General features: G+C 63.6%; 49 protein-coding genes and 1 pseudogene (1 of these 50 running past the window's edge). 16 read left to right on the forward strand and 34 right to left on the reverse strand.

Annotated elements, in window-relative coordinates; genetic code table 11:
• The 19 genes and pseudogenes from PA6_RS03235 to PA6_RS03325 form a co-directional block, all read right to left on the reverse strand.
• Window positions 1–254 (reverse strand): annotated as a pseudogene (locus PA6_RS03235) (sigma-54-dependent Fis family transcriptional regulator); the annotation flags it as partial.
• Window positions 255–434: 180 nt separating this feature from the next.
• Window positions 435–731, reverse strand: a complete 297-nt coding sequence (locus PA6_RS03240) for a beta/alpha barrel domain-containing protein (RefSeq protein WP_021699447.1) — start codon at window positions 729–731, stop codon at window positions 435–437.
• A gap of 29 nt (window positions 732–760) precedes the next feature.
• Window positions 761–1,141, reverse strand: a complete 381-nt coding sequence (gene fliS / locus PA6_RS03245; RefSeq protein WP_021699448.1) for a flagellar export chaperone FliS — start codon at window positions 1,139–1,141, stop codon at window positions 761–763.
• Between the two features lie 87 nt (window positions 1,142–1,228).
• Window positions 1,229–1,624 (reverse strand): flagellar export chaperone FliS, encoded by a 396-nt coding sequence (gene fliS, locus PA6_RS03250; RefSeq protein ID WP_043216224.1) that lies wholly within the window; start codon window positions 1,622–1,624, stop codon window positions 1,229–1,231.
• 2 nt (window positions 1,625–1,626) lie between these two features.
• Window positions 1,627–3,396 carry a flagellar filament capping protein FliD gene (fliD, locus tag PA6_RS22385; protein WP_021699450.1) on the reverse strand — a complete coding sequence of 590 codons (1,770 nt, stop codon included), beginning with the start codon at window positions 3,394–3,396 and terminating at the stop codon, window positions 1,627–1,629.
• Between the two features lie 66 nt (window positions 3,397–3,462).
• Entirely contained in the window at window positions 3,463–3,837 is a 375-nt protein-coding gene (locus PA6_RS03260) for a flagellar protein FlaG (RefSeq protein ID WP_021699451.1), read from the reverse strand.
• A gap of 72 nt (window positions 3,838–3,909) precedes the next feature.
• Window positions 3,910–5,412: a flagellin gene (locus tag PA6_RS03265; RefSeq protein WP_021699452.1), complete on the reverse strand. Its 1,503-nt coding sequence runs from the start codon at window positions 5,410–5,412 to the stop codon at window positions 3,910–3,912.
• A 258-nt stretch (window positions 5,413–5,670) separates the two neighbouring features.
• On the reverse strand, window positions 5,671–10,449 hold the full coding sequence (locus PA6_RS23935; protein ID WP_021699453.1) for a glycosyltransferase: 4,779 nt from the start codon (window positions 10,447–10,449) through the stop codon (window positions 5,671–5,673).
• A complete protein-coding gene (locus PA6_RS03275; protein WP_052520099.1) occupies window positions 10,446–11,738 on the reverse strand; it encodes a class I SAM-dependent methyltransferase in 1,293 nt (430 codons plus the stop codon). The genes PA6_RS23935 and PA6_RS03275 overlap by 4 nt, the downstream gene beginning before the upstream one ends.
• 211 nt (window positions 11,739–11,949) lie before the next feature.
• Complete coding sequence (locus PA6_RS03280; protein ID WP_021699455.1) at window positions 11,950–13,629, reverse strand: flagellar hook-associated protein 3; 1,680 nt, start codon at window positions 13,627–13,629, stop codon at window positions 11,950–11,952.
• Between the two features lie 14 nt (window positions 13,630–13,643).
• Window positions 13,644–15,707 (reverse strand): flagellar hook-associated protein FlgK, encoded by a 2,064-nt coding sequence (flgK, locus tag PA6_RS03285; protein ID WP_021699456.1) that lies wholly within the window; start codon window positions 15,705–15,707, stop codon window positions 13,644–13,646.
• A 10-nt stretch (window positions 15,708–15,717) separates the two neighbouring features.
• A complete protein-coding gene (flgJ, locus tag PA6_RS03290; RefSeq protein WP_021699457.1) occupies window positions 15,718–16,872 on the reverse strand; it encodes a flagellar assembly peptidoglycan hydrolase FlgJ in 1,155 nt (384 codons plus the stop codon).
• Window positions 16,873–16,883: 11 nt separating this feature from the next.
• Window positions 16,884–17,984 carry a flagellar basal body P-ring protein FlgI gene (locus PA6_RS03295; RefSeq protein ID WP_021699458.1) on the reverse strand — a complete coding sequence of 367 codons (1,101 nt, stop codon included), beginning with the start codon at window positions 17,982–17,984 and terminating at the stop codon, window positions 16,884–16,886.
• A 14-nt stretch (window positions 17,985–17,998) separates the two neighbouring features.
• Window positions 17,999–18,712 (reverse strand): flagellar basal body L-ring protein FlgH, encoded by a 714-nt coding sequence (flgH, locus tag PA6_RS03300; RefSeq protein WP_043216225.1) that lies wholly within the window; start codon window positions 18,710–18,712, stop codon window positions 17,999–18,001.
• A gap of 58 nt (window positions 18,713–18,770) precedes the next feature.
• Window positions 18,771–19,556: a flagellar basal-body rod protein FlgG gene (gene flgG, locus PA6_RS03305; RefSeq protein WP_021699460.1), complete on the reverse strand. Its 786-nt coding sequence runs from the start codon at window positions 19,554–19,556 to the stop codon at window positions 18,771–18,773.
• Between the two features lie 46 nt (window positions 19,557–19,602).
• Window positions 19,603–20,346 carry a flagellar basal-body rod protein FlgF gene (flgF, locus tag PA6_RS03310; protein WP_021699461.1) on the reverse strand — a complete coding sequence of 248 codons (744 nt, stop codon included), beginning with the start codon at window positions 20,344–20,346 and terminating at the stop codon, window positions 19,603–19,605.
• A gap of 197 nt (window positions 20,347–20,543) precedes the next feature.
• Window positions 20,544–21,938, reverse strand: coding sequence for a flagellar hook protein FlgE (gene flgE / locus PA6_RS03315; protein WP_021699462.1), 1,395 nt, complete (start codon window positions 21,936–21,938; stop codon window positions 20,544–20,546).
• A 231-nt stretch (window positions 21,939–22,169) separates the two neighbouring features.
• Window positions 22,170–22,997, reverse strand: a complete 828-nt coding sequence (gene cheR, locus PA6_RS03320) for a protein-glutamate O-methyltransferase CheR (RefSeq protein WP_043216226.1) — start codon at window positions 22,995–22,997, stop codon at window positions 22,170–22,172.
• Window positions 22,998–23,041: 44 nt separating this feature from the next.
• A complete protein-coding gene (locus PA6_RS03325; RefSeq protein ID WP_021699464.1) occupies window positions 23,042–23,974 on the reverse strand; it encodes a chemotaxis protein CheV in 933 nt (310 codons plus the stop codon).
• A gap of 80 nt (window positions 23,975–24,054) precedes the next feature.
• Between PA6_RS03325 and flgA the strand changes: the two genes are divergently transcribed.
• The 4 genes from flgA to PA6_RS03345 all read left to right on the forward strand — a co-directional run bounded on the left by flgA (window position 24,055) and on the right by PA6_RS03345 (window position 26,624).
• Complete coding sequence (gene flgA / locus PA6_RS03330; protein WP_043216227.1) at window positions 24,055–24,813, forward strand: flagellar basal body P-ring formation chaperone FlgA; 759 nt, start codon at window positions 24,055–24,057, stop codon at window positions 24,811–24,813.
• Window positions 24,814–24,947: 134 nt separating this feature from the next.
• Complete coding sequence (gene flgM / locus PA6_RS03335; protein ID WP_021699466.1) at window positions 24,948–25,289, forward strand: flagellar biosynthesis anti-sigma factor FlgM; 342 nt, start codon at window positions 24,948–24,950, stop codon at window positions 25,287–25,289.
• 49 nt (window positions 25,290–25,338) lie between these two features.
• Entirely contained in the window at window positions 25,339–25,806 is a 468-nt protein-coding gene (locus PA6_RS03340; RefSeq protein WP_021699467.1) for a flagella synthesis protein FlgN, read from the forward strand.
• A 77-nt stretch (window positions 25,807–25,883) separates the two neighbouring features.
• Window positions 25,884–26,624 carry a flagellar brake protein gene (locus PA6_RS03345; RefSeq protein ID WP_021699468.1) on the forward strand — a complete coding sequence of 247 codons (741 nt, stop codon included), beginning with the start codon at window positions 25,884–25,886 and terminating at the stop codon, window positions 26,622–26,624.
• Window positions 26,625–26,654: 30 nt separating this feature from the next.
• On the opposite strand, the gene PA6_RS03350 is transcribed toward PA6_RS03345, so the two are convergent.
• The 4 genes from PA6_RS03350 to PA6_RS03365 form a co-directional block, all read right to left on the reverse strand.
• The gene (locus PA6_RS03350) at window positions 26,655–27,998 is read right to left on the reverse strand and encodes a glutamine synthetase family protein (protein WP_021699469.1); all 1,344 of its coding nucleotides are present in this window, start codon (window positions 27,996–27,998) and stop codon (window positions 26,655–26,657) included.
• A gap of 77 nt (window positions 27,999–28,075) precedes the next feature.
• Window positions 28,076–28,312, reverse strand: a complete 237-nt coding sequence (locus PA6_RS03355) for a glutaredoxin family protein (protein ID WP_021699470.1) — start codon at window positions 28,310–28,312, stop codon at window positions 28,076–28,078.
• Between the two features lie 44 nt (window positions 28,313–28,356).
• Window positions 28,357–29,499 carry a DUF5610 domain-containing protein gene (locus tag PA6_RS03360; protein WP_021699471.1) on the reverse strand — a complete coding sequence of 381 codons (1,143 nt, stop codon included), beginning with the start codon at window positions 29,497–29,499 and terminating at the stop codon, window positions 28,357–28,359.
• 86 nt (window positions 29,500–29,585) lie between these two features.
• Complete coding sequence (locus PA6_RS03365) at window positions 29,586–30,143, reverse strand: TetR/AcrR family transcriptional regulator (RefSeq protein WP_021699472.1); 558 nt, start codon at window positions 30,141–30,143, stop codon at window positions 29,586–29,588.
• Window positions 30,144–30,274: 131 nt separating this feature from the next.
• Between PA6_RS03365 and PA6_RS03370 the strand changes: the two genes are divergently transcribed.
• The 4 genes from PA6_RS03370 (at window position 30,275) to PA6_RS03385 (ending at window position 34,031) form a co-directional block, all read left to right on the forward strand.
• Entirely contained in the window at window positions 30,275–30,871 is a 597-nt protein-coding gene (locus PA6_RS03370; protein ID WP_021699473.1) for a glutathione S-transferase family protein, read from the forward strand.
• 10 nt (window positions 30,872–30,881) lie between these two features.
• Window positions 30,882–31,790, forward strand: a complete 909-nt coding sequence (locus PA6_RS03375; protein ID WP_021699474.1) for a pyridoxamine 5'-phosphate oxidase family protein — start codon at window positions 30,882–30,884, stop codon at window positions 31,788–31,790.
• A gap of 2 nt (window positions 31,791–31,792) precedes the next feature.
• The gene (locus tag PA6_RS03380; RefSeq protein ID WP_021699475.1) at window positions 31,793–32,650 is read left to right on the forward strand and encodes an MBL fold metallo-hydrolase; all 858 of its coding nucleotides are present in this window, start codon (window positions 31,793–31,795) and stop codon (window positions 32,648–32,650) included.
• Window positions 32,651–32,759: 109 nt separating this feature from the next.
• On the forward strand, window positions 32,760–34,031 hold the full coding sequence (locus PA6_RS03385; protein WP_021699476.1) for an OprD family porin: 1,272 nt from the start codon (window positions 32,760–32,762) through the stop codon (window positions 34,029–34,031).
• Between the two features lie 193 nt (window positions 34,032–34,224).
• On the opposite strand, the gene PA6_RS03390 is transcribed toward PA6_RS03385, so the two are convergent.
• On the reverse strand, window positions 34,225–35,433 hold the full coding sequence (locus PA6_RS03390; protein WP_043216228.1) for an ammonium transporter: 1,209 nt from the start codon (window positions 35,431–35,433) through the stop codon (window positions 34,225–34,227).
• A 468-nt stretch (window positions 35,434–35,901) separates the two neighbouring features.
• On the opposite strand from PA6_RS03390, the gene PA6_RS03395 reads away from it, so the two are divergent.
• Entirely contained in the window at window positions 35,902–37,068 is a 1,167-nt protein-coding gene (locus PA6_RS03395; protein ID WP_021699478.1) for an EAL domain-containing protein, read from the forward strand.
• Between the two features lie 8 nt (window positions 37,069–37,076).
• On the opposite strand, the gene PA6_RS03400 is transcribed toward PA6_RS03395, so the two are convergent.
• A complete protein-coding gene (locus PA6_RS03400) occupies window positions 37,077–38,189 on the reverse strand; it encodes a GGDEF domain-containing protein (protein ID WP_162149670.1) in 1,113 nt (370 codons plus the stop codon).
• Between the two features lie 187 nt (window positions 38,190–38,376).
• Between PA6_RS03400 and PA6_RS03405 the strand changes: the two genes are divergently transcribed.
• The 3 genes from PA6_RS03405 to PA6_RS03415 all read left to right on the forward strand — a co-directional run bounded on the left by PA6_RS03405 (window position 38,377) and on the right by PA6_RS03415 (window position 43,800).
• Complete coding sequence (locus PA6_RS03405; protein WP_043216229.1) at window positions 38,377–39,708, forward strand: deoxyguanosinetriphosphate triphosphohydrolase; 1,332 nt, start codon at window positions 38,377–38,379, stop codon at window positions 39,706–39,708.
• A gap of 4 nt (window positions 39,709–39,712) precedes the next feature.
• Complete coding sequence (locus PA6_RS03410; protein ID WP_021699481.1) at window positions 39,713–40,771, forward strand: FUSC family protein; 1,059 nt, start codon at window positions 39,713–39,715, stop codon at window positions 40,769–40,771.
• A gap of 77 nt (window positions 40,772–40,848) precedes the next feature.
• On the forward strand, window positions 40,849–43,800 hold the full coding sequence (locus PA6_RS03415; protein ID WP_021699482.1) for an HD domain-containing phosphohydrolase: 2,952 nt from the start codon (window positions 40,849–40,851) through the stop codon (window positions 43,798–43,800).
• 57 nt (window positions 43,801–43,857) lie between these two features.
• Here PA6_RS03415 and PA6_RS03420 read toward each other — a convergent pair whose 3' ends face one another.
• Window positions 43,858–44,202: a YggL 50S ribosome-binding family protein gene (locus tag PA6_RS03420; RefSeq protein WP_021699483.1), complete on the reverse strand. Its 345-nt coding sequence runs from the start codon at window positions 44,200–44,202 to the stop codon at window positions 43,858–43,860.
• A gap of 196 nt (window positions 44,203–44,398) precedes the next feature.
• Here PA6_RS03420 and dacB point away from each other — a divergent pair, with 196 nt between their 5' ends.
• Entirely contained in the window at window positions 44,399–45,832 is a 1,434-nt protein-coding gene (gene dacB / locus PA6_RS03425) for a D-alanyl-D-alanine carboxypeptidase/D-alanyl-D-alanine endopeptidase (protein WP_021699484.1), read from the forward strand.
• Between the two features lie 7 nt (window positions 45,833–45,839).
• On the opposite strand, the gene PA6_RS03430 is transcribed toward dacB, so the two are convergent.
• The gene (locus PA6_RS03430; protein ID WP_021699485.1) at window positions 45,840–48,218 is read right to left on the reverse strand and encodes a diguanylate cyclase; all 2,379 of its coding nucleotides are present in this window, start codon (window positions 48,216–48,218) and stop codon (window positions 45,840–45,842) included.
• A gap of 58 nt (window positions 48,219–48,276) precedes the next feature.
• Window positions 48,277–50,460 carry a bifunctional 23S rRNA (guanine(2069)-N(7))-methyltransferase RlmK/23S rRNA (guanine(2445)-N(2))-methyltransferase RlmL gene (gene rlmKL, locus PA6_RS03435; RefSeq protein ID WP_021699486.1) on the reverse strand — a complete coding sequence of 728 codons (2,184 nt, stop codon included), beginning with the start codon at window positions 50,458–50,460 and terminating at the stop codon, window positions 48,277–48,279.
• Window positions 50,461–50,865: 405 nt separating this feature from the next.
• Here rlmKL and rmf point away from each other — a divergent pair, with 405 nt between their 5' ends.
• On the forward strand, window positions 50,866–51,081 hold the full coding sequence (gene rmf, locus PA6_RS03440) for a ribosome modulation factor (protein ID WP_043216230.1): 216 nt from the start codon (window positions 50,866–50,868) through the stop codon (window positions 51,079–51,081).
• A 100-nt stretch (window positions 51,082–51,181) separates the two neighbouring features.
• On the opposite strand, the gene PA6_RS03445 is transcribed toward rmf, so the two are convergent.
• Both PA6_RS03445 and PA6_RS03450 read right to left on the reverse strand, forming a co-directional pair.
• The gene (locus PA6_RS03445; RefSeq protein WP_021699488.1) at window positions 51,182–52,207 is read right to left on the reverse strand and encodes a quinone-dependent dihydroorotate dehydrogenase; all 1,026 of its coding nucleotides are present in this window, start codon (window positions 52,205–52,207) and stop codon (window positions 51,182–51,184) included.
• A 110-nt stretch (window positions 52,208–52,317) separates the two neighbouring features.
• Window positions 52,318–52,539, reverse strand: coding sequence for a DUF2835 domain-containing protein (locus PA6_RS03450; RefSeq protein WP_021699489.1), 222 nt, complete (start codon window positions 52,537–52,539; stop codon window positions 52,318–52,320).
• Window positions 52,540–52,680: 141 nt separating this feature from the next.
• On the opposite strand from PA6_RS03450, the gene PA6_RS03455 reads away from it, so the two are divergent.
• Complete coding sequence (locus PA6_RS03455) at window positions 52,681–53,574, forward strand: DUF6685 family protein (RefSeq protein ID WP_021699490.1); 894 nt, start codon at window positions 52,681–52,683, stop codon at window positions 53,572–53,574.
• A 55-nt stretch (window positions 53,575–53,629) separates the two neighbouring features.
• Here the strand turns inward: PA6_RS03455 and PA6_RS03460 are convergent, their stop codons facing one another.
• From PA6_RS03460 to PA6_RS03475, 4 genes are all read right to left on the reverse strand, one after another.
• Window positions 53,630–53,986 carry a ribonuclease E inhibitor RraB gene (locus PA6_RS03460; protein WP_021699491.1) on the reverse strand — a complete coding sequence of 119 codons (357 nt, stop codon included), beginning with the start codon at window positions 53,984–53,986 and terminating at the stop codon, window positions 53,630–53,632.
• 230 nt (window positions 53,987–54,216) lie between these two features.
• A complete protein-coding gene (locus tag PA6_RS03465; protein ID WP_021699492.1) occupies window positions 54,217–54,978 on the reverse strand; it encodes an SDR family oxidoreductase in 762 nt (253 codons plus the stop codon).
• Complete coding sequence (locus PA6_RS03470; RefSeq protein WP_021699493.1) at window positions 54,975–55,898, reverse strand: alpha/beta hydrolase; 924 nt, start codon at window positions 55,896–55,898, stop codon at window positions 54,975–54,977. The genes PA6_RS03465 and PA6_RS03470 overlap by 4 nt, the downstream gene beginning before the upstream one ends.
• Entirely contained in the window at window positions 55,882–57,354 is a 1,473-nt protein-coding gene (locus tag PA6_RS03475; RefSeq protein ID WP_021699494.1) for a flavin-containing monooxygenase, read from the reverse strand. The genes PA6_RS03470 and PA6_RS03475 overlap by 17 nt, the downstream gene beginning before the upstream one ends.
• Before the next feature lie 108 nt (window positions 57,355–57,462).
• Between PA6_RS03475 and PA6_RS03480 the strand changes: the two genes are divergently transcribed.
• A protein-coding gene (locus PA6_RS03480) for an AraC family transcriptional regulator (RefSeq protein ID WP_021699495.1) crosses the window boundary here: on the forward strand, window positions 57,463–57,671 show its beginning. 796 nt of this gene lie beyond the right edge of the window; 209 of the gene's 1,005 nt are visible here — the first part of the coding sequence; the start codon lies at window positions 57,463–57,465; the stop codon falls past the right edge of the window.

The following is a 57,671-nucleotide window of genomic DNA, read 5'->3' on the forward strand; positions in this document are numbered from 1 at the left end:
ATCAGCAACAGCGGCAGGTTCTCGTCCCAGGTACTGATCTGCTTGAGCAGCTCCAGCGACCCGCCCTTGGCGGTCACATCGCCCAGCAGGACGTTGAGCACTTCACGGCTCGACTCCAGCTTGCCCACCGCCTCGCGCCATTCGCTGCTGGCGCAGGCAATGTGGTCTTCACCCAGGAATCCGAGGATCACCGCCAGGTCGCGGCGGCGTTCGGCATTGTCGTCAATCAGGAGAATTTTGGTTTCACGCCACATCTTGTTCTGTTCTGGCTCGAGGGCTGGAAGAGGATTCGCCAAGTGACAACGGCAATTGGCCACTAGTAAAGTCAAAAATCAGACAAGAGTCAATTTTATGGCGTGAAATTTTCCGCGATTTCCGCTGGTGTAAGAAATTGCGTGCGGCGGTCAGGGAAAATTCAGCGTGGGGACAGCTGCTCAGGTGAACAGCTGGTAGACCTTGGCGCCCTGCTGGGACTGGTTGAGCTGGACCAGCTCACCGGCCAGACGACGCTGCTCGGCCTGGCAGGTCAGGACCAGCTCGCGGTAGAGGTCGAGCAACTCCTGCATACGCTCACGCAGCAGCCCCTCGTCACGCACCGCTTCGACCATGGCCTCATCGACCGCCTGGCGACATTGCGCATCTAGTTCACCGATGGCCCCCCAATCGCGACGAGCAAGGGCATCACGCAGCGCGCTTCCGGTGGCCTCAAGCAGCTGGACAAATGAACTCATGGGTACTTCCTCTTCACAATCGCGGACGCTCAGTGACTGATGGCATCCCAACCCGACTTCACATTGCGCAGCAGACCAGCCACTTCATCAATCAAGGCTACATCATTACTTAGGTTAGCCTCGACCAGGCGAGCGATCATGTACTCGTAAAGGCGATCAAGGTTGGCGGCGATTTCACCACCACTCTGCAGATTCAGCCCCTCGCGCAAGCCGCCAATGATGCCGATGGCTTTACTGATGAGCTCACCTTTGGCTGCCACTTGGCCGTGCTGCATGGCACCACGAGCTTGCGCCAAACGCGACAGCCCTCCCTCCATCAGCATCTGAATAAGCCGATGCGGACTGGCATCACTGAGTTGAGCCTGAGTATTGACGGTTTGGTACTGCCGAAGGGCCGCCATTGCGTTCATGATTGCTCCACTGAACATTGCCTGGATACGTCTTTGTATCGGCAAGGCAGCCTCTCTCTTGAGAGGGCATGAGAGCAAAAAATTGACTTACTCCGACGTGGCAGCGGGCTCGACTTCCGGGCCGATCCCGTCCCAGGCAGATTTAAGCTGACTCAGCAGCTTCTGTACTTCATCGAGGCTGCGCGGAGTTTCATCGAGCGCCACGCCGGCCAAACGACGAGTCATGTAGTCGTATAGTGCATCGAGATTCTCGGCAATCTCACCACCGAGATTCCTATCCAGACTGGACTGCAACACCCCCAGAATAGTGATGGTGCTACCCACAGCCATGCCGCGAATCTCGATATCCCCCTCCAGTTGAGCCTGACGCGCCAGCAGAACTCGCTCCAATGCACCATCCAGCAACATCTGTACAGCACGGTAGGGACTGACGTCCTGACTGGTTTTCACCTGTTTGTAGGTGTCAATCGGCTTCTTGCTCATCATCAATCCTTCTTCACAAGACCTGGCAGGCTGGCCAGTTGGTTACTCAGGCTCTCACTGGTTTTCTGGAGGCGAGAAACCAATTGATCCATGGCGGTATATTGAGCCACCAGGCGCTCCTGGATCTTACTGACACGCAGATCCAGAGCTTTCCGCTGCTCGTCTATGCCACCGGGACCAGTCAGGGTGCTCTGCAGCGCTTTGGTACGCTGATCAAATACTCCACCAGCTTTCAGGTACTCGCCGACATTTTTGTCCAGGCGCACCATAAGCCCCTTGTCACCGGTGAAGTAGTTGGCGACCTGATCAAACTTGGTGTCCAACGCCGAAGAAAGCTTGGCGTCGTCAATTTTCAGCGTCCCGTCTTTCTGGGTGGTTATCCCAAGATCCGCAAGAGCTCTGGTGCCTTCCTCTCCCGTCATCTTGACGAGTTCGTTGCGCAGCCCGGAAAGCAGGCCTCGAACGGTGGCATCTCCAACAAGAGCGCCGGTTACCGGATTAGAACCCTCCCCGACCTGCACCACTGCAGTCTGCTGGGCCGCGGTATTCATCAACGAGTTGTAAGAGTCGACAAACTTCTGAATGTTGCTCTTAACGGAGCCCTTATCGACACCGATGGTGACGTCCACGGTCTTGCCGGCAGCCAGGTCACTGGCACTTTGAGCACCCGCCAGATTCAGCGTCACGCCATCAATCGCGGAGGTCACCGTATTGCTGGCGCTCACGACCTTGAGGCCATCGACGAACAAGACAGCCGACTGGGCTTTGTTAATCACACCTGCCGCGCCCGAAGTGGAGTCAGGTCCCGAAGACGTTGCGCTGACATCGCTGGCTGGATTCAGCGATGTCAGGGGATTGCTCGTAGGCGTACCGCCAGCAGCAGTAGCGGTGAGTTCAAGAGAGGTGCCGTTGGTGGAGTTCAATACCAGCCTGGATCCGGCAGCATCCGTCTCGATGCTGGCCGAAACCCCCTGCCCAGTACCAGCCGCATTGATGGCATCCCGGACCGACTCAAGAGAGGAACCATCACTGATCGCCACATTGAGAGTCGAGGTACCGGCCTTGATAGCCAAGTTGCCACTTTGAAACAGAGTCGATGCAGGAGCACCGCTGAACGCGGGTAGCTTGAGGCTGGCAGATGGCTGGAAAGCCTGAGAAGCCAGAGAGACGGTACCCGAGGTGACCCCGTCTTCGGTCACGGCAACCTTGATATCGTTGCCCGCCCCCGTAGCGGTTGAGCTCAACACCAGACGAGAGCCGGATGCATCCGTCACTATGGTGGCGCTGATGCCCTTGTCCTTGCCCGCAGCATTGATGCTATCGCGCATGCCGGCCAGGGTATTGTTTGTCGCGCTGACATCTACCTCGATACTGGTAGAGCCTGCCGAGATGGTCATCTTGCCGCTGCTGAACGTGGTGGATGCGTCAGCAGGAACCGACTGCAAACCCACTTTGCTGCTAGTCGCCAGCTGCTGCACTTGCACGCTGTACTTGCCGGCAATGGCGGCAGGATCTGCCTTGGCACTCAGCACGGCACTGCTGCTGGATGACGCTGTGCGCGTGGAAAATAGCGAGGGCTTGTTGAGATTCTGAATAGCCGTTTGTAGACCACTCAACGACCCCTTCAGCGTACCGAGCGCAGAGAATCGCGAGGTAGTCGCTTTCTCAAGACGGTCCAGCTGCTGAGTTTTCGGGGCTTTTTCGGCATTCACCAGTGCGGTAACAATGCTATCGATATCGATGCCTGTTCCAATACCCAGTATTCCGGCCATCTCTCACCTCGCCAAAAATATGACTCTAAACGCCTTGTGAGCGAATACAGTCAAAAGCCATGCCAATCAGGCTTCGGCTTTGAACAGCAAACTGCGCACTTCTTCCAGGCTCTCCGCCAGTTGAAGCGCCTCTTCCGAAGGAATCTGCCGAATGATGTCTCCAGAGGATGCGTCGGTAACCTTCACCACAACCCGCCCTGAAGCATCCTCCAGAGTGAAGTTCACATTCCGTCGTACCGACTGAACAAACTCCTGGATGGTTGATACCGCAGACTCCACCTGCTCGCGAGACACAGTAGCCTTCTCGCCCGCAGCCACCTGAGCCGCAGCTTCTTCTTTACCAACTTCAGCGCCGCCTACCTGCTGCTTCCGCTCATCCCCTGTGGGCGTGCGCCCGGAAACGATCGGATTCAGCGAATTCTTGATTGAGCCGACGTCCATAAATTTCTCCTCACAAAGAGGTAGCGGGGAGAAGAGCCAAGCCCTTCTCCCCGCAGTCTAGCGCCTTTGACCTTAGCCGAGCAGGCTGAGCACAGCCTGCGGCAGCTGGTTGGCCTGAGCCAGGATTGCGGTACCGGCCTGCTGCAGGATCTGATTCTTGGTCAGTTCCGAGGTTTCGGCAGCGAAGTCAGTATCGCGAATCCGGCTACGAGCTGCAGAGGCGTTCTCGACGATGTTCTGCAGGTTCGAGATGGTGTTCTCGAAACGGTTCTGCACAGCACCAAGCTGGGCTCGCTGACTGTCGATGTTGGAGATCGCTCCGTTGATGATACCCAGTGCATCCTGAGCGCCAGTGGAGGTGCTGATGTCGATATCCTTCACCGCATCCAGCGAACTGAAGCTGCTCGCGCCGGCGGCACCCGCAACACCGGCACCCATGCCAGTTACCTGGAAGGCATCCGGAGCCTCGAAGATCACCTGACCATCGACACGACCATCGTTGGCCGTACCGCTGTTCAAGGTCGCAGCAGCACCCACAGCGGAGGAGCCATCGAAGTTGTAGGCCTGCAGAGAAGCAGTTGCAGCACCACTGATGGCAAAGTTATCAATCTTGATCGCATCACCGCGGTCACTGACCAGCTCGACGTAGGAACCTTTGGATACGGCGGAGATACCGGTCTTGCCGCTTTCCTTGTTGATGGCCTCAGCCAGAGCCGAAAGGTCAGTGGTATCGGTAATCAATGCCGAGATGCTGGCGTTCTCGGTAGAGGTGGTCTTGCTGTTGGCGCCATACAGATCAAAAGCAACCGAGCCAGAAGCGGAAACAGTGCCCAGGCGAGCAACGGTACGGGCGTTTGCAGTTACGCCAGTCTCATCACTCTTAGCGTTGATTGCTGCAGCTACTTCACCGGCCGAACCGCTGGCGGCAAAGGTTACTGCAGTCGCGGTGCTGTTCAGCTTGGAGTCAATGCTGAAGCCCGAGGAGGTATAAGCGCTACCGCTGGTGGCGCTGAAGGCGCCGCTGGTTACGGAGGCACCGCCACCGGAAGTGGTGTAACGGTTTACACCGATGCGGTCGGTAGAGGCCGAGCCGATGGAAACGTTGATGTTCTCGTAAGCGTTGGCGCCTACCTGGAAGCTCTGCGAGCCGAAAGAGCCATCGAGAATCTTGCGACCACCAAAGCTGGTGGTATCCGCAATACGGTTCAGTTCCTGTTGCAGCTGCGAAACTTCGCCCTGCAGAGCAGCACGCTCAGTGGCGCCGTTGGAGCCGTTAGCCGACTGCAGAGCCAGGTCACGCATACGCTGCAGAATGCCGGTGGACTGCTGCAAGGCACCTTCAGCAGTCTGCGCCAGCGAGATGCCGTCGTTCGAGTTACGAGTGGCAACGTTCAGACCATTGATCTGACTGGTCAGACGGTTGGAGATCTGCAGACCGGCAGCGTCGTCCTTGGCACTGTTGATGCGGAAGCCGGTAGACAGGCGCTGGAGGGAAGTATCCAGGCCTTTGGACGAGGTGTTCAGGTTGCGCTGAGTGTTGAGCGACGCAACGTTAGTGTTGACTGTGAGGGCCATGGTGTATTCCTCCGAAGGACCTTGCTTACTGGTTTGCCTGAGTGTGCGACCAACGGGCCTGCTTGCTCAGGCGCCCAAAGTGTTCGCATTCGAAGAATTTATCGGCGCCTCACGAAGGAGCTTTAGCATTCCTTGCAATATTTTTTTCTTCTGTATTGACAGTCATTTACAGCGCATAAGAGGGTCTTTTGTGCCCATTCGACAGGATAACGACAGCTTTCCAGCCCTGCTGAATGAGCACATGTCTCAGCCACCGGCCTATGCCGGTAGCCAAGCCTTGCGCCAAAGCTCCAGGTTCTCCCCTTCCAGCATCCACTCACTCAGCACTGCAGCTTTCAACGCATCGCCCTGTCGCGCGGTCGCGTCGAGATCGCTGATATGCATGCGAATGGCCTCAACCCAGTCGCGGAAGCGGTTCTTGACCCTGGTGACAGGCAAGCTGCCTTCATAGCAACGGATATCGGTGCAGATGACCGGGAAGCCGCAGGCCCCATACTCCAGCAGCCGCAGGTTGCTCTTGCACTCGTTGAATAGGTTCTGCTCGAGCGGCGCCAGCGCAAGATCAAGATCCAGAGCGGCCAACGCAGCCGGATAACGCTCGATATCGATCCCTGGATGCACCTCATGCACATAACCGCGCAGTTTCTCCGGGCACATACCGAAGAAGACCCACTCCACTTCGTCGACGAGTTCCTTGACCACATCGACAATCAACTCGAGATCGCCGGCATGCCCCACCCCACCGGCCCAGCCGACACGTGGCTTACGCCCGCGTCTACGCTGGCTGTTCAAGTCTTTCCACCAATCCACCGGCAAGCGATTCTCAACAACATGAATATCGCCATGCAGGCCGGAAAATGCTTCAGCCAAGGCCTGCGTCGAGACAACGAAACGATCGACATAACCCAAGCCCCGGCGCAGTGAGCGCATCACATCCTTGGGCATGTCCTTGCGGTGAACGCTTTTTAACGGCAGGTTGGGCAGGTAGTCGTCCAGCTCATACACCTTAAAGGCGCGCGAGAATGCCTGCATGCGCCGTATGGCCTCCAGCTGGTCATCGGCCGTCTGGCGCTGCAACACGATGACATCCGGGTCATAGCGCTCGAGATCCATGACATGCAGCAGCCCGGTGGCGAGCATGCCATCTATCAAGCCAGCCCTAGCCATGGCGGAGAATGGCTTGGTGATTCGATAGTTGCCACACCCCCAGGGATCTGCAGGATGAGCCAGGACGACAGGCTGCGGCCGCCATACCAGGGGCTGCCAGGTCAGGTGTACGTCCGTCTCCAGCTCAAAACCTTTGCCATTGAGCGACAAGTTCTTGTTATAGGCAGGATCACGAGCCAGCAACGACAACCATTTGCCATACAAAGCATCCTGCTCGCCGACGAAACGTGCACGCTTGGCCTCACGGGTTGCCGCATCGACATTCTTCTGGCTGATGCTGCCTTCATGCATAACCAACGAATGTGGCGTCCACACGATCAGGTAGCCGGCATCATGGGCCTTCAGACACAGATCGACATCGTTGTAAGAAACCTTGAAGGCCTGCTCATCCATGCCACCGACGGCCAGGTACAGCTCCTTGCGCATCATGAGGCAGGCCGCGGTCACTGCCGTGTAGTTCTGCACAACTTGCAGGCGGTGCATGTAGCCAACGGCATCAATCGGTTCGTCGATAAACGGATGGTCGGCCGGACCGCGCAGCCCCAACACCACGCCAGCGTGCTGAATATGGCCATTCGGGTAGAGCAGCTTGGCGCCAACGATCCCAACCTCGGGCCGCTGAGCATGGTTGAGTAGCTCATCCAGCCAGCTCTCGCTGATGATGGCGGTGTCGTTATTGAGCAACACGACATATTCGCCACGCGCCTCGTTCACGGCCATATTGTTGATGGCTGAGAAGTTGAATGCGTGAGGGTAGCGCAGGATGCGAACCTGCTCCTCGCCCATGCTGGCGACCGCCTCAAGCCACTCGCGAGCCTCGGCTGTCTCACTGTTGTTGTCGACGATCAGCACCTCGAAATGGGTGTAGCTCGTTTTCTCCAGCAGTGTTTCGACGCAGCGCCGCAACATGGGCAGCTGGTCTTTGGTCGGAATGATGATCGAGACCAATGGCTTTCCGGCATGCCGGTAATTGATGCGGTAGCGGGCCGGCCAATCCGAACTCACCTCGGCAGCGTAACCTCGAGTAGCCAGGTGGCGCTCGATAGCCGCCCGTTCGGCAGGGCTGTCCTGCAGCACCGGAGCATCCGTGATCAGCAGCGGCTCAGCGACATGACCCAGTCCCGCCAACCCGCCACGTTCGATCAGACGCAGGATCAAATCGAACTCCAGGGCCTCGGCAAAAGCAGAATCAAAACCACCGACCTCGGAAAACTCTTCCCGGCGAAACAGCCAGTGCCTGGCCATGGCGCGCGGGAAACTCAGCAACATGTCCAGATTGACGCCAGGCCGGAATACGCCACCGACCTCACCATTGGCCTGCCGTTGCAGCTCATCACCGTATATGGCTCGGCACTGAGGAGCACGAGTCAGCTCGAGAGCAGCAATCATCAGCCCACTGACGGTGAACTCATCGCCGGCCTCAACCAGCATGAACCAGTCGACCCCCGAGTCACTGATCGCCTGATTCAAAGCCGGCACATACCCGCTTCCATCCACCTGGAGAAAATGCAGCTTGTCGGCCGGATTGCTCTGCGGAACCGCGCCAACGGAAAGGACAATGATCTTCAGCGTGGCGTACAGGCCATGATCCATCCCGAGACTGCGAATGGTCGCCATAAGCCGCTTGGAGTCACCTTGCAGATCGAGGATCACGACACCGAAGAGCGGCCCTCCGGCATGTTCCTGCAGGTAGCGATTGATCTGCTGATTCTGTGATTCGCTGGGCACCCGCGCCGCCATCCAGCGCTGAAGCTTCTCGCTGGCACTGGGCTCATGTGCTTCAGCCACCTCGGCGGGCGCGATGCTTTCACGCCCCTTGTAGCGTCCGAGCAGATCGCTCGCCTTGGCACCTACGCCGCAGCGCATGATGAACTGCAGGGAACACAGCTCGGAAAGCTCGTCCGGGCCAAGATCGTGAAGCGTCATGCGCCCGGCACGGATATCGATGGAGGACTTGTCCTTGTTATCGGCAAACACTCCATGCAACTGGGCATCCAGCGAGTACAGCAAGGTCTCGACGTGATAACCGGTCTCGAACAGTACGCGGCGGAACTCGGTCAGGGTAAAGAAGCGGATATGCGTGATATCCAGCAGGCCCGCCGCCTCATACTCCCAGTAACCGTCAGTCAGCGCGCTCATCAAACGCAGATTGCGCACATTGGGAATCGAAATGATGACCTGCGCGTTGGCGCTCAAGTAGGGCTTCAACGCCGTCAACACCGACCACGGGTTGTACATGTGCTCAAGCACATCCGCCAGGATCACACCATCCAGGGAGCCCCTGGCAATGCCCTCGGCCTCCAGATCGAAGTCCTCGAACTTACCAACCAGGACCCGATCCAGCTTGGTAGCGGCCTGCTGCGCAGCACTCTGGTTGATCTCCAAACCCCAGACCTTGGCCTGGGGGAAACGCTGTTTGAGCAGCTGCCCATTCGCTCCCGCGGCGCAGCCAATGTCCAGAACGAACTGCGGTGGCTCGGCAAAGGCATCAATCAACGGGCTGCGTGCGGTGTCGTGGTAAGCGACTTCGACATCCGTATGCTCAACATCCAGATACTGCTGCCAGACATAGCGCTTGTCCTCACCAGGGCTCTCAGCCACCAGCCCCAGCATCAGGTCGCAAAAACGCTGTGCGGCCTTTCCATCCACGCCCAAGTTGTAATAAGGCGCGCGCAAACGCATGTTCTCCAGCCGGCGGGCACGAAATGGCGCATCGCTCAGCAGACGCTGCATGGCTGCAGCCAGCTCGTGCGCTTCAGCTTCGACGATTCCACTTTCGGCCTCGAAGCTCGGGCCAAGGAGCATCCCCGCAGTGTTAAGCAGATTGATCGTCGGCGTTCCAGCCAGCATGGCCTCAACGCTGTAGTTCGAATCCACCGCGACCAGCAAATCGGCGCCCACTGCCCACAGCTGAGTATCTTCGGTGGAGTAGAAGTAGTGCTCGTCGTTCGCGCCCAACTCGGCCAGCAGCGCTGCACAGCGCTGTTCACCGAAGTGCATGTTCGATGGGCGATCCTTGATCACCGCATTGAACTGCAGCCCAGCCTGACGCAGGGTCTCGCAGGCAGCGATAAATGCCAGCAGGCTGTCGCCATAAATCGATTCATTGCAAAACGCTGACAGGTTTGCCGCCCACGTCGTACCGAACACCACAATCGGTAGCCCCTCGTGCAAACCATGCTTAGCTCGCAGGAAAGAGACCACCTGCTCACGCTGCCAACGCAGCTGGGCATAATTATCCCAGGCAGGACTGCCGGTAACTCGCAGGCGCTCTGGAGCGATTCCCAAATCCAGGTAGCCCTCCAGACCTCGCTCGCCGTAAACCGCCAGCAGGTCGGTGTTCAAGTGGGCATGGACGGTGTAAGGATCACAAAGCGCAATGGAGTGCGCCAGCTGCAGGGATGGAATACCCTGCTGGCGAGCCCAGTTGACCACCGTTTTACCGAGCAGCAGCGCATCTTCACTGACCACCAGCAGTTCAATCTGGTACTCCGCCCGTGCGCGCTCGCATGCCTCCAGTATGGCAACTGTAGGTGGCAGGTCCGCAGCTATCCGCCGCTCGATGAGCGGCCGCAGTTGCTCGCGGTCCTCCATCTGCAATGTCGCAGGCCAGCTGGCACTGCTCAGGTAATCCGCGAAGCCCGCCGTGAACTGTTCGGCGAGCTGCTCCGACTGTGCAACACCCGCCTCGTCCAGTAGACCATCCAGAGCAACTACGCTGCAGCCTGTCTCATTGGCCAGATCGAGCAAGCCCTGACCGATCTGCGAGCGAGAGGTCAAAATGGTCAGCGGCCCGCGCTTTTGCAGGAAAAGTCGCAAGGCTTCGAAATGCGTAGCCCAGAGAAAGCTGATGATCGCCGGCGCCTTCATGTGCGCTCCCCAGTGAAAAGTCCGAAATACTCAGTCAAAACCGACTCGACCAGGAAATACTCACTCCCCTGGGCAACATCCACACCATGCCTGAATCGCTGCTCATAACCTGCCGACCAGCCCTGCGCGATTGCCATGGCACGCCTATCGGCCTGGCGCATTGCTCGCCACGTCAGCAGCTGCTCCTCGACCTCGGGCATTAGCAGCCCGCGGAAGTCATAGTCCGGCAGTCGTTCCAGGAGTGCATCAAACAGACTGAAGAAGAAATGGCGCGCTCGCAGCGGTTGCAGCAAACGCCGTAACTCGACTGCATAGTCGCGCCCGCCCTGATCGAGCCAGGGCTGTAAGGCTGAAAACGAGCGCTGGCTCAAGGCAATTTCCAGACTCTCGGCTTGTTGCGCGAAGCTCGCATTAGCGGCGGGATCGGCGCGATTCTCCAGAACCACGAACACACGCCCCGCAAGACTCGGAGACAGCAGCCCAACCAGCTTCTGCTCCAGAAAGAGCCCCAGCTCTGCGAGCCCTGGATCACAGGCAAACCAGGACAGCACTCGTTTCCATCGGTGCGACCGCTCTAGCTGCTCATACAGCAGCCAGTTGACGTTGCCCCCGCCGAGGAAGGCCCCGTAGGGCACCACGGCCCGAACAGTCAGGCCTTGTGCACTGGCGTGTTCAACCAGCTCGGCCACATCCAGGCGCGCCATGTAGTTAGCAAAATCGTGGGGATCATCTGTCTTGCGCAGCGCATCAGGCCAGCGCGCACGATCCATGCCATAGGCCATCCGTACATGCGAGCTGGAGTGGATGTCGAACAACAGTCGTCCGCCGGGGCGCACGACCCTGCGCCACTCGTGCAACGCCTCACGCCAGTTTGGGAAGTGCACCATGACGTTAAGTGCAACAGCTGAGTCGAAGCTCGCGTCGGCACAGGGGAGCTTCTGGATATCGCCAAGCTTCAAATTGATCGGCGAGCCGCCAGCCAGGCGTTTTGTCTCATCCAGCATGGCCTGGGAACTGTCGATTCCAGTGACCTGGTAGCCCTGCCGCAGCAGCGCCAATGCGGCGCGCCCGGTACCAGTCCCGATATCAATGACCTCTCGACCGCTGACAAAGCGCTGAATGATGTCTATCTCCAGCGTGTTCTTCAGATAATTGGTGCCTGTGTTCTCGACCATGCGCCCTGAGTACCAGGCCACCATGTTGGGATCCTGCCAGGCATTGGTTTTCCAGCGAATCAGGTCGCTGTCAGCTGCGTGGCCTCTACTCTTATCGCCTTCTTGTTGACTCACTTCAGCATCCCCATGCGCATATCGATCCACGTCGGACCAGGCTACGACAGCCGCCACTGAACGGCCAGGTCATATATAACCCGTCATGTCGCCGCAGGAGATCGATAGCGAGATGCCTCACCCCAGCGTCAACTTCATGACACCTTAAGAGCAAAGCAAAACACAAGCCAAACACCTAGCAAAGGTGAAAGCAGCTGCTGGTGAGGAGTGCTCAACGTAGCTGATTGAAGAGGTTCAACCCGGCAATCTTGACGTAACTCTGCTGAGCAGCCTCAAGAATGATCGTCTGGAAGGACAAACGTGACAGCGCCTCGGCATAGTCCAACTCGCGCAGGTCTGCCTGGACGGCTTTGTTGACCAGCGTGACATCCTCGTTATCCGTTTCCGTCGACTCCACCAGATTGAGTCGCGCACCGATCTCGGTCTGAACTTCCAGCACCTGACCAATGCCGTTGTCGAGGTTCTTCAGGGCAATGGCGACCTCGTCTCGAATCGCAAGATTGCCGACCGGAGAGGTAGGAGATGACTCCAGCGACTGACGTAGCTGGGAAATGGTATTGAGGATGCTGCGCTGCTCCTGGAACTGTGGCTTCACGCCGAACTCATCACCGGCACTCGCAGCTGCGCTGAGCGTGAAGTCAGCCCCGAACACGTTGAAGGTCGACGGGTACGGACCAGGCGCCGTGCCCGTCGCAATTGGAGTGCTGCTGGGCCCGACCGGCTGCGCATAGACATCATAGCTGGTAGCACTGGTGAAGCGCAGGACAACGCCAGAGGTCGGAAATTGCGCGTTGAAAGTCGCCTGGTTACTGATGGTGCCGCCACCTACTACCGCCGTGGAGGCATTGGTCGAGGAGCGGGTCACTGCAAATTCTGTCGGGGCGGCCTGCAAGGTGAAACTATGAGTACCGATCCCCGGGGTACCTGGTGTGGTTGTATCGGCCAGAAGATTGTCCAGATCCTGCGCGTTGTCGCCAGGCTGCAGCACCACATCCAGCTGAAAGCGCATTCCGCGGAAGTTGATGACATTGCCGCCATTGGCGAGCGGGTCGATCTGCCCTCCCCCGGGAATCTCGGAAGTCACATCGGTACCGGCACTGTCGTAGATACGGAACTCCTTGCCGCTGACAAACGCCAGAGAATAGGGTTCTCCCGTACGAAAACTGTTATTGAAGGCGTCCTGATCTTCCACCAGCCCCTGAGACATGAACACTCGCTGATCAGCCGCCGGCACAGGCGGTATGGTGGTAGCAGGCAACGGCGGGACCTGCCCCGCCAGAGCAGGATTATTGATCCCTCCCGTCTCCAGAACCCGATCAGCGTTTAAAACGTCTTCGAACAGGCGCTTGCCGTTGTCGTTGATCGCCACCGTAGTCGAGCTGGCCACCTGCAAACTGCGCTGCCCCTCGTCACCGAAGTAGGAGTAGGTGCCGTCAGGGTTGCGGATGAACGGCTCGGTCTTGCCAAGGAAGCCGGCGAACAGATACTCACCACGGGCATTGCGGCTATTCATCAGATTGAGCAGCTCGTTTTCTCGCTCGCCCAGCTCCTTGGCGATCGACTTGCGGTCCTCAGCCGACAAAGCCCCCCCACCCGCCTGAACGGCCAACTCGCGAATCCGTTGCAAAACGGTATTGACCGAATTGAGAGTGGTCTCCTCCTGAGTCAGGCTGTTCTTGGCCGCCGTCAGGTTGTCCTTGTACTGCCCCAACACGGCCTGCTGCTGCTCGAGCTGCAACAGGCGCACGGAAGCAACTGGATCGTCGGCTGGAGTAAGAATGCGCTTGCCGCTGCTGATCTGCTCCTGGGTACGGATCACGTCGGAGTAGTTGCGCCCGATACCGTTCACGCCATTGTTGAACGCCTGGATGGAGGAGATGCGCATGACCATGGTGGCTATCCGGCTCAGAAGGTGTTGATCAGAGTATCGAACAGGTTGCGCGCGACTTGAATGATCTGCGCTGACGCCTGGTAATACTGCTCGAATTGAATCAGCTTGGCCGCCTCTTCATCGAGGTTAACCGCCGAAACGGAATCGCGATTGTCCGACGCCTGCTTGAGAATCGACGCCGTGGCCTCGCCATCCACACGCGCCTGACTGGTCAGGGTACCTACCCGCTCCACCAGGTCGCCATAGGAGTCAGTAAAGCTCGCACCGGTGGTGCCAGGGAAGTTCGGATCGATGCCGATCGTCGTCTTGTTCTGCAGATCCGCCAGCTTCAGCGCATTACGGTTGTCCGACACGCCGTTGGTGTTGAAGGCGATCGTGAAGTTGTCGCCGGTGGTCGGACGACCGCTGATGGTGAACTCGAAGGTGAAGTCGTTGGGCGGCGTACCAGCGGTAATCTGCTGAGTGTTGTTCTGCCCCGGCACGATGGTATTGCTGCTGAGCACCGTGCCGGCCGTATTGACGACGTCGTATCCGGTCGCCGAAGTGAACACGATACGCAGCGGCGGCGTGGTACGCAGGCTGTTCTCCAGTGCGGCCTGGGCCACCGGATCGTAGATATCGATCTTGGTGGTCAGGCTGGGCTGGGTGATAGTGCCGGTCCCGACATTGCCTGGGCTGGTCTCGGCCTTGAGCGGCGAGGCGAACGCCAGCTCCTGAGCATTCTTCAGGTCCGCACGGATATCGCTGCCGGCAGTACGAGTCGGCATCACGCGGAAGCGGTCGCCGGCGGCGAAGGTGCCGGAGGCCACGTTCATCGAGAAGCCGTCAAACACCAGCGGCGTGCCGGAGGTAATGTCGTAAGGCGAAGGCGCAGGTATCAACGGGGTATCTGGATCGCCATCGTTATCATATAGCGCCGATACCGTCTGGCCGTCCGACACTCGACGCACCGTGTACTCGATGGCGCTGGTGAACTCGATCTCATAGTCGCTGGTAGTCAGCGCCGTGGTGTCCTCGATCAGCACGTTGAGGTTCGCCGTGGCATCGCTGTTGCCGACCCGGGCAATGCTGCGCTGGCCGATCAGCAGCGGATCATTGATCGCACGAAACAACGGCTCGCCGAAGTTACCCTTGAGGTCCAAGCCCTGCCCCAACTGGCTATTGACCTGATCAGCTACGGACAGTGCTAGGCGTCCGACCGCGTTGAGCGACTCATCCAGCACATCTTCGCGATAGCGGATCAGCCCACCCATCTCACCACCGGTAATCAGCGAGGTGATGCCCTGACGCGAATTACCGCTAACGAACTGCACCTCCGCCCGCAGCGGGTCTGCAGTCCCCGGAACCACCTCCAGCCGCGAAGCGGTGGCACCCACCACCAGTGGCTGACCTGAGCCGATAAACAGGTTGTAGCTGCTGTCGTCCTGCTGCACCACGGTGACACCGATGAACTCGGAGAGCTTGCGTACCGCCTCTTCACGGGCATCCAGCAGATCATTGGGCTGCTTGCCATTGGCCGCTGCCACGGCGATCGCATTGTTGTAGCCGGCAATCGAGGTGGCCAACTGGTTGACCTGGTCGGTAACCGCCGATATCTGCTTGTTGATGAAGGCGTTCTGCTCGTAAAGGCGGTCGTAGATGGTGTTGAAACGCTTGGCCAGGCCTTCCGCCTCGGACAGCACCAGCTGCCGCGCCGGAATATTGGCAGGGTCTTCCGCCGCGGTTTGCAGCGAGGCGAACAGCTTCTGCAGCCCCGGAGTGACACCGGTGGTGCTGCCGGCCAGCAGCGAATCGAGCTGGTTGATCTGGTCCAGATAGGCCGATACGTCGCTGTTCAGGGCCGTGCTGGTCCGCACCTGGGTAGTGAGAAATTCGTTGTAGATGCGCCGCACGTCGACCAGGGTGGTCCCCGAACCGATATAGCCGGCGCCGCTGAACTGCGGAATGCGCGTGGCCTGCACCGTGTCCTGCCGGGAGAAACCCGGTGTATTGACGTTGGTGATGTTGTGGCCGGTGACTGCCAGCGACGTCTTGTTCGCGGCGAGGCCCGACAGGCCAATGCTCAGTAGGTCAGCCATGATTCAGCTCTCAGGTCCTTGTGATCGGACTGTCGGCCGCAGCCACAGCCTGATAGGTCTGCATCTGCCGGGCGATCTGCGCGATCTTGCGGGCGTACTGGGGATCGGTGGCATAACCGGCCTCCTGCAGCTCGCGCACGAAGCGCTCCGGGTTATCGGCCGCCGCCAGCGCTTCCTGATAGCGACCATTGCCCTGCAGGAAGCTCACATAGTCGTTGAAGCTCTGCTGGTAGGAGTCGTAGGCACGGAAGGATGCCGACTCCTTCACCGCCTCACCGCCCTTGTATTCGGTGGTCAGCACGCGCGCCGAATCACCTTCCCAGCCGCCGTGAGCCTTGATACCGAACAGGTTATGGCTGCTGGAGCCATCGGACTGGCGGATGATCGACTTGCCCCAGCCGGTTTCCAGGGCGGCCTGGGCCACCAGGTAGCGGGCGTCGACACCAATTTTCTGCGCGGCCTCCTCGGCCAGCGGCAGCATGGTGGCGACGAAGTCGGCGGCCGAGGCAAACGCCGACTTGCCCTTGGCCAGCGGCGGCTGGGCCAGGCGCCGGCCACTGACGGCATCATTGTCGTCGAGGCTAAGCGGCTTGCTGTCGGCCACGGCGGCAGCCTGTGCCGGAACCCAGTCGCTGGCGGCCAGCGGCTGGCTCTCGGTGGCGGGAACGATGCCGGCCAACAGGCGATCGGTGAGCTTGCTCGGCAGGCTCAAGCGGCGCTGGTTGAGCAACTTGGAGTCGTCACGGACGCTGCCCGCGCTCTCCCCTGCGGGCTTGAACGCGCCAGCACGCGCGCTGGCCTGCGGCGCCTCGACCTGGGCAAACGGGTTGACCCGCTTGGGACCGCTCTTCATCTGGCTGAGCTGACGCTCCAGCACCGACGCCAGGCCGATGCCACCCTTGTTCTTCGACAGGGTCACGGCCAGCTGCTGGTCATGCATGTCCTGGTAGGTCTTGCTCTCGTTGCTGTTCATGAAGTTGCCTTCGCCGAACACTTCGTTCGCCTTGCGCATCGACTTCAGCATCTCGTTGAGAAACAGCGACTCGAACTCCTGAGCCACCTTCTTGATGTTGCTCTCGCTGTCACCGCCGACCTTGAACTGGTTGAGCCGGTTCAGGTCGGTGTAGGCGCCGCTGTCGAGGCCGGCTGCGAGTCTGGAATCCATGGCAGCCTCCTTCAGATCACGATCAAGTCGGCCTGCAAGGCGCCGGCTTGCTTGAGCGCCTCGAGGATGGCCATCAGGTCGGAGGGCGCGGCGCCCACCTGGTTGACCGCACGAACGATCTCGTCGAGCGTGGTGCCCGGGCCGAACTTGAACATCGGCTTGGCTTCCTGCTCGGCATCGATCTTGGAATTCGGCACCACTGCGGTCTGGCCGCCGGCCAGTGCGTTGGGCTGGCTGACGATGGGGTCTTCGCTGATGGTCACGGTCAGGCTGCCGTGGGTTACGGCGGCTGGCTGCACCTTGACGTTCTGGCCGATGACGATGGTGCCGGTGCGCGAGTTGATGATGACCTTGGCCGCGGCCTGGCCGGCCTCGATCTCGATGTTCTCCAGCACCGCCAGGTAGTCGACGCGCTGGTTGGGGTCCAGCGGCGCGCTGACGCGGATCGAGCCGCCATCGATGGCCTGGGCCACCCCCGGGCCGAGCAGGCCGTTGATCTGATCGACGATATTCTTCGCTGTGGTGAAGTCCGGTCGATTGAGGTTCAGCGTCAGGCTGTTGCCCTGATCGAAACCGCTCGCCACCGGCCGTTCGACGGTGGCACCCGCGGGGATGCGTCCGGCCGAGGGCACGTTGACGGTAATGCGCGAACCATCGGCGCCACCGGCATCGAAGCCGCCGACCACCAGGTTGCCCTGAGCGATGGCATAGACGTTGCCGTCGATACCCTTGAGCGGTGTCATCAGCAGGCTGCCGCCGCGCAGGCTCTTGGAGTTGCCGATCGAGGAGATGGTCACGTCCAGGGTCTGCCCGGGCTTGGCGAAGGGCGGCAGCTCGGCGTGTACGGACACCGCAGCGACGTTCTTCAGCTGCACGTTGCCGCCACCGGCCGGCACCTTGATGCCGAACTGCGCCAGCATGTTGTTGAAGGTCTGCAGGGTGAAGGGCGTCTGCGTGGTCTGGTCGCCGGTGCCATTGAGGCCGACCACCAGGCCGTAGCCGATCAGCTGGTTGCTGCGCACGCCCTGGATGCTGGCCAGATCCTTTAGGCGTTCGGCCTGCACGGCACTGGTGGCGAGCAGCAGGCAGAAGACGCAAAGCAGTCGTTTCATGGTCGTCTACCTGCTCAGAACGGGAACAGCGGGTTCATGAAGAAGCGATCGAACCAGCCTGGCTGGCTGGCATCGGCGAAGGCACCGGTGCCCGAATAGGTGATACGGGCATTGGCGATACGGGTCGAAGACACCGTGTTGTCGGTAGCGATATCGTCGGCACGCACCAGCCCGGCGATGCGCACCAGCTCGTCGCCGGTGTTGAGGGTCATCCACTTCTCGCCACGCACGGCGAGGATGCCGTTGGGCAGCACCTCGGCCACGGTCACGGTGATGGAGCCGGTCAGACTGTTGCTCTGGTCGGCTTCGCTCTCGCCATCGGTATCGCGGGTGCCGCTGTAGCCCACGTCGAGGCTGAGGTCTTCGGCCTTGAGCGGATTGAGGCTGGTGCTGGGGTTGTCGATGGAGACGCCACCACCAAACAGCGAGGTCAGGCCGAGGTTGGCGCTGCTGTCCTTGGACATGCTGGAGCCGGCCTTCTTGCTCGCCTGGGTCCGCTCGCTGAGGGTGATGGTGATGATGTCGCCGACACGATAGGCCTTGCGATCATCGTACAGATTGGTCTCGAAGCCGGGCTGGTAGATGGCACCGCTGTTCTGCGCCGCCGGCAGCGGAGTGCGCGGCAGCACAGGTGCATAGTAGGGGTCGTCCGGCTTCGGCGGCGGCGTCACGCAGCCGCTCAGGACCAGACTGGCCAGCAGGGGGAGAAGAATCATCGGCCGGTTCATAACCACTACCTCACGGCGTTCGTGTTGCTAGCTGCCGGCGCCTGGGGCGCCTGCAGTATTAAAGGTTCTGCGTGATGAAGGAGAGCATCTGGTCCGAGGTGGAGATCACCTTGGAGTTCATCTCGTAGGCACGCTGCGTGGTGATCATGTTGACCAGCTCCTCGACCACGCTGACGTTGGAGTTCTCCAGGGTGTTCTGCAGCACCGTGCCGAGGCCGGTCAGGCCGGGCGTACCGACTTGCGGCGCACCGCTGGAGGCGGTCTCGAGGAACAGGTTGTTGCCGATCGCCTGCAGCCCCGCCGGGTTGACGAAGTCGGCGGTCTGGATGTTGCCGATCACCTGAGAGGCCGGGTTGCCGGCAGTGGTGACCGAAACGGTACCGTCCTCGCCGACGGTAAAGGTCTGCACCTCGGCCGGCAAAACAATGGCCGGCTCCAGCGGGAAACCCTGCGAGGTGACGATCTGACCATCGGAGTCGAGATGGAAGCTGCCGTCACGGGTATAGCCGACGGTGCCGTCCGGCTGCAGGATCTGAAAGAAGCCACGACCGTTGACCGCCATGTCCAGCGGCTGCTCGGTGGTCTGCAGGCTGCCGGCGGTGAAGATCTTCTGGGTGCCGGCGATGCGTACACCGGTACCCAGTTGCAGGCCGGTGGGCAGCTCGCTGTCCTGGCTGGACTGACCACCCGGCTGACGACGAATCTGGTACAGCAGATCCTCGAAATCGGCGCGATCGCGCTTGAAGCCAGTGGTCGAGACGTTGGCCAGGTTGTTGGAAATGGTGGTCAGGTTCATGTCCTGGGCGGACAGACCGGTTTTGGCAACCCACAGAGCCGGAAGCATGTTCGTTCTCCTCGAGCGCCAGTTTCATGGCGCTTCGCGTTAGTAATCAGCTGATTTGCATGACCCGTGCCATGGCCGACGCACCGTCTTCGGCGGTGCGCATCATCTTCACGTGCAGCTCGAACTGGCGGGACAGCGAAAGAATGGCGGTCATTTCCTCGACGGCATTGACGTTGCTCGACTCAAGGAAGCCGGAAGTCACGCGCACATTGGCATCTACCTCCTGAGGCCCCGCCGCATCCTTGACCCGGATCAGGCCATCAGTGCCCTTGGTCAGGCTCTTCGGATCCGGATTGACCAGCTTGATGCGATCCACCTCGGCCATCACGTTCGGCGCCTCACCGAGGGCGCGAATGCTGATGGTGCCGTCCTGGCCGATCTCGACCTTCTGCTCCGGCGGCACGGCAATCGGCCCGCCATTGCCGAGCACCGGCAAACCATTGCCGGTACGCAGCTGGCCAAGGGCATCGATCTGCAGGCTGGCGGTACGCACATAGGCTTCGCTGCCATCGGCAGCCTGGACGGCGATCCAGCCCTGACCATCGACAGCCACGTCCATGTCACGCCCGGTCTCCTGCAGGGAGCCTGGAGTGAAGTCGGTAGCCGGGCGCTCGGTCATGGCATAGACGCGCGCCGGGTAGCTGTCGCCGAACACCGGCATCGAGCGCGCCTGCTCATAGTCGCGACGAAAACCGGTGGTGGAGATATTCGCCAGGTTGTTGGCGTGGGCACGCTGCGCCAGGGTGTTCTGGCTGGCGCCGGTCATGGAGATGTACAGCATCTTGTCCATGGTTTGCTCCGCAGGTCGGCTTTTTGCCGCTCGTAACTTAGTTACCTGCTCTACAGCAAACCCTGTGCCAGATACCTATAAAAAACCTATCTAATTGATATTTATGGATTTTTAAAACAAGAAAAGGCTTCTTGAGAAGCCTTTTCAGCAGCCGGCGGCGAGGGCTTGCCGCTGCCGGCAAGCCCCTCCTCCGCTCATCAACGCAAGTTGATGATGGTCTGGGTGATAGCGCTTTCGGTTTCGATGGTCTTGGCGTTGGCCTGGTAGTTGCGCTGCGCCACGATCAGGTTCACCAGTTGGTCCGACAGTTCGACGTTGGAGTCTTCCAGCGCGCCTGCTTGCACCACCCCCAGCGTCCCCGAGCCCGGCGGGTTGCGCACAGGCTCTCCAGACTCGAACGACTGCACCCACTGGGTCTTGCCGATCGGCGTCAAACCCTGCACGTTGGCGAAGTTGGCCAGGATGACCTGCCCCTGGATCTGCGACTGGCCATTGGTATAGCGCGCAAAAATCACCCCCGTATCGTCGATTTCCAGACCGGCCAGCTCGCCGGTGGTGTAGCCGTCCTGCGAGACGCTGTTGACCGCGAATGAGTTGGCGAACTGGGTGGCGCCGCGCATATCGAAGGTGAACCCCGTCGGATCCGACGTCGCGCCATTGCGCACGAAGGTGCCGGAACCGGCCGGCTGTTCGATGACCGGCACCCAGTCAGCCGCAGCGAAAGCTATTACCCCCGGAGCGGCACCTGCCGTAGTCGGAGTCGGCAGAGGCGTGCCCGGAGCCGGGCCGACGGTCACCGGAGCAGCAACCACGTCAAGCAGTTGCCCGGCCGCATCGAAGGTCACGTCATAGGCGAAGGGCACATTTTGGTAATCATTCGGAGCAACGTTGTCGGTATCAAAATTCGGCCGCTTGCCGTCCACCAGCACATACATTGTCCAGTCGTTAGACGCATCCTTGACGAAGTACTGCGTCATGACGTGGGCATTGCCCTGAGTGTCATAGATATTGGTCGAGGTCGACGAGTTGTAGGTCTTGGGATCCGCCGGGTCGAACGGCGTCACGGTGGGTACGGTGTTGGTGGAATTGAGATTGAGCACCTGCTCGACCCTGGTCGTGGCCTTCGGGTCCTGGCTGGCTGTGCGAATCTGCAAGTCGCCGACCACACCCGGCTGCAAGTTGCCGGCGGAATCAAGGGTATAGCCCTGCAGGTTGTAACCGAAGTTGTCGACGATATAGCCCTCCCGGTCGGTACCGAAGTAGCCCGCACGGGTATAGCTCAGGGCGCCATTGTTGCTGACCTGGAAGAAGCCGTTGCCGTTGATCGCCAGATCCAGCGCGTTCTGCGTGTAGTTGATGTTGCCCTGGTTGAACAACTGGGCCACGTCGCCCAGCAGCACGCCGCTGCCCTGCGGATTCTTGCCGGTGCCGAGGACCGAGGCGGCGTAAACGTCGGCGAACTCTGCACGCGACTGCTTAAAGCCCGCAGTGCCTGCGTTGGCGATGTTGTTGGCCAGCACTTCGGCACGCTGAGCGCGGAAGTTGAGGGCGTTTTCATGAATGCCGAGGGCGTTTGCGAAGCTGATGCTCATGACCTGGAACCTTTGCCGATTGGGCGTGTTGCCAGACATTTAGCAAAGGCTGTGCCAACTTATTTTATCTATATTTTTCAGTAACTTAAACAAGAACAAGCGCAAGCAAAAGCGGCAAGCGGCAAAGCTTTTCCGCTCTTGCGAGGGCAAGCGGCAAAACCGGCAACGCCCTTTTGCCGCCCCAAAAGAAAACGGGAGGCCTCTGGCCTCCCGTTTGCGTATCCCCCCGGATCACTTCACCTTGTAGATGATCCCCGGACTGCACTGGACCATCTGGTAGAGATCAGGCAGCCCATTGAGCGCCTCGGACGCCCCCAGGAACAGGTAACCGCCCGGCTTGAGCGTGGCATGGATGCGGGTGAGGATGTCCTTCTTCACCTCGGCGGAGAAGTAGATCAGCACGTTGCGGCAGAACACCACGTCGAACTTGCCGAGAGCGGCATAGCTTTCCAGCAGGTTCAACGGGCGGAACTCGACACGGCTCTTGATCGCCGGCTTGACCACCCAGCGCCCCGGCCCCTTGGGATCGAAGTAGCGCTGCAGCCGCTCCTGCGACAGGCCGCGGCCCATGGCCAGGCTGTCGTACTCACCGGACTTGCAGGCGGTAAGCATCGACGGCGACAGATCGGTGGCGACTATCTGCACCCCCGCCTTGAGCTGACCCAGATTGGTTTTCTCGAACTCATCGATGGTCATCGACAACGAGTAAGGCTCCTGCCCGGACGAACAGGCCGCCGACCAGATGCGCAGACGCTGGCTGGGATTGGCCTTGATCAGTTCCGGCAGCACCCGGTTCTTCATCACTTCAAAAGGATAGGTATCGCGGAACCACAGGGTCTCGTTGGTGGTCATGGCATCCACCACCTGCTCGCGCAAACCACCACGCGGCTGAGCCTGCATCTTCTGCACCAGCTCACCGAGGGTCTTGATGCCCTGCTGCTCCATCAACTTGTTCAGACGGCTGGACACCAGGTACTGCTTGTTGCTCCCCAGCAAGATGCCGCAGGCCTTTTCCAGAAAGGTGCGGAACTGCTCGAAATCCAAATTGCCTGAAGACACTAATGCAGCCTCGCCAAACATAGTCCTAACCGAGGGCCGAGCCCTCAGCCCCCATCTGCTACCCGGATGCGCTCAACCACACGTGAAGCGAGCTCGTCCGGACGGAACTTCGCCAGGAAGTCGTCTGCACCGACCTTCTTCACCATCGCCTGGTTGAATACCCCGGACAGCGAAGTATGCAGAATCACATGGAGGTTCTGCATCCTCGGATCGGAACGAATTTCCGCCGTCAGGGTGTAGCCATCCATCTCCGGCATCTCGATGTCGGAGATCAGCATGAGGAATTCCTCGGCCGGGTTCTTGCCCTCCTCCACCATCTTGCGCAGGTAGTCGTAGGCCTCGCGACCATCGTTGAGCGCGACCACCTCGACCCCGACACTCTCCAGACAACGCGAAACCTGCTTGCGCGCCACCGAAGAGTCGTCACAGATCAGCACGCGCTTGGAAACCGCCTTGGCCTGGGTCTCGACGTCTACCACGCCCTCGGAGATCGCCTCCGACATCGGCGCCACCTCGGCGAGAATCTTCTCCACGTCGATGACTTCGACCAGCTTGTTGTCGACGCGGGTGACCGCCGTCAGGTAGTGATCGCGCCCCGTGCCCTTGGGCGGCGGATGGATCTCGCCCCAGTTCATGTTGACGATGCGCTCCACCGAACGCACCAGGAAACCCTGCACCTTGGTGTTGTATTCGGTGATGATCACGAAGCTGTTCTGGATATCATCCAGCGCCGACTTGCCGGTGGCCAGGGCCAGATCGAGGATGGGAATGGTGCCACCACGGATGTTCGCCACACCGCGCACCACCTGGCTGGACTTGGGCATCACGGTGAGCTTGGGGCATTGCAGCACCTCCTTCACCTTGAACACGTTGATGCCATAAAGCTGCGGGCCGTCCAGACGGAACAGCAACAGCTCCAGGCGGTTCTGCCCGACCAGTTGGGTACGCTGGTTAACCGAGTCCAATACTCCGGCCATGCCCAGACTCCTTATTATTCATATTGCCGCGCGCTCTGCTAAAGCCTAGCAGGCGGCACGGGGCTTGCTTCGTGAGCAGCATGAAAACTCTCACGACACTTTTCCGACACATGATGGCGAAACGCCTTGCTCTCGTCGGTGTTTTACCCGCTTTGGGGCTATTCGGCTACAGCCAGGCGCACGCTGCAGACCTGACCCTACCCGAAGAGCTTATCGGCGCCACCGAAGGCTTTCTTGAATTCATGGTAGAGGACTATCTGGAGCGTAGCGAAATCACGGCGCGCCATGAAATCCAGGTCAACCCTCTCGACCCGCGCCTGCGCCTCGCCGCCTGCGACAGTGATTTGACGCAAAGCCTGGAAAGCCCGGCACAACCGGTTGGTCGCGTCACCGTGCGCGTCAGCTGCGAGGGCAGTACGCCCTGGACCGTGTTCGTGCCGGCCCAGGTGCGCATCTTCCGCCCGGTGGTCGTAGTGAAAACGGCGCTCAGGCGCGACAGCATCATTGGCGCTGGCGACGTCGCCCTGGTCGAGCAGGATGTCAGTCTGCTCAACCGGGGCTATGTCACGGAGGTCGAGCAGGTCATCGGCAGAAAACTGACGCGTGCCACCCGTACCGACCAGGTGCTGACACCCGCCATGCTGCAATTAGCCGAGGCCGTACGCCGTGGCGACCAGGTAGTGATCAGCGCCCGCAGCGGCGGAATCAACGTCCGCATGCAGGGCGAAGCGCTGTCCGGCGGCACCCTGGGCCAGCAGATCAGTGTTCGCAATCTGACCTCGCAAAGAGTCATCCGGGCGCGCGTGGCAGGCCCCGGGCAGGTGGAGGTGGAGATGTAGGCACGATTCTTGTAGCGCAAATCCTCGGTGATTTCCTACACTGTTAAGCGACGCACACATTTGCGCCCTAAAGTTTCGACGGAACCGGCCGACAACCCAGTCAAGCGTCCAGATTACCGTCCGAGGTTCACAAAATGGTTATCGACTTCAACCGGCTGAACAATGCCGCCAGCCCCGCGAACAGCGGTCGCACCGGCAATGCCCAGGCCAGCAGCCGCAACGAGGCTGTCAGCAATACGCCGCAGAATGCGGCTCAGGTTGCCGACGAGCAGGCTGCTACCGCCAAGACCGGTGAATCCGTGCAGCTCAGCCGCGAAGCTCAGCAACTGCAGAAGGCCGGCGACAAGCTGCGCGATCTGCCGACCGTGGATAAAGAGCGCGTCGCCAAACTCAAGCAGGCAATCGCCGACGGCAGCTATCAGGTCGACGCCCAGCGCGTTGCCGGCAAGCTCCTCGATTTCGAATCCCAGCGCTAGTCCCAGGGCTGCGCTGGGGGTGTTGGACGCCCGATCCCCAGAGCCCGCGATGCAAGATAACGACCTGCTGCAACTGTTCAACGACGATATCGGCACTGCCCAACGTCTTCTTGAACTGATCGACGCCGAATTCCAGGCCATGGGTGAACGCGATCTGCCCCGCCTGGAACAGCTGCTTGGCGAGAAACTCCCCCTCCTCTCCCTGCTGGAACAGCATGGTACGGCCCGCAGCCAGCTGCTCGTCGCGCAGCAGCTGAGCGCCGATCGCGCCGGCCTGCAAGCCCTGGCCAGCCGTAGCCCCCATGGCGAGGAACTGCTAGCGCGCAGCGACGAGCTGAATCGGCTGCTGGAAAGCTGCCGCGAAGCCAACCAGCGCAATGGCCGGCTGATCCGCGCCAACCAGGCATCCTTGAAGAGCGTGCTCGGCATTCTTCGCGGCGGCGAAACGCCGGGGCTCTATGACAGCCGCGGCAGCGCCGCTAGAATCGCCCAGCAACGCCCACTCAGCCAGGCCTGAGCCCATAACAACAAGCACAGGGACATACCGGCAATATGCCAGTATGCTAGTGCGGTAGTACCTTGGAGTTATGTACTGTGTCCAACCCGTTCCAAGAGGATGATGGCCCACAGCCACCAAAGGTGCTGAGCGCACCCCTGGAGGTTTTCGCCAATCTGCGCACCCTGCAGCAGAGCCATGATCCGCTGATCATCATGTTCAAGGACCGCGGCCAGCGGTTCCAGAGCTACCTGATTGAGGTCAACCGCGAGCGCGGGCTGATCGCTCTGGACGAACTGATCCCGAATGATGGCGAACGCTTCATCCAGAATGGTGAAGCCTTCCATGTCGAAGCATTCCACGATGGTGTGCGTATCGCCTGGAACTGCGAAGACCCGGTGCGCATCGGCGAGCTGGAGGGAGCGCGCTGCTACTGGTGCCACCTGCCGGAACGCATCACCTACCATCAGCGCCGCAATGCCTTCCGCGCCTCGCTGGGCCAGGGCCAACTGGTCAATATCGAGCTTTCCGGGAGCCGCCTGACGCCCGGTCTGAAGGGCCAGATGCTGGACATCTCGGCCACCGGCTGCCGCCTGCGCTTCCCCGGCGACGTCACCAGCCGCCTGCAACCGGGCGAGGTCTACGAGCGCTTCAGCGCACATCTGCCGATTGGCGGCATGACCACCTCCGCCGAAATTCGCCATGCCTACTTCAACGAGAAGAGCGGCATGACCTTCGTCGGCCTGCGCTTCCACCGCATGAGCGGCCTCGAGCAGCGCCAGGTGGAACGCTTCGTCTATCAGCTGCAACGCGAGTCCCGCCGCGTCGAACAGGAATAACGGAGGCCGCCGCGAGGCGGCCTCTTCGTTTCAGACCTGATTCGCCAGGACACGCCGCTCCCAGGGTGTGATCTCGTCCAGGAAGCTCATCAGCTCCATGCTCTTGGTCGCGCAGTAGCCGCCCACGAACTCATCGCCGAACCACTGCCGGGCCAGCGCGCTGCCCTGCAAGCGCTGCAGCGCGGCATGCAGGGTGCAGGGCAGACTGAGCGCCGCCGGCACCTCGAATTCTCCCTGGATCGGCGCGCCCGGCTCCAGCTGCTGCTGCAAGCCGTGCAGCCCCGCAGCCAGGCTGGCAGCAATGGCCAGGTAGGGGTTGGCATCGGCTCCGGGCAGACGGTTCTCGACCCGCCGCGCCGCCGGCCCGCTGGCCGGAATGCGCAAGCCCGCGGCGCGGTTGTCATACGACCAACAGGCATTGTTCGGCGAGGCGTAGGGGTGGCAGAGGCGCTGGTAGGAGTTCACATGCGGCGCGAACAGCAGGGTGAAATCCGCCAGCGCCGCCTGCTGCCCGCCAATGAAATGGAAGAACGCCGGCGTCGCCTCGCCATCCTCGGCGCTGAAGATATTGCGGCCGCTGCCCTGCTCCACCACGCTCTGGTGGATATGCATGGAGCTGCCCGGCGTATGCGGCAGTGGCTTGGCCATGCACACCACAGCCAGGCCATGCTTGAGCCCGATCTCACGCAGCAGGTGCTTAAACAGGAAAGTCTGGTCCGCCACCAACAACGGATCGCCGTGTAGCAGGTTGATCTCGAACTGACTGACACCCATCTCGTGCATGAAGGTGTCGCGCGGCAAGCCAAGGGCTGCCATGCAGCGGTAGACCTCGTCGAAGAACGCTCGCAGGCCGTTGCCGGATGACACACTGAAGGCCGAGCAGCCACTCTCGCGGCTCCCATCCAGCCCCAGCGGCGGCAGGAAAGGACGCTGCGGATCAAGATGCCGCTCGAACACGAAGAACTCCAGCTCGGTGGCCACCACCGGCTGCCAGCCGTGCTCGGCATAGGCGGCCACTACGCGCTTGAGCAGACCGCGCGTGGAGAGCCCGGAACTGCGCCCGTCGAGCTCGTCGGCATCGCAGATCGCCATGGCCCGCGGCGAGTCACTCCAGGGCAGGCGGAATACCTGCTCCGGCACGCTGCTGAGCACCAGGTCGCCATCATCACTGCCGTAGAACCGCGCCGGCGGGTAGCCGCCCATGATGCACTGCAGCAGCACACCCCGAGCCAGCTGTAGGCGCCGACCTTCGAGGAAACCCTCCGCGGTCATTACCTTGCCGCGCGGCACGCCGTTGAGATCCGGCGTCACGCATTCGATTTCGGCGACACCGGTCAAACGCTCTGCGAGCGAACTGCTGCCCTGGCTACTCATGACTGCTTATCCTTGTTGTTGATCCGTACAAAATACGCATCACCCGTTCAGGATTTCAAGCAGCCCGCCACTCCACCTCAACGCAGAAAGGTCACCACCTGCTCGGCATCGAAGGGCCAGTTGAGTTCGGCGCCGGTGTCGCTGCGGCGCAGGACCGGTATGCGCAGGCCGTACTGCTCGACCCAGTCCTCGCGCTCAGCGATGTCCACCAGTTCGACCAGCAGGCCGTGCTCGACAAAAGGCATCAGCAGGGCCTCGGCCACCTCGCACAGGTGGCAGCCGAGGGTGCCGAAGAGTTGGCATTCAGGGGGCATCGCGGCATCTCCGAACTCAATCAGAGCCGCAGTCTAACATCCGCTCAGGCCTGCTCGGCCGAAGGCTCGTTAGCGAGCATGCTCTGCAGGCCGTCGAGCAGGCGGCCGTTGAGTTCCTTGGCTTTCTCCAGCAGCGACTCGTCGAAGCGCTCGTCGAGGCTGAAGCCGCCCTCCAGCAACTGCTGCAGCGTGCCCTTGGCGTCCTGCGCGACCTTGTCGGCGGTACGCAGTGCATCGAGCAGGCCGCGAGCGTAGTCGACCAGGCTGTCATTCACCGCGCTGGCGGCCTGACCACCCTGCTGGGCCACCGCCCCATAGGCATCGGTCGCCTGGCGCACGCTGGTCTGGGTCAACTGCAACGACATGGAGGCCAGCTGCGAGCCGTCCATGTTGAGCTGCATGGCCCGATCGAAGGCGCCGCTGAGGTTGCCAGAATAGAAATCGCTGGAGATGTCCTGAACCTGCTTGAATAGATCCTCCAGGGCGGCACGCTCCTCATCATCCAGCTCGCCTTCCACCTGCACCTGCCAGGCGCCGATCTGGATGCTGCCCGAGCTGCTGCTGGCGCTCAGCATCGACGAGCTGCCATTGCTGGCGGCCGCCACGCTGCTCTGCGACCAGCTGGCCGAAGCGCTGGCGATGGATATTTTCAGGCGGTCGCCGTCGCGGGTGGTGACCTGCATGTCGAAGGTCTCGGCCTGCGCGGCGAAGCGCTCGCTGCGGGCGGCCACGGCCACCAGGTTGCCAGCGTTGCTGGGTGCCTGGCTGGCGTAATCGGATTGCAGCCCCTTAAGCCCCTCCTGAATCTTGTCATAGGTGGCATCGATGTCATCGGCCACCTGGCCCTTGAGCACACCCATGCCATCGAGGATCTTGCGCGCCTCGGCGAAACCCTTCTCAACCCCCTCGCGCGCCTGGGCCAGCAGGCCCTCCAGCTTGGCTGGGTCGGCCCCGGCGGCGGCTTCGCTGCGCAGGCGCTGCTCGATAAAGCCCAGCACACGATCGGCAACCTTGTCCGGCGTGAAGTCCTCACGTTTGCCGTCCAGAGCACCGGGCTCAAGGCCCAGGCGATTGGCCAGACGGTTGGCCAGGGTGGCCTGCGGATCGACCTGACCGCGTGGACTGGCCAGGTTGCCGAGACCGGCAGGACGGGACTGGGAGGGCGAGAGGGAAGCCAGAGGGGTCATGATGGCGTACCTGAGAAGGTGAACTGTCAGGTTGGCGGCCGGCCACTGAGAAATTTGAGGGCAACCCGACCAGCGGCCAAATGCACTCAGACGCCCGCGGCGCTCAGCAACGTCTCGGCCGCCTTGCGCGCCTGCAGCGCCTGATCCCCCGGCCCCTGGACGTGCGCCATGCTCAGCGCGCCCTCGAAGAGAAACTGCAGCTGGCTGGCCAGCAGCGACGCCTCTGCCGCGCCGAGGCGCTGCAGCGACTCACGCAGGTGCTCGGCGAAAGCCGCCTTGAAGGCCGCCGCCTGGCGATGGATGGGATGCTCGCGGTCATGGAACTCGGCAGCGGCATTGATGAAGCTGCAACCGCAGAAGTCGGCCTGGTTGACCCAGGCATGCAGCCCCTCGAACACCTGCAACACGGCCTCGCGCGCCGGCGCGCTGGCACGCAGGGCGGCCAGTTGCCCCAGCACGCTCTGCTCGCGGCTCTGCAGCACGGCCTGGATCAGTTCGTCCTTGGAGCGAAAGTGCTTGTACAGGGTCATCTTGGCCACCCCGGATTCGGCCAGGATGCGGTCGATGCCGGTGGCGTGATAACCCTCGCGGTAGAACAGCTCCTGCGCGGTATTGATCAGCTGATCGCGTTTGCTCGATGCCATCTGGGTCCTCCGTTGGGCGGCCATTATGCGGGCGGCGGTGGCCGGCGCTCCAGTTCGGGAAAAATCTCGCTTGAAATATACAGACCTGTCTGTCTAATATCGAGTCATACACGACAACGAGGTTCTCCCCCATGCAGCTCCATGACTTCACCCTGTCCGGCAACTGCTACAAGGTTCGCCTGTTCCTCGCTCTGCTCGGCCGCCAGGTCGAGTTGCTCCAGGTCGATCTGCGTGGCGGCGCACAGAAGCGCCCCGAGTTCCTCGCCCTCAACCCGCGCGGCCAGGTGCCCGTGCTGGTGGACGAGGGGCAGTCGGTCTACGACTCCCAGGCCATCCTGGTGTACCTGGCCAGGCGCTATGCCGACGCCAGCTGGCTGCCGCAGGACGCTCTGGGCCAGGCCCGCGTGGCCTCCTGGCTGAGCTTCGCCGCCAACGAGGCAGCCCGTGGTCCGGGGCAGGCCCGATTGCACGTGCTGTTCCGCGCGCCCGGCGACCTCGCCGAAGCCCAGCGCCGCGCCGCACAGGTGCTGGAACTGCTCGACGCCCACCTGGCCCGGCATCACTGGCTGGCCGAAGGAGCGGCCCCCACCATCGCCGACCTGGCGGTCTACCCTTATGTAGCCCTGGCCGGGGACGGTGGCGTCGACCTCGCGCCCTACGCGCATATCGCCGCCTGGTTTGCCCGCATCCGCGCCCTGCCCGGCTATATCGGCATGCCCGGCCTCTGAGGGACCCGCCATGGACAGCCCCTTCCATCCCGGCGAGCAGCAGATCCAGAGCCGCCTGGGTATGCGTGACAAGCTGGAGGACATCGGCCGACGGATGATCCGCGACCATATGCCGGAGCAGCACCGCGAGTTCTTCGCCCTGCTGCCCTGGCTGCTGGTCGGCAGTCGTGATGCCGACGGCCAGCCCCAGGCTTCGGTGCTCTGGGGCGCGCCCGGCTTCGCCACCTCGCCGCAGCCACAACGCCTGCGCATCGACACCCTGCCCGAGGCCGACGACCCGCTGGCCGCCAACCTGCGCGCAGGTAGCGGCCTGGGACTACTCGGTATCGAGCTGCCGACCCGCCGCCGCAACCGCATGAATGGTCGCGTCGAGGCACTCTCGGATGGCGGCTTCGCCGTCGCCGTGCAGCAGTCGTTCGGCAACTGCCCCAAATACATCCAGGTGCGCAGCTGGCAGGCCGCCACGCGCCAGCCGGGCCAGCTGGAACAGGGCGAAGGCCTCGATCCGCGCTGGCTGCCGCTGGTCGAAGGCAGCGACACCCTGTTCATCGCCAGCAGCAACGGTGCCGATATGGATATCTCCCATCGCGGCGGCCCGCGCGGTTTTGTCCGCCTGGCCCGGGACGGCCGCCTGTGGCTGCCGGACTACAGCGGCAACTTCATGTTCAACACCCTCGGCAACCTGCTGCTGGAGCCGCGCTGCGCGCTGCTGTGGATCGACTTCGCCAGCGGCGACCTGCTGCACCTCGAGGCCCATGCCGAGCTGGTCTGGCCCGAGGACTACCCCGAGCCCGCGCCGCTCGGCGCCGAACGCATGCTGGCGCTCACTCCGGGGCGTTGGCGCCTGCGCCGTGGCCGCCTGCCATTGGCCTTCGGCGGCGCCGAGCCCTCCCCCTTCCTGCCCGCACAAGGACACTGAACATGCGCCCCCTGATCCTCGCCCTGCTGGTCGTCCTGGCAGGCACCAGTCAGGCCGCCGGCCTGCGCTTCGCCCTGGTCAAGACCGCCGAGACCGAGACCCGCGACGCCTTCACCGTCGCGGGTGGCGACTGGACCGAGAAAGCCATCGCCAACCACGTGGCGGTGCTGATCGAACACCACGCCGCCACCCTGCTGCTGGATACCTCCCTGGGACGCCAGGTGGACCAGCAGTTCGAGTCGCAGATGCCCTGGTACGACAAGCCCCTGCTGCGCTACGGCCAGGTCACCCCGGTGCGCGACCAGCTGGACCGCGACGGCATCCGCATCGACCGCATCCTGCTAACCCATAGCCACTGGGACCACGCCTCGGGCCTGGCCGACTTCCCCGAGGTGCCGGTGTGGGCGCCCTACGAGGAGATCGAGTTCAGCCGTATCGCCACCCCGCCGGCCGTGCTGCCCAGCCAGTTCGCCCATGCCATCCGCTGGGTACCCTTCCAGTTTGCCGCACAGCCGTTCATGGGCTTCGAGTACAGCCACGACCTGTTCGGCGACGGCAGCCTGGTGCTGGTGCCGATGCTGGGCCACACCCCGGGTTCGGTCGGCCTGTTCCTCTCCCTCGATGACGGCCGACGCTTCTTCTTTACCGGCGACACCAGTTGGCGCCTGGAGGGCTTCACCGGCCCCAGGGAGAAGTTCTGGCTCAGCAAGCGCATGGTCGACAACGACCCGGAGGGCACTCGCAGCCAGCTGGAAAAAGTCCATCGCCTGCTGCAGGAGCAACCGCAGCTGCGCGTGATTCCCGCGCACGACGAAGCGGTGCAGCGCCAGCTCGGCTACTACCCGAAGTGGGTCGAGTGAGGCACGACTCGACCAATGTCTAGAGGCCGCCGCCGCGGCAAAGTGATTTATTCCCCTCGCTGCACGGACCGGACGACCGGGCCGCCATCACCAGCCGAGGACAATAACAATGAGCAAGTCCCCCCTTGCCCGCGGCGTGGCCCTCGCCGCGCTGGGCACCAGCCTCACTCTGCCGACCATTAGCCAGGCCGCCTTCATCGAAGACAGCAAGGCCAGCGTGGAGCTGCGCAATTTCTACATGAACCGCGATTTCCGCCAGGAGGGTGGCAGCAAAGGCCAGTCCAAGGCCGAGGAATGGGCGCAGGGCTTTCTGCTGCGCTACGAATCCGGTTACACCGAGGGCACCGTCGGCTTCGGCGTGGATGCCATCGGTACTCTCGGCCTGAAGCTCGACTCCGGCGGCGGCACCAGCGGCACCGGCCTGCTGCAGCGCGACCGTGAAAGCGGCGAAGCCCAGGACAGCTACGGCGACCTCGGCGTCACCGCCAAGGTCAAGCTGTCCAACAGCGTGCTCAAGGCCGGCACCCTGATGCCCAAGCTGCCAGTGCTGATGTCCAACGACTCGCGCCTGCTGCCGCAAAGCTTCCAGGGGGGCTGGGTGAACTCCCAGGAAATCACCGGACTGACGCTCGATGCCGGCCAGCTGAGCCGGGTCAACCAGCGCGATTCGTCCGACCATGAAACCATGCTGATGACCACCGGCACCGGCCGCGGCTTTACCGGCACGGGCGCCGTCGACAGCGACGAATTCAACTTCGCCGGCGCCAGCTACAAGTGGAACGACCAGCTGACCACCGCCTACCACTACGGCGCCCTGGACAACTTCTACCAGCAGCATTACCTCAGCGCCGTGCATGTGCTGCCGCTGGGCGACCAGCAAAGCCTGAAGAGCGATATCCGCTTCGCCCGCTCCACCGACGACGGCAACACCAATGTCGACAACAAGGCCTTCGGCGCCATGTTCACCTATGCCCTCGGCGGTCACGCCCTGGGCCTCGGCTATCAGCAGATGAACGGCGACACCGGCTTCGCCTACGTCGCCGGCACCGATGCGTTCCTGGTCAACTTCGTGCAGATCGGCGATTTCGCCTTCAAGGACGAGAAGTCCTGGCAGGCACGCTACGACTACAACTTCGCCGCCCTCGGCATTCCCGGCCTGACCTTCATGACCCGCTACGTCTCGGGCGACAACGTCGACCTCGGTGCCGGCCAGTCCGAAGGCAAGGAGTGGGAACGCAACACCGACATCGCTTACGTATTCCAGGACGGCCCGCTGAAGAACGTCGGCATCAAGTGGCGCAACGCCACGACCCGTTCCAACTTCGGCAACGACCTGGACGAAAACCGCCTGATCCTCAGCTACACCATGGCGCTCTGGTAAACCTGGCGGCCAGTGGCGGCGCGAACGCCTGCTCCTCGCCATCAGGGAAGGCATGAAGAGTTCCTGGTGGTAGCCCGGATGCAATCCGCGGCGGAGCTGCCGGTTTCCCGGATTGCATCCGGGCTACGACGGTAAGCCGAACCGACACAAAAAAGCCCGCCGATTGGCGGGCTTTTTTCTTTCTGCCAGCGCCTCAGTCCTGGCTGTTGGCACCGATCTTGTGGATCGACAGATCGGCACCGTAGTACTCCTGCTCCTGGTTCAGGCGGATGCCGGTCACCGACTTCAGCAAGCCGTAGACCAAGAAGCCACCAACCAGCGCCACCAGCACACCGAGCGCCGTGCCGATCAGCTGGCTGGTCAGGCTGACGCCACCGAGGCCGCCCAGCCAGGTCTGGCCGAAGATGCCGCAGGCGATGCCGCCCCACACGCCGCACAGGCCATGCAGCGGCCACACGCCGAGTACGTCGTCGATCTTCCACTTCACCTGGGTGGCGGTGAAAGCCCAGACGAACAGCGCACCGGCGATGGCACCGGTGGCCAGCGCGCCAACCGGGTGCATCAGGTCGGAGCCGGCACACACCGCCACCAGGCCAGCCAGCGGGCCGTTGTGCAGGAAGCCGGGGTCGTTGCGCCCCACCAGCAGCGCGGCAACGGTGCCACCGACCATGGCCATCAGCGAGTTGACCGCCACCAGGCCGCTGATGCTGCCGAGGGTCTGCGCACTCATCACGTTGAAGCCGAACCAGCCGATGATCAGGATCCACGAGCCGAGGGCGAGGAACGGGATGTTCGACGGTGCGAAGGCCACCAGGCGGCCATCGCGGTAACGCCCATTGCGCTGGCCGAGCAGGATCACCGCGCCGAAGGCCAGCCAGCCGCCCACCGCGTGCACCACTACCGAACCGGCGAAGTCGTGGAAGGCCGCGCCAAAACGCTCGGTCAGCCAGGCCTGCAGGCCGAAGTTGCCGTTCCAGATCAGCCCCTCGAAGAAGGGATAGACGAAGGCAACGATCAGCAGCGTGGCGCACAGCTGTGGGCCGAACTTGGCACGCTCGGCGATACCGCCGGAGATGATCGCCGGGATCGCGGCGGCAAAGGTCAGCAGGAAGAAGAACTTCACCAGGGCATAACCATTGCCGGCGGTCAGCGTGCTCGCCGGCTCGAGAAAGGTCACGCCGTAGGCCACCCAGTAGCCGACGAAGAAGTACGCCAGAGCCGAGATGGCGAAGTCGGAAAGGATCTTCGACAGCGCGTTGACCTGGTTCTTGTGGCGCACCGTACCGACTTCGAGGAAGGCGAAACCGGCATGCATGGCCAGAACCATGATGGCGCCCAGCAGGATAAAGAGTGTGTTGGAGCCGTGAATCAGGGTTTCTACGGCGCTGTTGAGGTTTTCCATCGGCAGGGAGACTCCGGCGGATACGGCACCAAATACGAGCACTCACGAAGATCCATGCACCATCCCGATGCCATTGCGCGCCATCTTGGTTCCTCTCGGAAACCTCATTTGGCGCAGCCGATCTTCACAAGCGATCCTCGAATCAGGCCAATCCCTATAATTATCAATGGGTTAATACGACACGACAGGGCCAGTCCAGACCCAACGAACGCCCCATAACAAGGCGCCATGTCGGCTATACGCACCACGCCGTTGCAACCGCCGTACCAGCCAGGAAGTCCTGCCGGCCATGACCGGCCTGTACCGCGAACACACACGCACCAAGGCCGGGCAGTCGCCGCCAGCGAGCCTGACCACACGGCCAGTATTCAACTGGCCGCATTCTTGCTTAATGCTGCGTTCGGCCGCGGCCGTCCACCTGGCATGCCTGACTGGCTGCAGTTCTCCAGACCGGACAAGGAACACATTGTGATCGAGGGGCAACCTGTCGCCTGCTTCCAGCCCTTTATCGATACGGCTACCGGCCGCATTGCCGGCGTCGAGGCGCTCGGGCGCCTGCGCCAGGCCGACGGCAGCCTGCGCTCGGTGGGCCCGCTGTTCACCGACCCGCGCGTTTCGCCTTCGGCCCTGCGCCGGCTGGACCGGCAGATCCGCGACGATGCCCTGCTACGCCTGCACGAGGCACCTGCGGACTGGTTCCTCAGCATCAACATCTCGCCCCGCTGGATCAGCCGCCTGCGCCCCAACCAGGCCTTGCCCAGCCTCAAGCAGCTGGAGAAACATGGTGTGCCGGCGCAGCGCGTGGTGTTCGAGATCACCGAGCTAGGCGGCGGCAGCCAGAAACTCGCTGAAGTGGTGGCGCGCTACCGCGAGGCCGGGGCACGCATCGCCATCGACGACTTCGGCGCCGGCTACTCGCAGCTGGACCGGGTACTGGCCCTGCAGCCGGACATCCTCAAACTGGACATGCGCCTGTTCCAAGCCGCCGCCCGTGGCGGTCCCAGCGGCGAAGTGGTCAAGGCCCTGGCGCAGATGGCCGAGAAGACCGGCTGCTGGATCATCGCCGAGGGGGTGGAAACCGAGGCCGAGCTGGACTTTGCCCTCGAGTGCGGCGCCCGTTACGTGCAGGGCTACCTGTTCGCTCGCCCGGAACTGCAATTCGCCAGCGCCGACGCCTTCGTCGAGCGCTTCGCCCGACTGCGCGATCAATACGTGCAACGCAAGCTGGCCGAGCGCGCCCATCTGATGAGCTTGCGCCAGCAACTGAGCGAGCTGATGTCCCGCGTGCGCGAGTGGGCGGAGTGCGATGCCGCGCTGGACAAGCTGCTGCACCCGGTCGACTACCCCTGGCTGCTGCGCATCTACCAGTGTGATCGGCATGGCACGCAGCTGGGCCCCAACCTGCAATGGGACGGCGCATGCTGGCACGAGGATGCCCGCTACCAGGGCCACAACTGGTCCTGGCGGCCCTACTTCTACCAGCTGCTGGCCGAAGGCTGGGAAGAGCGCCGGCTGACACTGTCCACCACCTACCGCGACGCCACCACCAACCAATACTGCCTGACCGCCGGCCAGTTCATCGACAACGGCCGGCGCCTGCTACTGCTGGACATCGATGCCGCCGGACTGGCCTAGAGACCCGCTCAGATCAGAATCGGCCGATGAAACGGCGCCAGCTCCATGCGGTCGCGGCCGTTCTGCTTGGCGCGGTACAGCGCCTTGTCGGCACGCTCGATCAGCCCCGCCACGCTTTCCTGCAGGTAGTACTGGGCCACGCCGATCGAGGCGGTCACCCTGACCTCGTCCGGTAGCCCGGCGAAACGCGCCTCGGCCAGGGCATCCTGGATGCGCTTGACGCAGTGCTGGGCCATCTCCAGCGAGGTCTGCGGCAGGAACAGGAGGAACTCCTCGCCACCATAACGGGCGAAGAAGTCGGTACTGCGCAACAGCGGTTGCACGGTATGGGCGAAGTTCCTGAGCACCTCATCCCCCACCGAGTGGCCGTAGGTGTCGTTGATCCGCTTGAAGTAGTCGAGGTCGAGGATGCACACGCAGAAGCCGGCACCACCGCGGTCGGTGCGGTTCTTTTCGTGGTTGAGCATCTCCAGCAGGTAGCGCCGGTTATAGACCCCGGTCAGCTCGTCATGGGTCGCCAGTTCAGTGACCTGCTGCAGCACTTCCTGCAGCTGGGCATTGCTCGACATGAGCTTCTTGCGCAACTCGCTGATATTGCCGCCGAGCACCGAGATGAACGGCAGGAAGGCCGAGAAACTGCACCACAGCACCATCTCCACCGCCAGGTTGAAGCGCTCGCCCTCGATGCGTTCGATCAGCGGCAGGGTCAGGCCATAGGCAACGATGGTCAGCAGGCTCAGGGCGAGCAGCTGGCGGGTATGCAGGCGGAAGCAGCCGAACACCATGATGATCAGCAGCACCACCAGGTGGGCGCCACGGGCCTCTCCAGCGTAGGTCTGGGTGAACAGCACCATGGCGATGGCCGCCACCATCTGCGCCATGGTCATGCTCGGATCGCGCAGACGCAGGTTGAGGCCGGTGTGGAACAGCAGGAAGAAGCCCAGGTTGGTCAGCACCGCGATCACCAGCCAGGTGGCCATGACCCAGGCGGGCGAGATGCCGTTGTACAGCGATACGCCCTGCGGCACGCAGGCCAGGACGTACATCGCCAGGCTCATCAGGAAGCGCTGGACGCGCAACTGCTGATGCGGGTCCTTGGGCAAGGCAGCTTCTGAAATCACGCGCTGATTCTCTTTGTTGTTATGGTCGGTACGCGATGGCACGACAATATCACCGTGACCGAAGATCGCACACGCGCCGCCCGTCAGCTGCCCGACGGACTCTGCGCAACAGCGCACGACACTTGCAGGCACTGCGGTGAACGTCGAAGCTAAGGCACAGAATCCGCCGCAGAAGACGAGTACCGCCTTGGATTGGCAAACCCTGCTCACCCGTGAACGCCTCGGCAAGCCCGTGTACAGCTCCGACGAACTGGGCCGCAGCCCGTTCCACAAGGACCACGACCGCATCATCTTCTCCGGCGCCTTTCGTCGCCTGGGACGCAAGACCCAGGTGCACCCGGTGTCCAGCAACGATCACATCCACACCCGCCTGACCCACTCCCTGGAGGTCGGCTGCGTGGGGCGTTCGCTGGGCATGCGCGTGGGCGAAATGTTGCGCGACGAGCTGCCGGCCTGGTGCGCCCCCAGCGATCTGGGTGTGATCGTGCAGTCGGCCTGTCTGGCCCACGACATCGGCAATCCGCCCTTCGGCCACTCCGGCGAGGACGCCATCCGCCACTGGTTCCGCCAGGCCGCCGGACGTGGCTGGCTGGACGACATGAGCGAGGCCGAACGCGGTGACTTTCTCAGCTTCGAGGGCAACGCCCAGGGCTTTCGCGTACTCACCCAGCTGGAATACCACCAGTTCGACGGCGGCATGCGCCTGACCTACGCCACGCTCGGCAGCTACCTGAAGTATCCCTGGACCGCACGCCACGCCGAGGCGCTCGGCTACAAGAAGCACAAGTTCGGCTGCTACCAGAACGAGCTGCCACGCCTGGAACAGATCGCCGCCAAGCTCGGCCTGCCCAAGCTCGACGAGCAGCGCTGGGCACGTCACCCGCTGGTGTACCTGATGGAGGCCGCGGACGACATCTGCTACGCCCTGATCGATCTGGAAGACGGCGTGGAGATGGAGCTGCTCGACTACGCCGAGGTCGAGGCCCTGCTGTTCGACCTGGTTGGCGATGACCTGCCGCAGACCTACCGCCAGCTCGGCCCCGGCGACTCGCGGCGGCGCAAGCTGGCGATCCTGCGCGGCAAGGCCATCGAGCATCTGACCAACGCCGCCGCGCGCGCCTTCGTCGAGCAGCAGCCGGCGCTGTTGCTCGGCAGCCTGGAGGGCGATCTGGTGGAGCACATGCATGGCCCGGCCAAGCGCTGCGTGCTGCGCGCCAAGGCCATGGCACGGGAGAAGATCTTCCAAGACAAGCGCAAGACCCTGCACGAGATCGGCGCCTACACCACCCTGGAAATCCTGCTCAACGCGTTCTGCGGGGCAGCGCTGGAGCACCACCGTGGCAACGGTCTGTCGTTCAAGAACCGGCGCATCCTCGACCTGCTGGCACACTACGCGCCGGAACCGGGTTGGCCGCTGTACCAGTCGTTCCTACGCATGGTCGACTTCATCGCCGGCATGACCGACAGCTACGCTACCGAAATGGCCCGGGAGATGACCGGGCGCTCCAGCCCGGTGTGAAGCCATGAAGGGCATGCTCAAGCAGGTATTCGGCTGGCACGCCGGCCCCCCGGCCTGGGGCCCGGCGGTGATCGCCGGCCTGGGCTGCGCCCTGCCGCTGGTGCTCGGCCTGTTCAGCGGCCATCCGGGCTTCCTCTGGGCTTCGGTCGGTGCCTTCCTGGCCGCGCAGTCCAACCCGCTGCACCGTTTCGGCATGCTGCGCCTGCTGCTGCTCACCCTGTTCGGCGCCTGCAGCGCGGGGCTGGGGTTCTGGGCCGCCAGCGATGCGGTGCTCAGCCTCGTCCTGTTCGCCGCCTACGGTTTTCTCCTGGCCTGGCTGCAGCGCTTCGGCACCGAGGCCGGCAAGCTCGGCCTCGGGCTGATCGTGTGCCTGTGCCTCGGCCAGGGCCAGTTCGGCATCAGCGGGTTGCACAACCCCGATGCGGTCGCCGCGCTGTTCATTCTCGGCGGCCTCTGGGTCGCCCTGCTCGCCTTCGGCCTGCGCGGCCTGCACGGCCTGCGCATGTGGCCCTACATGCCGCGCCTGCTGGCGGTGCTGCGGGTGCTGCGGCGCTATGCCAAACGCCTGCCTGAACAGCGCTGGCGCCTGCACGCGCTGGCTTGCACCCTGGGCTGCGCGGCAGCCGGGCTGATCGTCCAGCTGGCCGACCTGCAGCGCGGCTACTGGCTGACCCTGGCGCTGATCGCCACCCTGCAGCTGGAGAATCGCGGCAGCCTGGCCCGCGCCCTGCAGGCGAGCATGATCAGCCTGGGGGTCGCCCTCGCCCTCATCTACCTCGGCCACAGCCTGCAGAGCCCACCGGCGATGGTCGCCACCATACTGCCGTTGATCGTCCTCAGCCGTGCGCTGCAGGCCCAGCACTACGGCCTGTTCGTGGTGCAGGTGGGGATCAGCTTCGTGCTGCTGGCCGAAAGCCTGGCACCCGACTGGCACCAGGCCCAGGGGCGCCTGCTGAACAGCCTGATCGGTGTGTTCCTGGCCCTGCTGGTGGCACTCCTGAGCCATGCCCTGCAACAGTGGCTGGAGCGCCGCGCAGAGGCCTCGCCGACGAACAAAAATTAAGCCCGGGCAGGCCACAGAGCAGCGGTGCGTTCACTATGCTTTTGCACTATCCCCCTGCGTAGCTAAGAAGTGAGGCGATGCACGTGAAACGTCAGAACCAAGAACGCCGCTTCCCGCTCCACGTGCACATCAGCGTACTGTTTTCTCTCCTCCTGCTCGGCAGCGGCGTCTTGATCGGGCTGTTCAACTACTACCAGACCACCCAGGTCATCCTCTCCAGCAGCAGCCAGCTGTTCAACCAGTTCCGCGAGGAAGTCGAAGCGGACCTGCAGCACACCTACCAGCCCATCCGCCGCCTGCTCGCGCTGCTCGCCCTCAACGAGAAAAACCAGAGTTCCGAGGGCTACCAGCGCCTGGATCTGCTGCCGATGTTCGCCCAGGCGCTGCGTGACAACCCCAAGCTGGCGGCGCTTTACCTCGGCTACGAGGACGGCGACTTCTTCATGGTGCGCTCGCTGCGCAACGAGCGCCTGAAGAAGATCTTCGACGCACCGGCCAACGCCGCCTTCCAGGTCTGGACCGTCGACCGCACCGGGTCGGCACGACCGATCTCCGAGTCGCAGTACTTCGATGCCGAGCTGAACTGGATCAGCCGCCGGCAGAACCTCAAGGAAACCTACGACCCGCGCACGCGTCCCTGGTACCAGGGCGCCATCGACAGCGGCAGACAGATCACCACCGAGCCTTATGTGTTCTTCTCCAGCCGCGATGTCGGCACCACCCTGGCCCGCATCACCCGCGACCGCACGGTGATGGGCGCGGACGTGACCCTCGCCGACCTCTCCGCCAGCCTGGCGCGGCACAAGATCACCCCCTCCACCGAGGTGGTGCTGTACCGCCCGGATGGCGCGGCCGTGGCCTACCCGGACATCCAGCAACTGGTGGTGACGAACGGCACCACCCACCTGGTCCAGATCGACAAGCTCAGCCCGGCCCTCGGCGAGCTGTTCCAGCGCGGATTGGACAAGGACCGTCAGGGCGCCATGCAACTGGCCGGCAAACGCTGGCAAGTGTCCTACAGCCAGTTCGACGAGGGCGGCCCCAACGGCCTGCGCCTGGCCCTGCTGGCCCCCGAAGAGGAATTGCTGGCCGATGCCTACCGCATCCGCTGGCAGGGCGCGGTACTGACCATCGGCATTCTCGTGCTCTGCCTGCCGCTGGGCTGGCTGCTGTCACGCATCCTGGTCAAGCCGCTGCGCGCGCTGGTCCACGAAGCCGAGGCGATCCGCAGCTTCAACTTCGCCCATCCGGCCAGCGGTCACTCGCCGGTGCTGGAGATCGACCAGCTGGCCGTGGCCATGGGCAAGATGAAGGACACCCTGTCCAGCTTCCTCGACATCACGGCCAGCCTGTCCGCCGAGACCCGCTTCGACGCCCTGCTCCGACGCGTGCTCAAGGAAACCGTGGACCTCAGCGAAGCCAGTGCCGGGCTGCTCTATCTGCGCGACGACAGCGGTGCTCTGGTTCCGCACGGCCTGTTCATCAACGACGAGCAGCACAGCCTGGAGGAACACCGCATCCCCACCTATGTGCAGGGCGACCACAGCATGCCGCTGTGGGTCAGCCAGCCGGCGGAAGGCGGTGCCACCGCCGTGGCCTCCATCGGCTTCGACCAGGCCAATGGCTTCCAGAGCCTGCTGCATACGCTCGACAGCCCGCGCGTGCACCTGGTCAGTACCGGCCTGCACAACCGGCAGGGCGACACCCTCGGCGTCCTCCTGCTGCTGCACCGCGACAGCGGCGAGGAGGCCGAGCCCGCCATGCTGCGCCCGCAACGGATCGCCTATGTCGAGGCGGTATCCGGCGTCGCCGCCCTGTGCATCGAGAGCCAGCGCCTGCTGGAACAGCAGAAGAAGCTGCTGGACGCCTTCATCCAGCTGATTGCCGGCGCCATCGACGCCAAGAGCCCCTACACCGGCGGCCACTGCCAGCGGGTACCGGACCTGACCCTGATGCTCGCCCGCGCCGCCGCCGACAGCGACGCCGAACCCTTCAGGGCCTACCAGCCCAGCGACGAGGAATGGGAAGCCCTGCATATCGCTGCCTGGCTGCACGACTGCGGCAAGGTCACCACGCCCGAGTACGTAGTGGACAAGGCGACCAAGCTGGAGACCCTCTACGACCGCATCCACGAGGTGCGCATGCGCTTCGAACTGCTCAAGCGCGACGCCTGGGTCACCTACTGGGAAGGCGTCGCCCGAGGCGGCGACGCAACTGCCCTGGGCGAGCTGCGCGAGGCAACGCTGGCGGCTCTGGATGACGAGTTCGCCTTTGTCGCGCGCTGCAACCTGGGCGGCGAAGCCATGGCCGATGCCGACCTGGAGCGCCTCCGGCAGATCGCCGCGCGCACCTGGACACGCACCCTGGATGATCGACTCGGCGTGTCCTGGGAAGAAAACCAGCGCCAGGCCAGAACGCCGGCCCCCGAACTGCCGGTGCAGGAGCCCCTGCTGGCGGACAAGCCGGAGCATCTGTTCGAGCGGCCGGACAGCGAGTTGATTGCGCCCGACAACCCCTGGGGCTTCAAGCTCGACGTGCCGACCTACAAGCACAACCGCGGCGAGCTGTACAACCTGGGCATCGCCCGCGGCACCCTGACCGCCGAAGAGCGCTACATCATCAACAACCACATCGTGCAGACCATCCGCATGCTCGACCACCTGCCGTTCCCCAAGCACCTGGCGAACGTCGCGGAGATCGCCGGCGGGCACCACGAGAAGATGGATGGCAGCGGCTACCCGAAACGCCTGACCCGCGAGGAAATGAGCCTGCCGGCGCGGATGATGGCCATCGCCGACATCTTCGAGGCGCTGACCGCCGTGGACCGCCCGTACAAGAAGGGCAAGACCCTCAGCGAAGCGCTCGGCATCATGGCTGGCATGTGCCGTGGCGCCCATATCGATCCGCAGCTGTTCGGCCTGTTCCTCTGTACGGGCATCCCGCAGGCCTATGCCGAGCGCTACCTGCGCCCGGAACAGATCGACGCGGTGGACCAGGCCGCCATCCTGGCCAAGGCCGGCCTGTCCTGAATCCCGGCCACAAAAAAGCCCGGCCAAGGCCGGGCTTTTTCATCCAGCACGAGAGGCTCAGGCCTTCGGGCTGACCGGATTCTCCGGGTACCACACGTCCATCAGCGGGCTGAGGGTGAAGCCGCTCAGCTCCTTGCGACCTTTCAGCCAGGCTTCCAGAGCAGCACGCTGCTCCTCGCTGACCGAGCCACGCTTGGCCAGGCAGACGAAGCCGTAGTCGTCGCCACCGACATAGCCCAGGCCGTTACCATCGATGCCTTCGAGCAGGAACTCGTCGACGAACTTGTCGGCGCCTTCTTCGCTCAGGCCTTCGTGGAAGCTGAGGGTCAGCTCGCAGCCCAGTTCCTGGAATTCGTCAACGCACAGTTTCTTGCGCAGGCGGCGGGAACGGTTGGTAGCCATAAACACTCCTAGATACTCATTGATTGCAACGGGCGGCACTCTAGCAGGTTGCTGCCCCAGCCGCCCGTCCGTTCAGAAAAAACCCGCCGCGGAAGCCGCTCAAGCCCCCAGAAAAAGATGCATGGGGCATAATGCGCGGCAAATTCAGCACCGCTGCACCTTCTTTTTGCCCTTTATTCTGCCTGGGCCCGTGCCAATGATCAGAACGCTCCGCAATTTCGTCGTCGCTTCACTGCTGCTTCCCGTCGCCCTTCCCCTCTCTGCCGCCCAGGTCAGCAACGTGCTACCGGCCAAGGTGCAGCAGTCGCTCAAGGCCAACAAGATTTCCGCCAACAGCTTGTCGGTGGTCGCCCTGCCGCTGGACGGCGTGGGTAACGGCATCATCTACAACGCCGATGTATCGGTGAATCCCGCCTCGACCATGAAGCTGGTCACCACCTACGCTGCCCTCGAACTGCTCGGCCCCACCCACCAGTGGCGCACCGAGTTCTACGGCGACGGCCCGCTGAAGGATGGCGTGCTCAACGGCAACCTCTACCTCAAGGGTGGCGGCGATCCCAAGCTGAACATGGAAAAGCTCTGGCTGATGATGCGCGACCTGCGCGCCAACGGCGTGCAGCGCATCACCGGCGACCTGGTGCTGGACCGCAGCCACTTCCATCACCCCAGCCTGCCGAGCTTCAACGATGACGGCGGCGACCCCAACAAGCCGTTCCTGGTCGGCCCCGATTCGCTGCTGGTCAACCTCAAGGCCGTGCGCATGGTGGCACGCACCTCCGGCGGCAAGGTCAGCGTGATGATGGAGCCGCCCCTGACCAACGTGCGCATCGACAACAAGGTCAAGGCCCTCGGCGGCGGCAAATGCCCGGCCTGGCCGGATGTGCGCTACAACCCGGTCACCCAGTACGACGGCACCACCCTGGTGGTGACCGGCAAGCTGGCCGAAGGCTGCAGCGCGCAGACCTACCTGGCCCTGCTCGACCACCCGGGCTATGCCGCCGGCGCCGTGCGCGCCATCTGGCAGGAACTGGGCGGCAGCATCCTCGGCAAGGACCGCGTCGGCGACGTGCCGAAGAAGGCCCAGCTGCTGGCACGCACCTTCTCGCCGGACCTCACCGAGGTCATCCGCGACATCAACAAGTACAGCAACAACACCATGGCCCAGCAGCTGTTCCTCAGCCTGGGGCAGAGCTTCCGCGACCGCGCCGATGCGGACGACGCCAAGGCCGCACAGCGGGTGATCCGCAGCTGGCTGGCGAAGAAGGGCATCACCGCCCCGCACCTGGTGATCGAGAATGGCTCTGGTCTGTCGCGCGCCGAGCGGGTCAGCGCCCGCGAGATGGCCGGCATGCTGCAGGCCGCCTGGCACAGCCCCTATGCCGCGGAGTTCATCGCCTCGATGCCGCTGGTGGGGATGGACGGCACCATGCGCAAACGCCTCAAGCGTACCGGCATGGAAGGCCAGGCCCACATCAAGACCGGCACCCTGAACAACGTGCGCGCCATCGCCGGCTTCACCCGCACGGCCAAGGGACAGAACTGGGTAGTGGTGGCCATCCTCAACGACCAGCGCCCCTGGGGCGCCTCGGCGATCCTCGATCAGGTGCTGCTGGACATCTACCGCCGCTGATCCTCGCTCAGGGCGCGATCACGACGCGGTCGCGCCCTTCCTGCTTGGCCTGATACACCGCGGCGTCGACGCGCGTCAGCATGCTCGCCGCGCTCTCCCCCGCGCGCCAGTCGGTCACCCCAAAGCTGGCGGTAATGGCCCCCGCCCCCTCGATCGGCTCCTCGCGCAGGATCTGCCACAGCGCCTCGGCCAACACGACGGCCTGCTCGGCGCGCACCCCGGGCGCCAGTACGATGAACTCCTCGCCGCCCAGGCGACAGAGCACGTCCATGGTGCGCAGACGCTGGCGCACGCGCTCGCACACCCGTTTCAGCACCACGTCGCCCACATCGTGGCCGAAGCGGTCGTTGACCAGTTTGAAATGGTCGATGTCCAGCATCACCACGGCAGGGCCCTCCGCGGAGGTTCGCCGGGCACGGGAAATCTCCGCCTCCAGGCGCTCCTGGAAATAGCGCCGATTGTAGGCACCGGTCAGGGCGTCGGTGATCGACAGCACGCGCAGCTCCTGCTCGACCAGCTTGGGCCCGGTGATATCGGTGAGGTAGCCATGCCAGAGCACGCTGCCGTCCGCCTGCGGCTCCGGCGAAGCCTCGCCACGCAGCCAGCGCAGACCCTGGCGCGGCAGGAGCACGCGGTAGTCGGCCTGCCAGGGCTGCAACTGTTCGGCCGACTGCAGGATGCTGCGCCGCAAGCCATCCAGATCGTCCGGATGGATGCGGGCAAATACTGGCTGGGCATCCTCGCGCACCGCCTCGGGCTCCACCTCGTAGATGGTGCGAATTCCGGCGCTGGCGTAGGGGAAGCAGGAACTGCCATCGGCGCGCAGCTGGTACTGGTAGATGGCCCCCGGCACGTTGGCCGTGAGTTTCTCCAGCAGGCGGTCACGGGCCTCCAGCGCCAGGCGGTTCTGCCGGCCGGCGGTGATGTCGATGGCGATGCCGAGAAAGCCGACCAGTTCGTCCTGGGCATCGCGAACCCCGGTAACCATCAGGTTGACCGGCAGCTGGCTGCCGTCGCGACGAATGTAGGTCCATTCCTGCTCGACATGCCCCTGCGCCAGACTGGCTTCGGCGACGAATACCTCGAAGTCTTCGATCTGGCGCCCCAGGCGCTGGCTCAGCTCGCGGCCGCGCTGCACGATTTCCTCGGGGAGGTGAATCAGCTCGGGGGTATGCCGGCCGATCAGGTCGACGGCACGGTAGCCGAGCATGCGCTCGGCACCGACATTGAACGTCTGGATGATGCCGCGCCGATCGGTGGCGATGATCGCCACCTGGGTGGCCGCATCCAGCACGCCGCGCAGGCGACTGTTGACCGCCGCAAGCTCGGCCTCGCGCTGGCGCAGGTCGGCCGTTTGCTGCGACACCAGGGCACGCGCCCGCTGATGCTGGCTGGCGAGGCTGAACAGCAGGGCAGCGAGCATCAGGCTGAGCAAGGTGCCGGCAGCCAGCACGATGCCCAGAATCGGCGTGCTGTTGGCTTCGATGAAGGCCTGGGTGGGGCGGATCAGCAGGCTGTAACGGCGATCGCCCAGTGACAGCTCGCGTTGCAGCTGCAGCGGGCTGTCTGCGGCGCTACCGGAGCTGTAGCGCAGTGCCTCCCCCTCCAGGCCGCTGCGATCTTGCAGCTCCAGGCTGAGGTTGAGCGCGACATCGCCGCTCTCCTGCTCGTGCAGCAACTGGCGCAGGCTGAACGCCGCGATCACGAAGCCCTGCAAGCGCTCGCCATCACGGTAGACCGGGGTAGCCAGAATGATGCCCCCCTCGCCGGCTGCCTCAACGGCCTGCCGCGAGACGAAGCGCAACACCCCGGATGCCGCGACCCCGCCATTGCGCTCGGCACGCTGCAGCGTCTCCAGACGCCCCGGCAGGCCGGCAAGATCCAGCCCGAGAATGCGCGGATCGCGCACCAGTTCCGACTCGTTGAACAGCAGCGGGTAGTAAAGATCACGCACCGCCGCAGGTATCAGCGCGCCATTCTCGGCGCGCTGGCGCACCCTGAAGTCGGCGATGCCGTCACGGCGCACGGCGGCCTCGAAGGCCTGGCGCTCGGCATGACTGATGCGCGGCACCCAGGCATAGGACAGCGCCGGCCGCGTCAGGCCCCGCACATAGCCGGCAAACTCGCGCTGGGTGACCTGGTCACCGTTCATGAAGAAGCGTCTGACGCCATCCAGATCGGCCGCGTGGGCCTGAAAGCCGACCTGCATGTCCTGCGCCCGCTCGCCCGCAACCGCCGCAAAACGCTGCTCGAGCTGATGCTGGTAGAAGTTGCCGACCAGCGCGCCCAACCCCAGGGTCAGCAGCAACCCCAGCAGGCCGGCGGCGCTGGCCAGCAGGACGGCCGGGAATGTTTCGCGAAGCAGGAAACTGCGCAATACCGCCATGCGATCGAACTCGTGAGGAGCCTCAGGGCGCTCCGAACGCTGTCATTTTGCCAGCCTGCTAGCGCGCCGTCAGCCGCCAGGCCCGATGAATACGGGTATTGCGAGCAAAGTCGGTGTCGATGGTGGCCGCGCTGATCTCCTCCACTGCATAGCGCTCGGCCAGGCCCGGGTCGAGCTGGAACTTGCGGAAGTTGTTGGAGAAGTACAGCACGCCGCCCTTGCCCAGACGGGCCATGGCCAGGTCAAGCAGGCGCACATGGTCGCGCTGCACATCGAACACCCCTTCCATGCGCTTGGAGTTGGAGAAGGTTGGCGGGTCGATGAAGATCAGGTCGTACTCGCCGCGATCGGCTTCCAGCCAGGCCATCACGTCGCCCTGCTCCAGGCGCTGTTTGTCGGAGAAGCCATTGAGCGACAGGTTGCGCCGCGCCCAGTCCAGGTAGGTCTTGGACAGGTCGACACTGGTGGTGCTGCGCGCGCCGCCCTTGGCCGCGTGCACGGTGGCCGTGGCGGTGTAGCAGAACAGGTTGAGGAAGCGCTTGCCGGCCGCCTCCTGCTGGATGCGCAGGCGCAGCGGGCGATGGTCGAGGAACAGGCCGGTGTCCAGGTAGTCGGTGAGGTTGACCAGCAGGCGCACACCGCCCTCGCTGACTTCCATGAACTGGCCCTGACTGGCCTGACGCTCGTACTGCTTGGTACCGCTCTGCCGTTCGCGGCGCTTGATCACCACTTTGTCGGGCGAAATGCCCAGCGCCACCGGGATCGCCGCCAGGGCGTCGAGCAGGCGCGCCTGGGCCTTGTCCGGGTCGATGGAGCGTGGCGGCGCATATTCCTGCACATGCACCCAGTCGCGGTACAGGTCCACGGCCAGGGCGTACTCGGGCATGTCGGCGTCATACAGGCGATAGCATTCGATACCGGCCTTCTTCGCCCACTTGCCGAGTGTCTTGAGGTTCTTCTGCAGGCGGTTGGCGAACATCTGTCCGCCCTCGGACAGGCGCGCCGGCTCGCTGGCCACCGGGGCGGCGCCCTCCTCGCCCTGGCGCCGCTCGCCGCTTTCGCCGGTGACGAACTGCTCGGGCAGCACCTTGAACAACAGCAGCTTGCACGGCAGCGCGCCGTTCCAGAACGCGTACTGCTTGTGGCTGCGCAGGCCCATGCGCTTGCCCAGCTCCGGTGCGCCGGTGAACACCGCCGCCTCCCAGTTCAGGCAGCTCTGACGCAGGCGCTCGCCGAGGTTCTGGTAGAGATAGAGCAGGCTCGCCTCGTCGCCCAGGCGCTCGCCATAAGGTGGGTTGCAGACGATCAGGCCGGTCTGGTTCTTGTCCGGGCGCGGCTCGAAGGTGGCCAGCTCGCCCTGGTACAGCTTGACCCACTCGCCCAGCCCGGCGCGCTCGATGTTGTTGCGCGCCGGCGTTATCAGCCGCGGATCAGCCTCATAACCGCGAATCCACAGCGGCGGTTTGGCCAGGCCGGCGGCGGCACGCTGCTCGGCCTCGGCATGCAGTTTCTTCCAGATCGCCGGCACATGGCCCAGCCAGTTGGAGAAACCCCAGCGCTCGCGCTTGAGGTTGGGCGCCAGATCGGCGGCCATCATCGCCGCCTCGACCAGGAAGGTGCCGACCCCGCACATAGGGTCGGCCAGCGCGCCACCCGCTGCGGCAATGCGCGGCCAGCCGGCGCGGATCAGGATGGCAGCGGCCAGGTTCTCCTTGAGCGGCGCGGCGCCCTGCTGCAGGCGATAGCCGCGCTGGTGCAGGCTGTGCCCGGAGAGATCCAGCGACAGCACCGCCTCGCCGCGATCCAGACGCAGGTGCACGCGCAGGTGCGGGTCGACCTTGTCGATCGACGGGCGGATGCCCTCCGCGGTGCGCAGCTTGTCGACGATGGCGTCCTTGACCTTCAGGGCGCCGAAGTGCGTGTTGTCGATACCGGCACCGTGGCCACTGAACTCCACGGCCAGGGTGCCGGCCGGGTCGAGGTGCTCGGCCCAGTCCACCGCCAGCACACCCTGGTAAAGCTCCTCGGCGTTGCTAACCGGGAAACGCCGCAACACCAGCAGCACGCGGTTGGCCAGGCGCGACCAGAGGCACAGGCGATAGCCCACCTCGATGGGCGCGAAGCCACGCACGGCGGCGGTCTGCTCGCGGGCCTCCTCCAGCCCCAGGCCGCTGGCTTCTTCGAGCAGCAGGCTTTCCAGGCTCTTGGGGCAGGTCAGGATCAGTTCATAGCGGTCAGACATGGGGCATCCAGTAATCGGGTGGCCACCCGGCCACCATAGTGTGACGCAAGGTCGCGGTGCGACCCTTCGTCGGAATAAACAACGCTCGCAGACGAGAGCGGTTCGCAATGGCAAAACGCCTGCCAACAGCGCCTCGGCTCAACAACGGCGCGGGCCGGGGCAATCGGGGCAGGCCAAAAGCGGCTGCACCTTATGGCTCTCTACCCACTCAGGTTACGCCCTTATGACAAAACGATCATTCACAGGGTGGAACGCATTGGATAGAAATCAACTCAGGCCGGTAGCGCAACGCTGCTGGCAGGTGGCCCGCCACGCCGGCAGCGGGCCCCACAGGCAGAGCATTTTCTGCCCGGTCCCACCAAGGGGCCAACGGGACATAACAGTCAACAGTGAGGGCAACACCCGATGAGAAGACTTAAGCGTGATCCGTTGGAACGAGCTTTCTTGCGCGGCTATCAGCACGGCATTCATGGTAAATCCCGCGATATGTGTCCTTTCACCCACCCCACCACCCGTCAAGCCTGGATCAATGGCTGGCGCGAGGGCCGCGGTGACAACTGGGACGGACTGACCGGCACCGCCGGCATCCACAGACTCAACGAACTTCACGCCGTCGGCTGATACAGGATCACCCCGACTTCACCAGACCGTCCCATCCGGACGGCGGGCGAGAGCCCAAGGGCCCCTCAGGGGCCCTTTTTATTGCCGTTAAGAAGCCCCTTCAGGACCGCGGCAGCGCGGCGATCGCATCCACTGCCTCGCGGATCAGCGCCGGGCCCTTGTAGATGAACCCGGAATAGATCTGCACCAAGCTGGCGCCGGCGGCGATCTTCTCGGCCGCATGCGCACCCTCGGTGATGCCGCCCACGGCGATGATCGGCAGGCGGCCCTTGAGCTCGCCGGCCAGCACCCGCACGGTATGGGTGCTCTTGTCGCGCACCGGCGCGCCGGACAGACCGCCGGCCTCGTTACCGAACGGCAGGTTCTCCACGCCCTCGCGGCCGAGGGTGGTGTTGGTGGCGATCACTGCATCCATGCCGGTCTCCACCAGCGCCTGGGCCACCTGCACGGTTTCCTCGTCGCTCATATCGGGGGCGATCTTGATCGCCAGCGGCACGCGCTTGCCATGCTCCACGGCCAGGTCTTCCTGGCGCTGGCGCAGGGCTTCGAGCAGCTGCTTGAGCTGGTCGCCGAACTGCAGGCTGCGCAGACCGGGAGTATTCGGCGAGCTGACATTGACGGTGACATAGCTGGCGTGGGCGTAGACCTTGTCCAGGCCGATCAGGTAGTCATCCACCGCGCGCTCGACCGGGGTATCGAAGTTCTTGCCGATGTTGATGCCCAGCACACCCTTGTACTTGGCCGCGGCAACCCGGGCCAGCAGGTGATCGACGCCGTGGTTGTTGAAACCCATGCGGTTGATGATGGCAGTCGCTTCCGGCAGGCGGAACAGGCGCGGCTTGGGATTGCCCGGCTGCGGACGCGGGGTCACGGTGCCGATCTCGACAAAGCCGAAGCCCAGCTGGGCGAAGCCGTCGATGGCATCGCCGTTCTTGTCCAGGCCGGCGGCCAGGCCCACGGGGTTGGGAAAGTCCAGGCCCATCACGGTCACCGGCAACTGGCTCGGCGCCTTGCACAGCAGGCCGTTGAGGCCCATGCGACCGCCAGCACCGATCAGGTCGATGGACAATTCGTGGGAAGTTTCGGGGGCAAGACGGAACAGCAGCGCGCGGGCCAGGTCGTACATGGGCGGATCGGCTCGGAATAAGGGTTTCAGTGGGAAGCAGGACGCGATTATAGCCGCCGGCACTAGCCTCAGGCGAGGCAAGGGAGTAATAAGGAGTACCGTTCGGGCCCTTATTGCAGCTGACGCAGGTCGAGCAGTTCGCCGGCTGCGCTGAATTCCAGCTCGAACACGCCATGAATGCCGTCATGGCGCAGGAAAGGACGCAGATGATGCGCCGGCAAGCTGACCTTGCGGCCGTCACGACTGTAGAGCAGAACCCGGTTGGCGCGCCCCTGGTACACGGCCAGGAAGCGTTCCGCAGGCAAAGCGATATCCAGCACCAGGCTGGGCATGGAGGCACCCTCGACAATGATTGGCACCATTCTGCCACAGGCCAACGCGCTATCCGCTCGCGCCTGCCCGCATGACGGTAGTGCAGCCCGGCGGCAGCTCTGCCACACTGGCACAGTAGTACCAGGAGTAGCCTGCGGCTCATGAGTCTGTCCGAGTCCCCCACCAGCATCGCTTCGCGCCTGTCTGCCCTGGCCCAGCGCCTGGGCCTGAGTGGTCGGGTGCCGCGCATGGTATTCGAGCGCGCCCGCGCCCTGCGCCTGCCGTTCAAGCCGCTGCCGGTGCCCACGCCGAGCATCTGGTGGCAGGCCGGCCCGCCCCTGCAACGCCTGGTGGACCTGCCGCGCGATGCCCTCTCCGGCCCCGTTCAGGAGGACAAGGCCGCCGCCCGCAGCGTGCTGATGAACGTGGTGGAGCGCGACACCCAGCACTTCGACGATTTCGACCTGCGCCGCATCGACGGCCTGTGCAGCCCGCCGCCAAGCCTGGACAGCGCCCTCAGCAGTTTCGAAGAGCTGGCCTCCTGCCCCCTGGGGCGTTGCGCCCGCATCATCAGCTACAAGGATTTTCTCAAGACCATCAGCCATGCCATGCCGCGCTTCCTCGCCGCCGAGGCGGTGGAGTTGCGCCAGGCCAGCTGGTACGGCGAGCGCCTGTTCTGGGCGGGTGAACAGCACGGCGAGGAATTTGCCTGCGCCATCGCCTATGCACGCCTGCGCGGTCTGGAAGTCACCCTGCCGGCCGAACTCACCCGTTATCGCCTCAGTGCCAGCGGCCTGGCGGAGCTGCGCCGGCGCTATCACATGACCGCCATGCCGGTGCAGGCCTGGAACGAGCCGGCCTTCATGAGCCTGCTGCTCGACCATGGCCTGCCCTACGCGCGCCTGTCGCTGCTGCGCTACCCGGATGCCCCGGAGTTCCTCCTGCTGCCCAAGGACTCGCCGGAAGCCCATGCGCTGGGTGAGGGACTGCGCCTGGCCGGCGCGCCGGACGTGATCGCCTACCTCGAAGCGCTGCAACAGCACTCCGCGGGCTGATCGAACGAGAATTCGGGAGCCGGCCAACCAGAACGGTCGGCCGGTAACACTGCGCTCAGAGACGACTGGCGATCTGAGCGTCGAGCCGCACTTCCTGGGTTACGCCCCAGCCATCCAGCACACCGCCGAGTGGCACCACCAGTGCTTCCAGATCCTGCTCGAAGTCACCGATGCCGGCGTGGGTGGCATACATCACCTTACTCACTTGCAGATGCCAGGCACCGTCCTCGCGGACACTGACCTGGGCATTCAGGGACTCACCACGAAACTGTCTGGCTGCCTCTCTGGCCCGTTCCTCATTCGGGAAGATGGCGTAGAACTCGATGGGATGGACGCGGGCGAAATCGAAACCGCCCTCTTTCATGCGGCGCAGAACATTGTTGCTGACATCATCTTGGAAGGCTGTGCTCATAAACGACCTCCTCTCAGGCGATGAATCGACCGCAGCCGCCAGGAATTTGGCGACCCTGCGACACCACTGGGTGCCGCCCGAGAACCAGGCAATCGCTGCCTGGCCTGTCATGCGCGAGCCAAAGCCCGCAGACGGCCGACCAGAAGAAGACTGGCCGGTGACGTCATTCTGTCAGGGTAGCGCCTGCGTGCCTACCCTGCCGGCAGCAAGCAGAGCGGACGACAGGCGGCTCAGTCGCGGCTGAGCCAGCCCATCAGCAGACGGCTGACAGACGGCGGCGAGACCTGCCCGGTCGCGTACATCAGACGAAACAGCCAATGGATCGGCCGATGCACACGCGGCCGCTCGACCTGGCGCCAGACCGCAAGCGCGATATCCTCGGCGCGAAGGTTGACGCCCAGGCGCCGCAGCGCCGGTGGAGTGAAGCGCTGACTGTCGACCATGGGCGTGGCGACGAACGGTGGCATGAGGTCGCCAACACGGATGCCATGGCGCCGCCACTCCAGCTCCAGCGCCTCGGTCAGGCCACGCACGGCAAACTTCGAGGCCGAATAGCTGACCATGTGCGGCGTACCGTACAAGCCCGACGCCGAGCCCATGTTGATCACCTGGGCACCCGGCGTGCCCTTGAGATAGGGAAAGGCCGCATGGGTCACGTGTAGCAGGCCGAGCACGTTGATCTGCAGGATGCGCGCGTGCTCCTCCAGCGTGATCTCCTCGAAGTGGCCGAAGCGCAGCACTCCTGCCGAGTTGAACAGCACCCGCAGGCGGCCACCCTGCAGGCGGCAGAAGTCCTCCAGAGCCTCACCCACCGCGCCGGCATCGGCGACATTCAGCTCGGCGTGCCACACCCCGCCCAGCTCCGCCGCCAAGCCCGCCAGCGGCCGGTGGTCGATGTCCAGCAGGCCGACGGTCCAGCCACGGGCGTGGAACAGCCGCGCGGTGGCGGCGCCGATGCCGGAGGCGGCACCAGTGATCAGGATGGTGTTCATCGGCAGCCCCTTTCCCCGAGAAATTCGACGACGCGTCGCAGCGCCAGCGCGGCGACCGCCAGCAGGCCGCAGTTGATCTGGAACACGTGCCACTGGCCGGGATAAACCTCCAGGCGCAGGTCCAGCCCGGCACTGTCGCGCAGACGCAGGCTCTGGCTGAGCAGGTGCTCGTCCTCGCCGACCTGCACCAGCAGCGGCGGCAGGCCGCTCAGGTCGGCCCGCAATGGCGAGAGCAAGGCCGAGTGGCGATCCGTGCCCGCCGGGCAGTAGGCATCCACGCCCTGCCCCAGCCAGGCCCGGTTGAGCAGCGGGTCGCCAGCCGGCGGCTCATGCCAGGTCTCGCCCGTGAGGTCGGTGACAGGCGAGAAGCACACCAGCGCCGCCGGCAGTGGCAGCCCCTCGTCACGCAGGCGCATCGCCGTGGCCAGGGTCAGCTGACCGCCGGCCGAGTCACCGACCAGCACAATACGCCCTGCCGGCTGGCCCTGCTCCAGCAGTGCGCGGTAGGCGGCCAGGGCATCGTCGGCAGCCGCCGGCCAGGGATGCTCGGGCGCCAGGCGGTAGTCCAGGGCGCAGACCCGCGCGCCGCTCTGCGCGGCCAGGTGGCTGGTGATTGCCCGGTGGGTCTGCGGGCTGCCGACCATGAAAGCCCCACCGTGCAGGTACAGCAGCACCCAGCCATTGTCCCGCCCTGCCCGCAACCACTCGCAGGGCACTCCAGCCAGCCGTCCCGCCGCGATGCTCACACCCCGTGCGCGCGGCGCGATCAGGGTGGCCAGGCGCAGCACACGACGCTGGGTCGCGGGCGACAGGCGCGGATGCATGCCAATGGCGAACACCAGGCGCGTGCTGGCGCGCAGCACGGCCGTGAGCAGGCGCTGCGCACCGCTCGGCGCGGGCAACTCAACGCACCAGTTCATAGTCGCTCCACTGCGGCCGGCGGGTATGGTTGCGATAGCTGAAGGTGAAGCCCGACCAGTTGTTGGTGTGCTTGCCGGCCGCATTCTTGTACCAGCTGGTGCACCCCTGTTCCCACACCGAGTGCTCGATGTCGTGCTGCACCTGGCGGTTCCAGGCGTCCTGCACATGGCGGTGCACGTCGAGGTAGCGCACGCCCTCATTCAGCTTGGCCAGGCAATCGAGCACATAGGGGAACTGGCTCTCGAGCATGTAGATGATCGAGTTGTGCCCCAGGTTGGTGTTCGGCCCGTAGAGGATGAACAGGTTGGGGAAACCGCTGACGCTGATGCCTTTGTAGGCCTCCGCGCCGTCACGCCAGGCCTGGTTGAGATCCAGACCGCCGCGACCGTGGATACGCATCGGCGCCAGGAAGTCGCTGGCGGCGAAGCCGGTACCGTGGATCAGTACGTCGACTGCGCGCTCCACGCCGTCGGCGGTGACGATGCCACGCTCGGTGACCTCGCGGATCGCCTCGCCGACCACCTCCACCTGCGACTGCACCAGCGCCGGGTAATAGTCGTTGCTGATCAGGATACGCTTGCAACCCAGCGGGTAGTCCGGGGTCAGCTTGGCCCGCAGCTGCGGGTCGGCGACCTCGCGGGCGATATGGCGCAGGAACAGCTGGCGATAGGGCTTCATCAACCAGGGCAGGAGGAAGAAAGCCACCCCGCGCACCTCGTGGAACAGGTACTGCCAGGCGCGGTCGAGCTTCTGCGTCCACGGCCAGCGCTGCATCAGCGCCAGCTCGAAGCGGCTGTAGGCACGGTCCGGCTTGGGCAGCACATAGGCCGGGGTGCGCTGGAACAGGTGCAGGCGCGCGACTTTCGGCACGATCTGCGGCACGAACTGGATGGCGCTGGCTCCCGTCCCAATCACCGCCACGCGCTTGCCGGCAAGGTCTACGTCGTGGCGCCAGCGCGCCGAGTGAAAACTCTCGCCGGCAAAGCGTTCCAGGCCCGGCAAGCGCGCGTAGAGCGGACGATTGAGCTGGCCACAGGCACTGACCAGCGCCCGCGCGCTGAACACGGCGCCATCGCTGGTGGTCACCCGCCACAGGGCGGCGGCCTCGTCGAAGCGCGCCTCGGCCACTTCGCTGTTGCAGCGAATGCGCGAAGCCAGGCCGTATTTGTCGATGCACTGGCGCACGTAGGCGAAGATCTCGGCCTGCGGCGCATAGCGTCGGCTCCAGTCGGTCTTCGGCTCGAAGGAAAACGAGTACAGGTGCGAGGGCACGTCGCAGGCCGCGCCGGGGTAGTGATTGTCACGCCAGGTACCGCCGGCTTCGGCGCCCTTCTCGAGGATCAGAAAATCCTCCTCGCCCTGCTGGCGCAGGCGCATGGCCAGGCCCAGACCGGCGAAACCGGCACCTATGATCAGCACGCGCAGGGGCGCCTGCTCGGGAGTGGTGTTATGCATTGTTATCTCCGTGAGCCACCAGTATTGCGGATGACCGAGATGCTACCCACTCCCCCGGCCACGGTTTATGGCATAGTCGGCCAATAAATTGTGACTTTCGGACAAAGCATGAAACGTCCCCGCCGCAGCGCCGTCAGCGTGCAGCTCCTGACCCAGTATGGCCTGGACCTGGGGGTGAGCCTGGACACCTGCCTGCAGGGCACCGGGCTGGATTGGCGCCTGCTGGCCGACCCCGGCGCCGAAGTGGAGGCCGAACAGGAGCTGCGCCTGGTACGCAACCTGATCGAGGCCTGTGGCTACCGTGCGGGGCTGGGGCT

Origin of the sequence: Aquipseudomonas alcaligenes NBRC 14159 (assembly GCF_000467105.1) — a bacterium.
In the GTDB taxonomy this organism is placed as follows: domain Bacteria; phylum Pseudomonadota; class Gammaproteobacteria; order Pseudomonadales; family Pseudomonadaceae; genus Aquipseudomonas; species Aquipseudomonas alcaligenes.

Bases quoted from the DNA above. Each gene is read 5' to 3' on its own strand.
- PA6_RS03240 (WP_021699447.1), bottom strand. From the start codon at position 731: ATGAGTTCATTTGTCCAGCTGCTTGAGGCCACCGGAAGCGCGCTGCGT.
- fliS (WP_021699448.1), bottom strand. From the start codon at position 1,141: ATGAACGCAATGGCGGCCCTTCGGCAGTACCAAACCGTCAATACTCAG.
- fliS (WP_043216224.1), bottom strand. From the start codon at position 1,624: ATGAGCAAGAAGCCGATTGACACCTACAAACAGGTGAAAACCAGTCAG.
- fliD (WP_021699450.1), bottom strand. From the start codon at position 3,396: ATGGCCGGAATACTGGGTATTGGAACAGGCATCGATATCGATAGCATT.
- PA6_RS03260 (WP_021699451.1), bottom strand. From the start codon at position 3,837: ATGGACGTCGGCTCAATCAAGAATTCGCTGAATCCGATCGTTTCCGGG.
- PA6_RS03265 (WP_021699452.1), bottom strand. From the start codon at position 5,412: ATGGCCCTCACAGTCAACACTAACGTTGCGTCGCTCAACACTCAGCGC.
- PA6_RS23935 (WP_021699453.1), bottom strand. From the start codon at position 10,449: ATGAAGGCGCCGGCGATCATCAGCTTTCTCTGGGCTACGCATTTCGAA.
- PA6_RS03280 (WP_021699455.1), bottom strand. From the start codon at position 13,629: ATGGTCATGCGCATCTCCTCCATCCAGGCGTTCAACAATGGCGTGAAC.
- flgK (WP_021699456.1), bottom strand. From the start codon at position 15,707: ATGGCTGACCTACTGAGCATTGGCCTGTCGGGCCTCGCCGCGAACAAG.
- flgJ (WP_021699457.1), bottom strand. From the start codon at position 16,872: ATGGATTCCAGACTCGCAGCCGGCCTCGACAGCGGCGCCTACACCGAC.
- PA6_RS03295 (WP_021699458.1), bottom strand. From the start codon at position 17,984: ATGAAACGACTGCTTTGCGTCTTCTGCCTGCTGCTCGCCACCAGTGCC.
- flgH (WP_043216225.1), bottom strand. From the start codon at position 18,712: ATGAACCGGCCGATGATTCTTCTCCCCCTGCTGGCCAGTCTGGTCCTG.
- flgG (WP_021699460.1), bottom strand. From the start codon at position 19,556: ATGCTTCCGGCTCTGTGGGTTGCCAAAACCGGTCTGTCCGCCCAGGAC.
- flgF (WP_021699461.1), bottom strand. From the start codon at position 20,346: ATGGACAAGATGCTGTACATCTCCATGACCGGCGCCAGCCAGAACACC.
- flgE (WP_021699462.1), bottom strand. From the start codon at position 21,938: ATGAGCATCAGCTTCGCAAACGCCCTCGGCATTCATGAAAACGCCCTC.
- PA6_RS03325 (WP_021699464.1), bottom strand. From the start codon at position 23,974: ATGGCCGGAGTATTGGACTCGGTTAACCAGCGTACCCAACTGGTCGGG.
- flgA (WP_043216227.1), top strand. From the start codon at position 24,055: ATGAAAACTCTCACGACACTTTTCCGACACATGATGGCGAAACGCCTT.
- flgM (WP_021699466.1), top strand. From the start codon at position 24,948: ATGGTTATCGACTTCAACCGGCTGAACAATGCCGCCAGCCCCGCGAAC.
- PA6_RS03340 (WP_021699467.1), top strand. From the start codon at position 25,339: ATGCAAGATAACGACCTGCTGCAACTGTTCAACGACGATATCGGCACT.
- PA6_RS03350 (WP_021699469.1), bottom strand. From the start codon at position 27,998: ATGAGTAGCCAGGGCAGCAGTTCGCTCGCAGAGCGTTTGACCGGTGTC.
- PA6_RS03355 (WP_021699470.1), bottom strand. From the start codon at position 28,312: ATGCCCCCTGAATGCCAACTCTTCGGCACCCTCGGCTGCCACCTGTGC.
- PA6_RS03360 (WP_021699471.1), bottom strand. From the start codon at position 29,499: ATGACCCCTCTGGCTTCCCTCTCGCCCTCCCAGTCCCGTCCTGCCGGT.
- PA6_RS03365 (WP_021699472.1), bottom strand. From the start codon at position 30,143: ATGGCATCGAGCAAACGCGATCAGCTGATCAATACCGCGCAGGAGCTG.
- PA6_RS03370 (WP_021699473.1), top strand. From the start codon at position 30,275: ATGCAGCTCCATGACTTCACCCTGTCCGGCAACTGCTACAAGGTTCGC.
- PA6_RS03375 (WP_021699474.1), top strand. From the start codon at position 30,882: ATGGACAGCCCCTTCCATCCCGGCGAGCAGCAGATCCAGAGCCGCCTG.
- PA6_RS03380 (WP_021699475.1), top strand. From the start codon at position 31,793: ATGCGCCCCCTGATCCTCGCCCTGCTGGTCGTCCTGGCAGGCACCAGT.
- PA6_RS03385 (WP_021699476.1), top strand. From the start codon at position 32,760: ATGAGCAAGTCCCCCCTTGCCCGCGGCGTGGCCCTCGCCGCGCTGGGC.
- PA6_RS03390 (WP_043216228.1), bottom strand. From the start codon at position 35,433: ATGGAAAACCTCAACAGCGCCGTAGAAACCCTGATTCACGGCTCCAAC.
- PA6_RS03410 (WP_021699481.1), top strand. From the start codon at position 39,713: ATGAAGGGCATGCTCAAGCAGGTATTCGGCTGGCACGCCGGCCCCCCG.
- PA6_RS03415 (WP_021699482.1), top strand. From the start codon at position 40,849: ATGCACGTGAAACGTCAGAACCAAGAACGCCGCTTCCCGCTCCACGTG.
- PA6_RS03420 (WP_021699483.1), bottom strand. From the start codon at position 44,202: ATGGCTACCAACCGTTCCCGCCGCCTGCGCAAGAAACTGTGCGTTGAC.
- dacB (WP_021699484.1), top strand. From the start codon at position 44,399: ATGATCAGAACGCTCCGCAATTTCGTCGTCGCTTCACTGCTGCTTCCC.
- PA6_RS03430 (WP_021699485.1), bottom strand. From the start codon at position 48,218: ATGGCGGTATTGCGCAGTTTCCTGCTTCGCGAAACATTCCCGGCCGTC.
- rlmKL (WP_021699486.1), bottom strand. From the start codon at position 50,460: ATGTCTGACCGCTATGAACTGATCCTGACCTGCCCCAAGAGCCTGGAA.
- rmf (WP_043216230.1), top strand. From the start codon at position 50,866: ATGAGAAGACTTAAGCGTGATCCGTTGGAACGAGCTTTCTTGCGCGGC.
- PA6_RS03445 (WP_021699488.1), bottom strand. From the start codon at position 52,207: ATGTACGACCTGGCCCGCGCGCTGCTGTTCCGTCTTGCCCCCGAAACT.
- PA6_RS03450 (WP_021699489.1), bottom strand. From the start codon at position 52,539: ATGCCCAGCCTGGTGCTGGATATCGCTTTGCCTGCGGAACGCTTCCTG.
- PA6_RS03455 (WP_021699490.1), top strand. From the start codon at position 52,681: ATGAGTCTGTCCGAGTCCCCCACCAGCATCGCTTCGCGCCTGTCTGCC.
- PA6_RS03460 (WP_021699491.1), bottom strand. From the start codon at position 53,986: ATGAGCACAGCCTTCCAAGATGATGTCAGCAACAATGTTCTGCGCCGC.
- PA6_RS03465 (WP_021699492.1), bottom strand. From the start codon at position 54,978: ATGAACACCATCCTGATCACTGGTGCCGCCTCCGGCATCGGCGCCGCC.
- PA6_RS03470 (WP_021699493.1), bottom strand. From the start codon at position 55,898: ATGAACTGGTGCGTTGAGTTGCCCGCGCCGAGCGGTGCGCAGCGCCTG.
- PA6_RS03475 (WP_021699494.1), bottom strand. From the start codon at position 57,354: ATGCATAACACCACTCCCGAGCAGGCGCCCCTGCGCGTGCTGATCATA.